Here is a 57671-nt window from a genome sequence, read left to right as displayed (position 1 = left end):
TCCAGGGCAAGGTAATTGCCTTGGAAAGCGCCATGAGCTCGGTTGTGCTGCTCATGACCAGCTTGGTTATAATAGTAGCGCAGCCCGAGTCCTAGTGCTCCGGAATGCACCAACGCTTCCTTGTCGCGGGTTCCAAACAAGTAATAATCACGGTGACTGAGCGAGAAATCAATATCGGCTTACCCATACAAACTGACGTGCGGACCGAGCTGATATTCGGCCCCTACCGAAGGTGCCACAACCCAATTGAACCCATTGTAGCGGTATTGAGGTATCAGGCGTGAGGGAGTCAGGCCCAGTTTTAGCAAGAGTCGGCTAGGAGCCGGGGACGCAACAGTGGGCAGAACTGGACCCTCGGCAGGAGGAACGGGCGCCTGTGCACGGGTGAAAATGGGCAAAGCCAACAGGGCGGAAACTACCGCAATGCCAGCGGAGAAATTTGGAAGCATCGGATGGGGAAAGGGTTGGAAATTTTGTCTCTTTCCCAAGCGGGAATAGTCCTTAAATATTGTGTGGACTTGGGCGATGAAGGACGCAAAAAGCTATTGGCATCAGTTAAGCTACTGCTGATGCCCGACCTTTCAAGAAAGCAAAGGGTTGCTTCAGAATGGGAATTCCTGGCCCGTGTGCAGCTATTCAGGATGTGAATGAATTGGGGGCCGACATCAATTCATTGTATCTCCAAAGATTTAGTTGGTCACAATGCATTAGTGGTGAGCAGCATTTAGCTAGTCAACATAAATTGATACCTACTGCCAGTCAAATCGTCCAGCAGGCAAGGTAAAAAGGTGGCGAAAGTCGAATAAGTAGTAGGAAGCAATAAATGAAGGGATGATAGCAAGATATAATGTCGGCTCCTGCTATTCCATCCATACCAGACTACCCTTGCTCATTTAACAGGTATAAGACTGGCTTGCTGGGGCTGGCATCTATCTCTAGGCTCGTGATTTGAATATTGAGCAGGTAGAGGCCGTCAGCTACTTTACTGGGCACAAAAATCAGCTCGGTGATGGTGGATTCACGGCGTGGCTGGGCAGGGTATTGCCAGAAGGCGTGGTGGGCCAGGAGCAGGCCGGCATCCTCTTCACGGTCGACGCTGGGCAGGTCGAGTAGCAAGTGCTGGACGTTGTGCTCCACCAGCCATTCGGCCAGGGCGGGCTCGATGTAGGTGGGATTGGTGCCGGAATACTGGCGGGTGCGCTTGGCAGGGTCGTTGGGGAGGGTGCGCAGCACGAGGGCTTCGGGGATGGCATGGTCGGGCTGAGCCATGAGGGCAGTTTGCACATCGGCCAGCAGCACCACGAGGTCGCCGTTGGGCTGGAGTGCCGGGGCCACGCTCACCAGCCGGGCCACGAATAGGAAACGGCGCAGGCATTGGTTAAGCGTAACGGCCGGGTCGGGCGAGATGTGGCCATAGCACTCGGTGTGAGTGCCGTTGCCGTGGGGTGTGACGTGTACGCGCTGGTAATTGGTGCTGCCGCCCAGCGCCACGCTGCCCACAAAACTGCCTACCCGAATGGTATCGAACTGCACGGGCTCGGCCCAAAAGCAGTTCACCTGGTCTTTGCCGGGCTGCAAGGGCAAGGAAATGTCGAGGGGCTCGGCAGGGTCGTAGCTATAGGTACGGCCGGCGAAAGGAAAAGTAGGAAGCATGGGAAAGTGGCTGCGGTTGGAACGGTGGGAAAAGGAAAGGACGACTTGGCAGTGGCTTAAAGCAGTTCGGTTTGCAGCACTTCGTAGGCCCAACTAAGCTCATTAAGCTCGTCGTTGCTCAGGTCTGAGTCGTGCAGGAGTTGGCTTTCTAACTGCTGAGCTAGCAGCTGCGAAACTCCGGCCGTGTTCAGCCAAGCCGCAACGGCTGCGTTGATGTGGGGCTCGGAAAAGGGATTTTGTAGCCGATGCTGATTTGCACGGCCAAATCGGATTTCGTGTAGTAGAAAATCCTTAGCATGCAAGGCGCTACTAGAACTACGCGCGGCGGCCCAGGCAGCCAATAGCTCGGTGAGGTCGAAATGCCCCAGCCCAAACATGATAAGCAGTTCGGTGAGCGAGGCGCCACCCGGCAAGGGGTACTGACCGACACACCGCGCAAAAAACACCTCCGCGAAGGTTTGCAGCAGGGCCCGCTCCGGGCCGGTCCATTGGGTGGGGAGGTGCAGGTCGAGTCGGCTAAAGGTTATTTCGGTGGAGTGCATCGGGAAATCAAACTGCGTCACTAGCTCCAGCAGCCGGGGCAAAAAGTGTTTCAGCTCCCAGTACTCACGTTCGGAGCCGGAGCGGGCCGAAGAGAAATAACCTGCATCCAGCACGGCAGCCGAAACGGTACGTAGGGGCGTGCCCAACAACCTCTGCTCCTCGGCATCGCTCACGCAACAGACCTTGCACACGTCTAGTGTAGCGCCCACCGTGTACGGCGCAAACAGCTCGTACGCCGCGTCGATAAGTGCAGGAAGCATCGGAGTCATATATGCAGCGGAGAGGGTATTAAATTGGGCCCGGACCGTTTGGGCAGCAATTCGAGCGTCAATTTTGGCATTTGCATGAGAAACTACCGCAGGCAAAAGAAGTATATACTTGGACAAGCAATGCCCAACACGGAGAAGTCATGCAATGAGCGGCGCCCCAAGCTGATTCAATATCCGGCTGATTTCGCGGGCCTGACTGATAATGATGAGATGACCACCAGATAGTCGGTACTGGCTATGTGCGGCCCCGGCGGGCAGCAACCGGTCGGCGGTGCCGTGAATGCGGATGGTGGGCATGGTCCGGCCGGACCATTGCAGCAGCCGGGCAATGGCCCAGCGGGTGAAGTGAGGGTCGGTGTCGCGCAGAATCTGGCGGAGCAACTGGTACTCGCGACCGTTTTGCACTCCGAAAAACCATTGTGCCACGCGCGGCAGCCTTGGCAACAGTTGCGGCGGCACTAAGTAGTGCAGGCCGGTAGCGCGGGCCATGCGGCCCAGCCACGGCAGCTCGTGCGGGCCCGTAAAGCTAGAAACCAGCACTACCCGCGCCAAGGGTCGCAACTGCGCAATTTCGAGGGCTAGCACCCCGCCGAACGACACCCCGACCAGCCAGCAGGGTTGGTTTTCGGGCACGTTGGCGGCGAGACGGGCGGCGTAGTGCGGCAGGGTTTCGCAGGAGCTTTGCGGCGGCAACCAGCGCAGCACGTGCACCTCCTCTTCCAGTCGTAGGAACTGAAATACCCGCTCGTCGGCCCCCAGGCCGGGAACGAGGTACCAGACGGGCGCGGTCGGCCCCACGGCGCTAGGTATCGAGGCGCACGAACACGCCTTCGAGGTAGAAGATGTTGTGCGGCTGGGGGTCGTCGGGGTCGTCTTCACCGAGTTCGCCGTCCTCGGTAGCGGGGTAAGTGACGGACAGCTTCAGGGCCACGCTGGGCAGCGGCACGGGCGGGGTTTCGTCGGAATTGTATTCGAGCAGCGCGGGCCACTCCTGGGCGGCCAGGGCGTCGGCTACTTCTTCCTGCAAAGCTTCGGCGCGGGTGTGGGCGAGGCTGAGGAGGGTATCGAGGGCCTTGAAGGGCAGAGCGAGGTGGAAGAAATGCGTGTCGTTGTCGAAGTAGGTGGTGGCCCACACGGTCACGTCGTCGGTGTTGTCGATGACAATGGCCACGAGGTGAATCTGCTCCACGAAGAAGTCGGCGTCGTCGGCAATGCTGTCGCTCAGAAGTTTCATTCGGCTACGGCGGGGGATTGAAATAGCTCCAGCGTGATGTGGTCGGCCAGCAGCTTGCCCGCATCGGTCAAAGTAAGCACTTGGCCTTGGATAGTGGCCCAGCCATTGGCTTGCAGCCCGGCAAGGTAGTCGGCGCGGGTGCCCGGCAGGTCGAGACCGTGGTGGGTGCGCAGGTGCACCAAGTCGCAGCCGCGGGCGGTGCGCAGGGTGGTGAGCAGGTACTCATTGGCGCGGTCAGTGGCCGTGAGGACGTCGATGGTCACAGGCACTTCGCCGCGCTCCAGCACGGCGGCCACGTATTGCGGGTTGTTGGCGAGGGTGAACTGGCGGTTCTGGCCGTCGTAGCTGTGCGCGCTGGGGCCAAGACCGAGGTAAGGCACCCCACGCCAGTAGTTGCCGTTGTGGCGGCTCTCGCGGCCCGGCTGGCAGAAGTTGCTGATTTCGTACTGCCCGTAGCCATGACCGCGCATGGCCACTAGCAGCAACTCAAACTGTGTAGCCACAAACTCATCAGGCGCGGCTTTGAACGTTCCCTTTTGCAGCCGGTGCCCGAAGGCCGTGCCCGGCTCGATGGTGAGGGCATAGGCCGAAACGTGCGGCACGCCCAGCGCAAAGGCATTGGCCAAATCAGCTTCCCAGATGTGGTGGCCCGGCGCGGGCACCCCATAAATCAGGTCGATGGAAATGTTCTCGAAGCCCGCGTCCTGCGCCCGGCGCACGGCCGTAGTCGATTCCTCGGCAGTGTGGGCACGGTTCATCATCCGCAAATGCGGCTCGTAGAAGCTTTGCAAGCCAATGCTGAGCCGGTTGATGCCGGCTGCCGCCAGCTCGCGCAGCTTGGTGGCGCTGAGGTCGTCGGGGTTGGCCTCAAGGGTGATTTCAGCCTGCGGCGAAACTACAAAGTGGCCGTGAATGGCTTCAAAAACATGACCTAACTCAGCGGCCGATAATAAGGATGGAGTGCCGCCACCGAAGTAAATGGTTTCGAGTGGGGCCTTATTGCCAAGGTAGTCGTGGCGCAGCTCTAGTTCCCGAACAATGGCGTCCACCAACCGGCTTTTCAGGCCCAGCGAGGTACTGAAATGGAAGTCGCAGTAGTGGCACGCCTGCTTGCAGAAAGGAATGTGTAGGTAGATGCCGGCCATATGGATAATGTAAACGTCTGGGAGCTGGCTGAGAATTCACTTGAAGCCCATAAAAAACGGCCGGCCGCGCCGGGCGAAGCGTTTTCCCACATGACTACACCAAAGGTAGCGGTGCGGGAAAGATGCTTCGCCCGGTGCGGCCGGCCGTTCCGGCGTCAGGCGGGATACTGTATTACTGCCAGCCGCCGCCCAAAGCCCGGTATACATTCACCGAGGCGTTCAGCTGCTGCATCTTGGTTTCGATAAGGTCGAACTTCGATTCCAGAGCGTCGCGCTGGGTCAGGAGCACCTCCATATAGTCGGCGCGGGCGGATTTGAACAGGGTATTGGAAATGTTGATGGACTCATTGAGCGCGGCTACTTCCTTTTGTTTGGCATCGTAGCTGCTCGCCAGGTTATTGATGCTCGACAACTGGTTATTCACCTCGATGTACGCGTTCAATACGGTCTTTTCGTACTGGTACACCGTCTGGAGCTGACGAGCATTAGCACTGTAGTACAGCGCCTTGATGCCGTTGCGGTTAACCAATGGGGCAGCTAAATCAGCGCCCAGCGAATAGAGCATCGACTCGGGCGTACTCACCAGCAGGCTGGGCTTGAAGGCCTCCAAGCCTACGCCGCCGGAGATGGCCAGTGAGGGGTAGAAGTTGGCGCGGGCCACCTGCACGTCCAGCTTGTTGGCGGCCAGGTTCTGCTCGGCTTGGCGGATGTCGGGGCGGTTGCTCAGCAGCTGCGCGGGCAGGCCGGCCTGGATGGCTTTCGGCACTAGGTCGCCGAATGAGCGGTAGTCGCGCATGATGGGCTGCGGGTAGCGGCCAGCCAGGTAGTTCAGGCGGTTTTCGGTTTCCACGATGCGCTGCTGAATACCGAATTGCAGGGCGCGGGTGTGCTGCACCTGGGCTTCAAACCGCTTCACGGCCAACTCCGTCACGCGGGCCGACTCCTTTTGCAGCTTCACGATTTCCAGCGCGTTGGTCTGGATTTCGAGGTTTTGCTTGAGGATGGCTAGTTGATTATCGAGCGCCAGCAGCTCGTAGTAGGAATTAGCAATTTCGGAAACCAGGTTGGTCACCATGAAATTCTTGCCTTCCACGGTGGCCAGGTAGCGCAGCGCGGCGGCCTTGCGGGCGTTGCGCAGCTTGTGCCAGATATCGACTTCCCAGTGCGCGAAGGCACCCACTTGCAGGTTGGTCAGCGGGTCGGGCGTGTGGCGGTCCTCCTTGATGTCGACGTTTTCTTCCGTAGCGCCTTGAATGGTGTAGCGGCCCACTTTATCCACGTCGGCGCGGGCGCCAAGACCTACAAAGGGCAGGTACTCGCCTTTACGGGCCCGCACCTCGTTGCGCGCAATCTCAATTTCCTGCAGCGTAATGTTCAGCTCCTGATTGTTTTGCAGGGCTGTTTCGATGATGACGGTCAGATTGGGGTCGGTGAAGAACTGCTTCCACTGCACCCGCGCCGAGCTAGCGGTATCCTGCGCGTTGGCGGTGTTGATGTAGCTGGCCGGCACGTTGCGGCTGGCGGTGCGCTCAACCAGCGCGGGCGTGGCGCAGCCCGCCATGGCCAGCAGCAAGCCGGCGGCGCTCAGGCTTTGATAAATCCGTTTCTTAAGCATGAGTTTCTACTTCTTCGACTAACACGCGCGGCTCGAAGCCCTCGCTTACTGGATATTCGTTTTCATCCTGAATCAGCTTGCGGCCCGCAGCCATGGTGCCGAATACATAGTACAGGCCCGGCACCAGCACCACTCCGAAAATGGTCCCGAACAGCATGCCGCCCAGCGCCGCCGTGCCAATGGTTTTGTTGCCGATAGCGCCGGCCCCGGTGGCCAGCACCAGCGGAATCAGGCCGGCGATGAAGGCGAAGGAGGTCATCAGGATGGGGCGGAAACGAGCCTTGGCGCCGGCAATGGCCGCGTCGCGCACCGACATGCCGTGCTCGTGTTCCTGCACCGCGAATTCCACGATGAGCACGGCGTTTTTCCCTAACAGGCCCACCAGCATCACTAGTCCCACCTGGGCGTAGATGTTGTTGGCCAGGCCCATCATCTTGATGAACAGGAAGGCCCCGAAGATGCCGGCCGGCAGGGAGAGCACTACCGCCAGCGGCAGCAGGAAGCTCTCATACTGCGCTGCAAGCACCAAGTAAACAAAGGCTAGCACCACAAGGAAGATGTAGATGGCTTCGTTGCCGCGCGAGGTTTCGTCTTTCGACAAGCCGCCCCAGTCGATGTCGTAGCCGCGGGGCAGGGTTTTGGCTGCCACTTCCTGCACTGCCTTGATGGCCTCGCCCGAGCTAAAGCCCTGCGAAGCATCACCCCGAATGGAGGCGGTGGTGTACATGTTGTAGCGGTTGATTTCGTTGGCGCCCTGGGTTTTCACCAGCTTCATGAACGCCGAGAATGGCACCATTTCGCCTTTGTCGTTCTTCACCCACATGTCCATCACGTCCTTGGGCAGGCGGCGGTATTCGGGCGATGCCTGCACGTAGACCTTGAAAAAGCGCTGGTATTTGATGAAGCCCAGCTCGTAGGTACTGCCAATCATGATGCTCAGCGTGTTCATGGCATTGCCGATGTTCACCCCTTTCTGCATCGCCAACTGGTTGTCAATCTGGATTTCGTACTGCGGGTAATTAGCGCTGTAGAAGGTGAACAGGCCAGCCAACTCCTTGCGCTTGCGCAGCGCCGCCATGAATTCCTCGTTCACTTTTTCCAGCGCTTTGTAGTCGCCGGTGTTGGTTTTATCAAGCAACTGCAGCTGGAAGCCACCCGCCGCACCGTAGCCCGGCACTGCCGGCGGCTCGAAGAATTCGATGGTAGCGCCGGGAATCAGCTTGGCCTTTTTCTCCAGCGACTCGATGATGTCGTGGATGGATTCCTTGCGCTCGCTCCACGGCTTCAAGTCAATCAGACAGGTACCAGCGTTCGAGCCACGGCCTTCTGTAAGCACTTCGTAGCCGGCCAACGTTGAAATGCTTTCGATGCCGGGCACATCCTTAGCCAACTGCTGGAGGCGCTGCGAGATGTCGTTGGTGCGCTCCAGCGTGGAGCCGGGCGGCGTCTGGATGATGGCGTAGAGCATGCCCTGGTCCTCGGCCGGAATGAAGCCGGATGGCAGCTTGGACGAAATGCCGAAAATGCCCAACGCAAACAGTATCAGCACGCCGAAGGTGACCACGCGGCGGTCCACCACCTTCTCCAGCAGGTTGGTGTAGCGGCCGGTCAGCTTCTCAAAGCCGCGGTTAAACCAGTCGATGAAGCGGTTGATGGGCGTCTTTTTGCGCGGCTGGCCGTGCGTGTTTTTCAGAATCATGGCGCAGAGCACCGGCGTCAAAGTAAGGGCCACCACGCCCGAGATGACAATAGAGGTAGCCATCGTAATGGAGAACTGGCGGTAGAAAATGCCCACCGGACCACTCATAAAGGCTACCGGCACAAATACGGCCGTCATCAGGATGGTGATGGCAATAATGGCTCCGCTGATTTCCCCGATTACCTCGCGCACCGCCCCGAATGGCGAGAGGTGTTTTTCCTCCATTTTGGCGTGCACCGCTTCCACCACTACAATAGCGTCATCGACCACAATGCCGATGGCAAGCACCAGCGCGAAGAGCGTAATCATGTTGATGGTCAGCCCAAAAGCCTGCATGGCCGTGAACGCTCCAATGAGCGAAACTGGCACGGCGATAATTGGAATGAGTGTGGAGCGCCAGTCGCCAAGGAACAGGAACACCACGATGGCCACCAGGATAAAGGCGTCGCGCAGGGTGTGGATTACGTTTTCGGTGGAGGCATCGAGGAAGCTCGACACGTCGTAACTGATTTTATAGTCCATGCCGGGGGGCATGGTTTTCTTCAATTCGTCGAGCTTGGATTTTACGCTGGCAATAACGTCGCTGGCGTTGCTACCATACGTCTGCTTCAGCACGATAGCCGCCGAGGGGTAGCCATCCAAGTTGGAGTAGATGTCGTAGAACTCTGAGCCCAGCGACACATCGGCCACATCTTTCAGGCGCAGCATCTCGCCATTGGCGTTGGCCTTGAGAATCACGTTTTTGTACTGGTCCACGTCGTTGAAGCGGCCCTGGTAGGTCAGCACGTATTCCAAGGCTTCAGCACGGCCCCCGTCGGAGCGGCCAATACGGCCCGGCGAGCCGATAACGCTTTGGTCATCAAGCGCCTTCATCACATCATCGGCCGAGATATTGTAGGCCCGCATGCGGTCGGGTTTCAGCCAGATACGCATGGCGTACTGCCGGCTACCCAAGATGCTAGCCCGCCCGATGCCGCTGATGCGCTGCAGCTCAGGTATCATGTTCACCCCAGCGTAGTTGAACAGGTACTTCATGTCGGTGCCCTTGTCCTTGCTGTACAAGTTCACATACATGAGCATGTTAGGCACCACGCGGTTCACGATGAGGCCTTCGCGCTGCACCAGCACCGGCAAGCGGTTCACTACCTGCGCAATGCGGGTGTTCACGTTCACCACGGCCTGCTCGGGGTCGGTACCCAGGTTGAAAACAATCTGCACGTTGGCTTCGCCGGCGCTCACGGCATCGGAGGTCATGTACTTCATGCCGGGCACGCCGTTGATGGCCTGCTCCAGCGGGATGAGTACCGATTCGGTGAGCACCTTGGCGCTGGCCCCGGGGTAGGCGCAGCTCACCATTACCATGGGCGGCGAAATCTCGGGGAACTGCGAGGTGGGAAGGGTCTTGATGGCCAGGATACCCATGAACACGATTACCACCGAAATGACAATGGCAAACACGGGCCGGCGAATGAATTTACTAAACATGAGCTGATGAAATAGTCAGTATGTGGTAGTCAGTATTCGATTGAATAACAATTGGTAGCGAGCCGTTGGCAGCATAAACAAAAGGGCATAGCGCTCCATTGTCCGACTACTGACTGCGGCGTACCAACCCCATCCAAAAAGCTATTCGCTGTACACTTTCAGCTTGGGCAGCACCTTTTCGGGAGCCTCGTAGGTGTAGCTGATTTTGTCGCCATCTTTCACCTTGCGGATGCCTTCGAGCAGGATTTTATCGGTGCTGGAAACGCCGCTTTTGATGACGTAGAGGTCCGGCATTTCGGACGCAATGACTACTTCCTTCTGGTGTACCACGTTGTTTTTGTCCACCACGTACACGAATTTTTTCTCCAGCACTTCGAAGGTGGCTTTCTGGGGCACGATGAGAGCGTGCTTGAGCGGCACCGTCATCAGGATGCTGCCGGTTTCGCCGTTGCGCAGCAGGCCTTTCGGATTCGGGAAGGTGGCGCGGAAAGCGATGTTGCCGGTTTCGTTGTTGAAATCGGCCTCAATGGTCTGCACCTTGCCAGGATATTGGAACACCTCATTGTTGGCCATCAGCAGGTTCACGTTCACAGCGTTGGGGTCCTGCACGTGCTCTTTGTAAGCCAGGTATTCAGCCTCCGGCACGTTGAAGTAGACCCACATTTTGCTGTTGTCCGAAAGGGTCGTCAGCAGGTCTCCTTCATCCACGAGGCTGCCCAGCCTGCCTTGGAAGTGGTCCATGATGCCACTAAACGGCGCCTTAATGGATGTAAACTGCAGGTGCGCCTGCGCCAGCGACACATCAGCCTTGGCCTTGTCGTATTTGGCCTCCGACAGCGCTAGCTCATTGCCTGACACAATGTTCTTGTCGGCCAGCCGCTTGGTGTTCTGGTATTCGATGTTGACGTAGTTCGCCTCGGCCTGCGACTTCTTCAGTTCGGCCTGGTAGATGGTGGGCGTAATCTGGAACATGGGCTGCCCCTCATGCACCACCTGACCTTCGTCGACGAAGATTTTTTGCAGATAGCCTTTTTCCAGCGCCCGAATTTCAATGTGCTGGTAGGCGTGAATCTGGGCCACATACTCCTTGGTAATCGTGGTGTCCTTTTGCAAGGGCGTAGTGACCAAGAGCTTTACATTCTCTTCTTTTTCCTCCTTTTTCTCTTCGCAGCTGGTGCAGAAGTACAAGCCGCACAAGCTCATTAGCATGAATACTCTTTTCATAAGTAGCATAAGTGCCTGGGCAGGCAGTTGCAGGTTGTAGTCCCGGGAATATTTGGATGGGGAGAGTGTAGGCGTAAGGGTGGTCGGGCGAGGAGTTGAAAGCCTGACCAGTCAGGGTGTCAGGTGGGTTCAGTTGGGCGATTTTCCATGCTTCACATTCGGATTTGCCAGGCAGCAAAAGCCATTTCATCGTCAGCAGAAATCCGAGGTTGGAAGCACGAAACCAATGAAAAGTATCGACCTCGCTCCGCCCCTTTTGCCTGCTGAGTGACACAAAGCACGGAGCGCTGGCATGAAGTCACTATGAAGGAATAGGTAGAATTCATTCATAATCGGGCCTTCAGTGGGTGGCTTTCATCGGCGGATTTCACCCGGCTTTAACGAAATGAATAGGCCTCAGCACGCTGGAAATGGCCATTCCAAGCTCAGGCGCGCAGGGAACTGTTGATGAACTCTACCTTCGGGAAATTAAAAATCAGCTTTCACGTTATGCCCCCGGATGAATAGGTTTCTACTGAGCTTTTGGGGAAGTATACTGCTGCTTGCCAGCTTGACGGCCAGCTCTACGGCCCGCGGCCAAACGCCCAGTCTGGACCCCAACGCACCCAACCAGCCGGGACTGGCCTCCCCCGCCCTGCCGCCCAAAGCGGCCCCGGTTTCGGCCGCTGCTTCCCGGCGCGTCCTGGCCCGCCCGCGCGTGCTCTTGCTCACCGCCGAAGCTGCCGACCAGCCGCTGCTGCGCCGCTACAAGGTGAAGCCCACCGTGCCCGACTCCCTTACGGCCCTGCGTGAGGTACGCGAGTTGGTGCTGGCGATGCAAAACGATGCCTACCTCACCGCCTCGGCCGATGAGATGCGCTGGAGCCGCGACACGGTGCGGGTGCGCGTATATGTGGGCGAGCAGTTTCGCTGGGCTTACCTGCGTAATGGCAACCTCGGCGACGGCCTGCTGACCCGCGCCGGCTACCGCGAAAAATTCTTTCGTCACACGCCCTTCGTGCCCCAGGATTGGGTGAAGCTGCAGGAGCGCATCCTCACCGAGGCCGAAAACCAGGGATTTCCCTTCGCCACCGTCGGTCTCGATTCGGTTCATTTAGATGGCCACGACATTGCCGGACGCGTGGTGCTGAAACGCGGACGCGTAGTGGTGTTCGACTCGCTGCAAATTGTGGGCAACACCAAGACCAAGAAGCGTTTTCTGACCAAGTATCTTCAGATTTTTCCGGGTCAGCCCTTCAGCCAGCAGCGCGTAATCGCCGCCGCTCAACTACTGCGTCAGTTGCCCTACGTGCAGCTGCGGGCCGAGCCGGAAGTCCGCTTCGCCAAGGGCCGGGCGCGGGTGTACCTGCTGCTCGACGACCGGCCCAGCAACCAGTTCGACGCCATTGTGGGCATCCTGCCGAACTCGAATGCAGCCCAAACCGGAGTGCAGTTCACCGGTGATGTGACCATCAACCTGCGCAACCTCAAGGGCGGCGGCAAACAGATTGGCCTGCAATGGCGCAAAACCGATGCGCTTTCGCAACTACTTGATGCGCAGTACGTGCATCCCAACTTCTTCGGCACCCCGCTGGAGGTGGCCGGCACCTTCAACCTCTATAAACAGACTGACGCCTTCCTCACAATTAAGCCGCGCCTTCAGGTAACGTACCCCACGGCGCGGGCCGGGAGGGTAAGTTTTTTCTTTGAGCAACGCAGCTCCTACCTGCTCTACGACAGCGCCACCTACGCCAACCTCAGCCAGCTGCCCGAAAATATTGATTCGCAATTCAATTCCTACGGCCTGAACTATACCTGGAACAGCCTCGACGACCTGTATTTCCCGCACCGCGGCTACCTGCTTACGGGCCAGGGCGCCGTGGGCACCAAAGCCATTACCCGCAACTCCAGCATCAAGGAGGAGTTTTATAGCGGCATTGGTTTGCGCTCTACGCAATACGCCCTCAGCCTGCGGGCCGAACGCTACTTTCCGGTGAAGCGCGCTGGCGTGTTCCTGCTGCGCGTGCGAGGCGAGAGCCTCATCAACCCACGCTTGTTCACCAATGACCTGTTCCGGCTTGGCGGGCTCAACTCCCTGCGCGGCTTCAACGAGAATCAGTTTTATGCCAGCTCCTACGCCGTGGCTACGGCCGAATTCCGCCAGTTTATCGGAGCTGATTCTTATGCTTTTGTGTTTGCTGACCAGGCCTATTTCCGACACGACATCGAGAAGGACCAGTACAACGACCTGCCCACTGGCCTGGGCACGGGTCTGAGCTTTCGCACAGCGGCCGGCCTGTTCCAGTTTGTGTATTCGGTGGGACAATCGGGGTTTGCCAATCAGTCATTTGGGTTGAAGACCTCGAAAATACACTTCGGCCTGACCAGCCGGTTTTGAGGCAACGTAGGCTCTGTGATTTCGTGCTAGTGCGTCATTTCGTCCGCATTCTCTAAGGAGAAAACCTACTTTTCGGTCATCGTGGCCGAAATCAAAATAGTTCCCGTGAAAATCCGCCAATTCGACTGATAATCACCGCAGATAAGTCTTAATTAAGATTGGTACACGATTTGTAATTACTGCATCGAAGCCGCTCTAAAACCGGCTCTTTGCCATGAAACTTATCAGCTCGAAATTCATCCACAGTATTGCCCCGCAGCTCGACCTGCTCAATACTATTGGCGGTGGTGTGGCCCAGCCCCAACTGCGCGTCGACCAGCATCCCAAAGGGGTCATTCTGCGTGTGGCCATGCCCACCGTGTCGTCCGACCGGTTCCGCGTGGTCCTCAATAACCAGAAGCTCACTGTGTTTGGCGAGTACCGCCACGAGCCCGATGACCAGTTGGCCGCTCCGCTCTTTGTTCAAACCCTGGACCTGCCCAACAATCTTAACCTCGCCCGCATCGATGCCGTGCACGAAGGGCAAGAGCTACGCGTACGCATCCCGTTCCTGAATCCGAACGACCAGCAGCGCGAAATCGACATTAAACGCAACGAGTAGTCGGATTTTCCGTTACTGCTCAACTTTTATAACGCTGGGACCGACCAGCACCGCAGTCCACCCATAACGCCGGGCCCGACCGGCAGCCTTTCCAAAGCCTTCTGGGTTTTCACTCTTGAGCCACCGCCCACAGCGGTGGTTTTGTTTTTATGGGCACCCTTCTAAAATAGAAGGCTACCCAAACAGCGGAATAATCAGCACAAAGCTCATCACCAGCGCTAAGTAGAACCAGCCCATTACCTGGCCCCGGTAGCGGCGCGGCAGTCGGTTGCTGAGTACCAGCATGGCCGCAATAACCAGTAGCAGGTGCGACACGAAGAACACCATTGTCTTCACCCAATTGCTTACAATCGTGTTTTCAGCCTGGTACTGGTTGCTTTCGCCCAAGCCCGAGGTGAGGTATTGCAGGCCGTAGAAAGCCACTGTTTCGAAGGCTATGAAGAGCAGCAAGCCCGCCAGCAGTGCGGGGAAGGACGATTTTTCGGAGATGTCGGCCATGGTGCTTAGGGACGTGGGCGGCCCTGCACTTCCGCACTACGGGCCTTGATGTACAGCTGTTCAACCTTGGTGCGGGCCCAAGGCGTGCGGCGCAAAAACGTGAGGCTGGACTTGATGCTAGGGTTTTCGGCGAAGCAGTTCATGCGCAGGCGGGCGTCGAGTTCGGGCCAGCCGTAGGCGGCCACCAGGTATTCAAGAATCTGGACCAGTTTGACGCCGTGTAGCTCGCTGATGAGGTGGCCGGATTCGTCGCGGGCGTCGGCAGCACGGAGGAAGGACATGGCAAAAATTGGTCGATGGAAAGCGCAAAGTTGGCGAAAAGCCGGGGGCCAGCGCACGATGGCGGCGGGGCCGGCGTTATTTTTGGGCACCACCATTGCTTTTACGTTGCCCCGCGTTAGCCAGCATACCACCCCGCCAGCCCTGCCCGCGTCTCCCGGCCGACCGTGGCGACGCAACCTGCTGGCGGCTCTGCTGGCGCTGCTGGTGCTGGGCGGCTATTACTACGTGCGCCACAAGGTGCAAGTGAACCGCTACGCCCGCCGGGCCTGGGCCACGTTCACCAAGAACGGCCTCACGGGCCGCGAAAAAACCCCACTACTGGCCGGATACTCCGTGCACGGCATTGATGTGTCAGCCTATCAGGGTAAAATCGACTGGCCGGAAGTGGCCCGAAACCGGGTGCGTTTTGCCTTTATCAAAGCCAGCGAAGGCGGCACACTCCGCGACCCACGCTTTGCCCGTAACTGGCGCGAGGCTCGCAAGGCCGGCGTGCTTTGCGGCGCCTACCACTACTTTCAGCCCAACCGCGACGGCCTGACGCAAGCTAATCTCTTCACCAAAACCGTCCCGCTAGCGCCCGGCGACCTGCCGCCCGTACTCGATGTGGAAGCCGCCAATTTCCACGATGTGGCCGTGATGCGGCGCGAAGTAGCCCGCTGGCTACGCCTGGTGGAAGCGCATTACGGTGTGCGGCCCATTCTCTATTCCAACCACAGCTTCTACAAACGCCATTTAGCTGGGCATTTCGACAGCTACCCTCTTTGGCTGGCCCACTACGAAGTGGAGCGCCCTACCATGCCGCGTAGCAAGTGGATAATCTGGCAGCACTCTGATGAGGCTTACGTGCCTGGTATTCGTGGTGTGGTGGATTTCAACGTATTCCAGGGCAATTTCGAATCCTTGCAGGCGTTGCGAATACCAGCTGCGCCTAAGCCTTAGCTGTCAGCTGTTCGCTTTTTGAGTAACGACCTGCCCCCTGGTGGAGCTTAAATAACCAACAGTAAACAGCTCATAATTAGACAAAAAGCCGCCCGGCTCGTGGCTTCCCAGTGTAAGCACACGAACCGGGCGGCTTAGGCAACAGCAAACGACTACATTTTCATTTTGTCGTCTTTCATTGCTTTGCCGTCCTTCTTCATCATTTTGCCTTCTTTCTTCATCATTTTGTCGTCCTTCATCATCTTACCTTCTTTCTTCATCATCTTGCCATCGGCTTTGGCATCTTTTTTCACCATTTTGTCGTCACCTTGCTGCGCCTGAGCAGTCATAAACGTGAGCGACAGAGCTACGGCCGAAGCCACTTTCAGGAGGTTTTTCATGGTTGTGATTGAGAATTGGTGGTTGGAGTTGTTGGGGTGAGATAACTGCCCGAAAGGTTGGCTTTTATTCTAAAGTTTAGATGAATTTGAATAAGCACGACATAATTATGTACGCCACCCGTTGCCAGCTAGGCTGGTGGACCCTGGCAGCACTAGCGCTACTACCCGCCTGTGGTGGCAGCAAAAATGCCTTCACGCAGTCGGGCCAGGGCTCGTATTATGCCGACAAGTTTAACGGCCGGCCTACCACCAGCGGGGAAATTTACCGCTCCGGGAAAATGACGGCCGCCCACAACACGCTGCCCTTCGGTACCCTCATCAAAGTCACGAATGTGAAGAACGGCAAGTCGGTGAAAGTGACCGTGAACGACCGGGGCCCGCACGTGAAGGGCCGCATTGTGGACGTATCTGGCAAGGCCGCCCGCAAGCTGGATTTGGTGCAGGCCGGTGTGGTGCCCGTACAGCTCAAAGTCATCAAAGCCGCGCCGGGGCGCTAGTATTGCGGCGTTTTACCCCACTTGTTTTCCCGCTGATATGAATATCCGCAAAAAAGTAACCTGGACACTGCCCCCCGGTACCAACCGCTACGCTGCCCTCGACCTTTGGGTGCCCGCCGCCGAAGATGAAGGCTGGAGCGAAGACGAAGTACAATACGTCATCAACGAAGTGGTAGAGGCCGCAGACGACAAAGCCGGCCTGGAAGTGCTGGACTGGTATACCCGGAAATAATTACTGTCAGAATCAGCACACGATGCAGGCCCGGATTCTCGTCGTTAACTCAGCTGAACTTCGTTTGCTGATGTTGTTTAAAACGCATGGCTCGGCGCGGTATTGGTCGTTCAACCACGAAACGCAAGGTATTGCGTCACCACATCGCTCACCTAACCGGTGCTAAACCGCTGAGGCCTCTGGGCGTATGGCCAGACGCAGCCAGCACCCAGCCAGCGCCGCCAAGCCACCCACCAAACCTGCCTCTACTCCGGTCACCAACACCAGCGCGGCAGGCGAGCCGCCCAATGGCAGCAGCTGCGCCACACGGTGCGCCAACAGCCCGTCGTTTTGATACGCCAGCCACGCAGCCGGCATAATCCAGCTTAGGGCCGCGCCCGCAAAGCCGGCCCAAAACGCCACCCGGCCCGAAGGTGCAATGGCTAGCCCCACCACAAATGTCACCACGGCCAGACTCCACCAAGGCAAATCAAGCTGCACAGCTGAGGCCAGCACAAAAATGAGAATAGGTAAAAGCCAGGGATTGCGCCAGTTCATACCGGCAAAGGTATTGATGCCTGCGGCTTCATGAGGAATGAGAAATTAGGCTGCGGGCGTCAGCACTTCCGGGTCGTTGTTTGCTGGCGAGTTCACGCGCTTACTGATGGTGTACTCGCGCATGGCAGTTGCATCATAGGGCAGCAGAAGCTGCTGGTGGGCGGCTAGCCCCAGACCGTCGTCGAGCCAAGCTTGCTCGGCGGCGCGGGTGGGCAGGATGACGGGCATTCGGTTGTGAATATTGGCCATCAAGCTATTGGGCTCGGTGGTAATAATGGTGAAGGTGGGGTGCAACTCGCCCGTACTGCGGTCGAGCCATTCGTCCCAGAGGCCGGCGAAGGCGAAAGGCTGCTCGTTCCGCAGCAGAATGCGGTGTGGCACTTTACCAGCCGGTGTGGCCTGCCACTCGAAGAAGCTGTCGGCCAGCACCAGGCAGCGCTTGCGGCCCAGCAGCTGCCGGAAGCTGGGCTTTTCAGTCAGTGTTTCGGCGCGGGCATTGATGGGTTTGGGACCGGCGGCGGGGTCTTTGCTCCAGCCGGGCACAAGGCCCCAGTTTAACAGTTGAATCTGGCCGGGCGCGGCGTTGGTGATGATGGGCAGGCGCTGCGAAGGCGCAGCATTATAAGTAACGGGCGCGGACTCGGTGAAGCTGGCGTCAAAACGCTGCTCAATGGTAGGCGCCGGGGCGATGAAAGTGTAACGACCACACACGGGAAAGGGAAATTGGGACGGGGATTTTACGCATCAAAGCATGCCTTCGTTGAAAATCGAAGCCCTGAAGCATTTACTGGCCGTGTCTGGGTTAATGCAACTGAGCAGTACTGCTGGTCAAAGCGCAGCCAGTGCCATAGTTGCGCCAGTTGCGGTGTTACTTTGATAAATTTCCAATGCATGACTTTTCCGATAGTGCACCGCAAGCCAGCCAGTCAGGCAGCTTTTCTTCGTCTATTCGCGCTACTGTCACTTTTGCTGGGCCTGGCGGCCTCGGTGCAGGGTCAGGTCTTTTTTGGGCAGGGTGGCCCGGTGGCCGACTTCACAGGAAAGGACGAAGCTGTTCGGTTTCCGTTGGTGGTGAAAGGGCTGGCTGCGCAAACTACCGCGCAGTATGGCTTGGAAGGCGCCTGCCTCAGCATCACACACCCCAAAACGGCCGACCTAAAGATTGAGCTACTAGCCCCCGACGGCACCAGCATCTGGCTCACCAACCGCAACGGCGGCGACCACGGTGCCGACTACCGTGCTACGTGCTTCCGCATGGACGGCTTCAACGGCTACGTATATGAGGGCAAGTCGCCCTTCACCGGCACCTACATCCCCGATGGCAAGCTTCAATTCTTCAACCAAGGCCTGAACCCCAACGGGACCTGGTACCTGTTAGTGCACGATTTGGCCAGTGGCAATACCGGTACGCTCGACCAGTGGAGCCTGAGCTTTGGCACGCACCCGGCACAACCGGATTTTGCGGCGTGCAATCCCAAAAGTGCCACCGCCTGCCGCTGCCCTGACGGCTCGGGCACCTGCGACCTGCTGCCCGATTTAGTGGTATCAGAAAAGATTTTGCGTGAGCTGCATCAGGAATACGGTGCCTCCGACCCCACTTACCCGCGCCAGGTACGCTTGGCGGTAGCCACGGCCAACATTGGCTGGGGACCCATGGAAACCCACGGCACCGGCCGCTGGACCTGCGGCACCGAAACCGTGCAGAATGGCCGCGTGACCTGCCCCGACGGCCACCGCGCCCACCAGGAAATTGTGCAGGTGATTTACCGGCGCGAGGGCAACCAGATGGTGACCCGCAACCGCGTGGCCGGCAGCAACTACTACGACGAGCGCCCCGGCCACAACCACTACCACGCCGATGCCTGGGTAGACTTCACCCTGCGCCGCCGCGACCCGCGCCAACCCGACCCGCGCCGCTGGCCCGTACTGGGCAAGGGCACCAAAGCCAGCTATTGCCTCTTCGACTCGGGCAACTGTGGCGAAGCCGACGGTGTGTGCCAGAACGGCCGCGGCCAGACCGTGGGCCAGGGCACGCTGCCCAACTTCGGCTTTGGGCACTACGTGGACTGCGAGGCCGCAACGCAAGGAATCTCGGTGGGCGGCATCGACCACTACGGCATCAGCTTCGAGGGACAGGCCATCCCCATTCCAGCGGGCACGCCCAATGGCAGCTACTACATTGTAGTGGAAGTGGACCCGCTGAACCTGTACCAGGAGTCGGACGAAACCAACAATGTAGCAATGGTACCAATTGAGCTAAAACTCCAAGAAACTACTGTCAACAATTCGTTAAAAATCAACAATAAAAGGGGCAAAAAAATGCACTAACCCAGAAAGCCGACGAACGCCGAAGGAGCCCCAACCTTCGTTCACAGGGTAAAAGACCATATTGGACCAATAATATATTATGACGCTACAGGGGCCGGCTAGTTTTGAGCACAATTCTATTCTAAAGCTCTTTCAGCTATGCGCCCTTCTTTACTTTTTCGCAGCCGGCAGCTCGTTTTTTTGAGCTTCCTATGTTTGCTTGGTGCGTTGCGTGCCCAAGCGGACTGCAATACCCCCCGCATCATTCGCTCGGCCCAAAACGGAAGTTTCAATTCAGGCACCACCTGGGTCGGCGGCATCGTACCTACCTCATGCGACTATGTGGTAGTTGACCATACCGTGACATTGGACGTGTCGTTTACCGTGGGCCAGAACGGTAACGGTAGCCTCACAGTGAATAACGGGGGCACGTTGGCCGGCGGGCAGTCGCTGAGTATTTCGGGCAACGCGGCATACTCGGTCACCAATAACGGGACGCTGAACATCACGACTCTTAATTTCAACGGCGCCGGAGCCACTTTCACCAACAACGCCACGGCCACCCTTAGCGGCAACCAGACCTGGAACTCGGGCAGCTACTTGGAAAACCGCGGCTACCTGACCGTTAACGGTAGCATTACGCAGGTTAATGGCACCTTTCGCAACGATGCCATCTACGGCACCCTGACGGTGAGCGGCAATATCACGCTGAACGGGGCCGCGCAATGGGATAACATCGGTCGTATCGTCAGCACTTCGACGACCCCGGATTACGCATTTTACCTGCAGGGCTCGGGCGCCTCGTTCTACAACCGGCCCACAGGGCGCGTAAAGATGCTGAATGGAGGCTTTTACCAAGCCGCTGGTACTACCATCAACAACGAAAACTACATCGGGGTGCTGAACCTGGAAACCCACGACGGGGCCCTAATGATGAATACCGACTCGGTGATGATAAGCGGCAACTTCATCAACGGTGACATCTTCTCGAACTACGCCGGGGGCTCCATCCGCGTTGGCGCCAACTTCACCCAAATCAACAAAACGGGTTCCATTCTCAGCAATGATGGCTTTGTGCAGATTGTCGGCAATTTCTCCAACGACAAGGCCGTTGGCGGCAACGGCGGCGGCTACACCATTGGCGGTACTTCGGTCAACACCTCAAACGGCCAGGTGACGGGCACTGCCGACATCTGCGACCTGAGCGTGAGCGGCACGAATGCCAACGGCTATGCCAATATTTTCGATACGAACAACGTCACCAACCAAGGCTCAAACTACGGCATTTCAACCACGACCACGCACTGCCAGTATGTGGCTCCCACGGCCTCGCTGAAAGCGGCTAACATTACGGGCAACGCTGAAGTGTGCACCAACAGCACCGGCAATACCTATTACGTGCCGGCAGTGAGCGGTGCCACCAGCTATGTATGGACGGTGCCCAGTGGCTACACCATTACGGCAACTTCGCCCGCGGGTACCATCTCGGGAGGCGGCACCACAGCTACCATCAATTCGGCGGCCACGACGGGCAACGTGAGTATTACGGTGACGGCGGGCAGCGTGTCGGGCGTTATCACGGTAAAGACAATCGGAGCCACGGCGGCAGCCTACAACTACACTTCGAAGCTGGTAAAAATATCGGGCGGCACGCCGGGTACGCCCGGCGCTATTACGGGTCCGGGCTCGGCAGTATGCGCAGCCAGCGGCGGCTTCGTATTCAGTATTGCCCCCGTGAGCGGTGCCAGCACCTATATCTGGGCGGTGCCCAGCGGCTGGACCATCAACTATGGCCAGGGCACGACCAGCATCTCGGCCACGGCCAGCGCAACGGCCGGTACGGTAACAGTGATGGCCAGCGACGGCTGCGGCACCAGCTCGGCGGCCTCCTACGTGGTGTCGCCCCCAGCAGCGCTACTTGCGCCTTCCATCAGCGGACCGGCTACACCATGCAATAATTCCAACCAGACTTACACGGCAAGCACTGTAGCCGGCGCCAGCGGCTACCTCTGGACGGTGCCCAGCGGTTGGACTATCCAGACCCAACCCGTGGCCGGCTACTACCCGGCCAGCATCAACGTAACAGTGGGTTCGACCTCGGGCAACGTGACGGCGGCCGGCGGCAGTAACTGCGGCAGCGGCCCCAGCACCAGCTACGCCGTGACCGCAGTCCAGACCTTGAACACACCCTCTTTCGCGGCTTCCAGCGGCACCACGAACAGCACGACTCCCTGCGCCAACAACGGCGGCTATACTTACACCATCACGGCCCAAACCGGCGCTACCTACAACTGGACGCTGCCCGGTGGCTGGGTAGTGACCGCGCCCACTGGCGTTTCCGGCACCACGTTTAGCACGACTACCAACTCAATCACGGTAACGCCCGGCAGCAACAGCGGCAACATTTCGGCTACGCTCTCGGGTGCCTGCAACGGGACGCCTACCCAGAGCACCCAACTTGGTGTGGCACCGCTGGCACAGCCGGTGGCCCCAGCCGTTACGCCTGCCAGCAGCACGTTCTGCAGCGGGGTGGCCAAAACCTTTACCGCCACATTCGCCAGCGGCACCAATACCGTGAACTGGACCGTGCCCACCGGCTGGACCTTCACGGCACCAACCACAACGGCCACCACATCCACTATTGTTGCTACACCCGGCACGAATGCCGTAGCGGGTAGCGTAACGGCTACGCTCACCAACGCCAGCGGCTGCACCAGCCCGGTAGGAATGGCTACCATCACGTCCGGCTCTACGGCGCCGGGTACCATCAGCGGGCCTTCAATTGTGTCGGCATCCACAGCAGGCCAGCCCTACAGCATCAGTGCGGTGGGTGGCGCTATCAGCTACAATTGGACGGTACCCACTGGCTGGGTAATCACCTCGCCTGCTGGCGCGACCAACAGCGGCACCATTCTTAGCGCCAACACCACCAGCATTGTCGTGACGAGCGGCACGACGGGCGGCAGCATCTCCGTATCGGCCTCCAACGGCACCTGTACCAGCGCCGCTACTACACTGGCCGTGGTCATCAACCAAGCCGCAGTCTATGCTGCTACCAACTACAGCAGCGCGAAGAAAAACACCTGTTACACCAGCGGCACGGTGCTCTACACTGTCTCGGATGGCAATGGAGCTATTACTGCAGCTTCGGTTTCGGTGGGCACGCTGCCCGCTGGCCTCTCGCTGGCCAGCAATGGCACGCTCAGTGTGAGCACGCCGGCCAGCCTGCCCACCGGTACAGCGTCCTTCTCGGTGCTGACTACCGATGCCGCCGGCGGCCAGACCACTACACCCTTCTCGCTGACTTTCAACGCTGACCGAGCCGCGACCCAGGCCAATGGCACCTATAAAAGCCTGGAAAATTACGTAGACGGCGATGTGCTGACCACCTATTCCGACCTAGACGGGGGTATCACCAGCATTGCGCTAGCCAGTGGCACAATACCGCCCGGTACGGCCCTGCAGACTTCGGGAAACAACGGTGTGCTCATCGTGACGGACCACACCCGACTCAGCCCTGGCACCTATTCGTTTACGGTGACAACCAGCAATGCTACATGCAGCATCGGCACCAGTTCGCTGACGACCACTGCAAGACTGGGCAACAATAAGGCGCTGCCCGTGGAGCTCACTTATTTCACTGGTCAGGTAGTTGGCAGCAGCATCCAGCTGGTGTGGGGCACGGCCCAGGAGGTGAACAACCTGCGCTATGAGGTGCAGCGCTCCGCCGACGGCCTGGCTTTCGTCACCATCGGCGAAGTAGCCGGAGCCGGCAATTCAACAACGGCTCATACCTACCGCTTCACCGACACTACCCCGCTCAACGGCAAAACCCCGGCCTACTACCGCTTGCGTCAGGTTGATTTCGACGGTGCGGCACACTACTCGCTGGCCCTGGCCCTAGGCACTACCAAAACCACCCGACTAGCGGTGGAGCTGGCCCCCAACCCAGTAAGGGATGCGCTCCGTGTGCAGATAGCTGGTACCATCGGCACCCAGGAGCTGACTGTGTATTCTGTTTCGGGCAAGCTCATGCTCCACCAGCAGGCCGACGCGATGGCCACGCTGCCGGTGCAACAGTTGCCAGCCGGTATGTACCTACTCCAAGTGCGCTCCACCGATGGCCAGACGCTCACCCGGCGCTTTGTGAAAGAGTAGCCGGCAGTCATTAGCCCAACAAAAGAAGCGCCGTGGCCTGTGGGCCGCGGCGCTTCTTTTGTTAATATTAATCGGGTTTCGGGACAGGCCTTACGCTTTGTATAGTAACTCGTAATACTCCCGGGCCATGCGGCCACTCTCAAACTCCGGCTCTACGTCTTTCATGGCAGTTTTCACCACTTTCAGGAAGTTTTTGGTCTGGTCGTAGTACAAGGGTAGCACGTTGTTTTCCAGCACATCGAGCAGGGTGGTTGCCTCCTGGTCGTCCTTCACATTTTCGGGCAGGTTTTCGTCGGCGTGCGCGATGAGGAAGCCGTTTTCACCGTCCTTGCAGAATTCGGGAATCCAACCGTCGGCGATGCTCAGGTTCACGCTGGCGTTCATGGCGGCGGTCATGCCACTGGTGCCACTGGCCTCGCGAGGGAAACGGGGCGTGTTCAGCCAGATATCGGAACCCTTCTTTAGGGCGGCCGACAGGCCCAGTTCGTAGCCGGTGAGCACAGCGCAGTTCTTCAGGTGGGCCGTGCGACGGATGATTTCATTGAATAAGGCTACTGCGCCGAAGTCTTTGGGGTATGGCTTGCCGGCCCAAATCATCTGAATGGGATGCTTCGAGTTGCTGGCTAACTCCACGAAACGCTCGAAATGGCGCAGAATCAAATCAGAGCGTTTGTAGCCGGCGAAACGACGGGCCCATACAATGGTCAGCACCTGCGGGTCGAAGACGTTGCCAGTCTGGTCGGCCACAATCTTGAACAAGTCTTTCTTCAGTTCCTGCTTGCGGGCTAGCAGAGCGTTGTCGTCCTTGGCCTTAAGGGCGGCGGCCAGCTGTGGGTCGCGCCAGTAGGTGCCGTTCTGGCTGTTGGTGATGGGAATAATGGGGCAAATGCCTTCGTAGTGTCCCCACATTTCGTTGGCTACCCGACCGTGCACCTTGCTCACGGCGTTGGCTTTGCGGGCGAAGCGCAGCGCAGTCAGCGTGTAGTTCAAAGCATCGCCGTTGCCGATGCGGGCTTCGCGGCGCACATCCTCCTCAGGCATGGTGCCGAAAAAAGTCATGTCGGTGAGCAGCTTCATGGGGCGCTCCTCGTTACCAGCCAGTTCGGGGGTATGGGTGGTAAACACCAGGCGTTTCTGCACCTCGGCTAGGTTGCGGCCGTGCTTTTCGTAGAGGTAGAACGCTAGTGGCAGGCCGTGCCCTTCGTTGAGGTGGTACACATCGGTTTTGCGGCCCAGCACGTCGAGCAGCTTGCCGCCACCCACGCCCAGCAGGATGCTTTGGGCCACGCGGGCGGCCGAATCCGGGTCGTAGAGGTGGTGCGAAATGGTGCGCGAGAGGTAGTCGTTCTGCTCAATATCCGTGGTTAAGAAGAACATCGGCACCGTGCCGAATACCTCCGGGGCGAGGTACAGCGCTTTCACGTGCACGTCGGCTCCGTGAATGGTGATGGGGAAGATGATGCCCGTGTCTTCGAGAAACGAATAGTGCTTGAGACGGAACTCCGGCTTCATGCTTTGGTCGGCGTTGCGGTCCTGGTCGTAGTAGCCGTAGCTCCACAGGATGCTGATGCCCACTAGGTTTTGCTTTAGTTCGTAGCCCGAGCGCATGTGCGAGCCGGCCAGGAAGCCAAGGCCGCCAGAGTACGTTTTGAGGGCTTGGTCGACGGCAAATTCCATCGAGAAATACGCAGCAGCCGTCTTGTATTTGGCAGCCGGAGCGTAGGGTTTATAAGTGAAAGCCATAAGAAAAAGCATGCAGGCCGGAGCCAGCGCTGAATAAGGGTGTTTCGGGTGGAAAAATGGCGATGGGTGCTGAGCCCATGTGGTCCGTTAGGGTCGCAAGGTCCGAAGCAAACCCTAAAAATCGCAACCTATTGATATAGAGCATTGAGTTAAGCAAACGTTAGCCTTTTGCGCAACGGCAACAGTGTCAAGCCTATATCAGCCAAATCCTTACTTAGAAATTTCTTTGGCTCTCTCACTACCAGTCACCTAGACGCTAGAACCACCAGTGCTGCTCCTATAGCTGCTTAGCCAAGTCGGCGAAGCAACTATAAGAGCAGTGCTAACCGACTGCAATAGCAAAACTTTATTATCGCTAATTATTTACAGAAAATCCTGCTTGAAACTCATTTTTTTTGAAAATAAATCAACAAAAGGACACAATCTTTTAATTCTACGCCGCACCTGGCAGCGCTATCTTGAGTCTAGCTTTGGCACTCTGCTTCTTACACTTACCAAAAGCTCCTCAACCCATGCGCATAGCTCTTTTTGTTCGTTGTCTGGTTGCGCCACTGCTGAGCGCAGTCCTGCTTGCCAGCTGCTCGAAGGTGGAAACCACGCCGGAGGCTCCATTAGCGGCTACTGGGTTGCAAAATGCATCAGCGCCAGGCTTTCCCGAAGGATTTGAAACTGGCACCAAAACGGCCTACACCACGGGCAGCGTCACCCTGGGCTCAGGCTCCTGGACGCTGAACGACGCCCTTATCGGCAACACTACCGCCGATGCCAAGACTGGCAACTGGTCGGCGCGGGTGCGCAACAGTGGTTCGCTGAGCATGAACGTTGACCTGACTGGCGGGGCGGGCATGGTGACTATAGCCCACGCCAAATACGGTACCGACGCCAGCAGCACCTGGGAGCTGTGGGCCAGCACCAACAGCGGCAGCAGCTACGCCAAAGTGGGCAGCACCATCAGCACGAGCAGCACCGCGCTGAGCATAGCCTCCTTCACGGTGAACTTGGCTGGCACCGTGCGCCTGCAAGTGCGCAAAACCGACGGCAGCACCAACCGCATCAATTTCGACAATATAGCTGTGGAGACGTACGGCGGCACTGGTGGGAACCCCGGCGGCGGTACCGGAGGCAAGAAGTTTCTGTTTGACGCGACGCACGCCGAAACGGCTGGTAACGCCGACTGGGTGCTGGATGTAGACGGCGGCGTGGTGCCGCGCTACCCCACGCCGGCAGCATCGGGCATTACAGCCAGCACGGCGGAAACCTATTGGGCCGGCGCGGTTTCGGCTTGGGGCGTGGCCTTGGTGAAGCTGGGCAATACCGTTGAGAACCTGCCTTCGGGCACGGCCATCACTTATGGCAATGCTTCAAACCCGCAGGACCTGGCCAACTACAACGTGTTTGTGGTAGACGAGCCGAACACGCTATTTACGGCCAGTGAAAAAACGGCCATCATCACCTTCGTGCGGAACGGCGGGGGCCTGTTCATGATTTCGGACCACGACGTCTCAGACCGCAACAACGATGGGTATGACTCGCCCGCCATCTGGAACGATTTAATGACCAACAACTCGGTGCAGGCCAACCCTTTTGGCTATAGCATTGCACTCACCAATATTTCGGAGACCAGCAGCAACGTACTGGCCAGTAGCACCAACGTTATTCTGAATGGCTCGCAGGGTATCGTAACCCAGCTAAAATTCTCGAACGGCGCAACGATGACGAAAACGTCGGGCTCGCAGGCCACTCCGTTGATTTGGCGCTCTAGCTCCACTCAGGGCAGCAGCAATATCATGTGCCTGAGCAGCACTTACGGAACCGGCCGCGTGGTGTGCGTCACGGATTCGTCGCCAGCCGATGACGGCACTGGCAGCCCCGGCAATACCGTGTACCCCGGCTGGACTGAAATTGCCAGCCACGCCAAGCTGCACATGAACGCCTCGCTCTGGCTGGCCAAGCTGCAGTAGCCCGGCGGCCTTTTCAAAGCCTGCTGTCGATTTCGGCAGCAGGCTTTTTTTGTTTCTGACCAGTTGCTCGGCAGTCGTATAAACCGGGGTTTGGTAGCCTGAAAAATATTTTCAGGTGTGGAAACGGTTGCATTTTCGGGCGGCGCGGGGGAATGGGTACTTTTGGCGTTAACGCTATCCCATTGCTTTTTTTCTATGAAATTCCCACGTTTGCTGCTGGCTGCTGCCATCCCGCTGCTCACCCCGACAGCCCCCGCGACCGCGCAAGTCGGCCTGATTATGGCAGCTACGCGCGCAGCCACCAGCACTGCCATTCTCATTGCCAACGCCAATGCGAAAGCCGCGCCCGGGGTCCGCATCGACCCGACCTACTGGTGGGTGGGCATGAAAAACCCCAAGCTCCAGCTGCTGGTGCACGGACAAGGCATTGCCAGCACCACGGCTAGTCTGGTGGCTTATCCCGGGGTGACGTTGGAAAGCCAGCAAAAGCTGGAGAGCCCCAACTATCTGGTCATCAACCTCACCATTAGCCCCGATACGAAGCCCGGCCAGCTCAAGCTGGAACTAAAAGGCAACAAGAAGCTGACGTATTCCTATGAGCTGCGCGCCCGCAATGCCGACCCGCAACGCACGCAGGGCCTCACCCAAGCCGATTTCATCTACATGCTGATGCCGGACCGCTTCTCTAACGGCGACCCGAAGAACGACGTAGTGAAGGGCACCCGCGTGAACCGCATTGCCCGCGACTCGATATACGCCCGCCACGGCGGCGACCTGAAGGGCATTCAGAACCACTTCGACTACTTTAAGAAGTTGGGCGCCACGGCCATCTGGCCCACCCCCATCGTAGAAAATGACATGCCCAAGGCCAGCTACCACGGCTACGCCGTGACGGACTGCTACAAGGTGGACCCGCGCTACGGCACCAACGAGGAGTACCAGCAATTTGTAAAAGCCGCTCACGCCGACGGCCTGAAAGTGGTGCAAGACATCGTGCTCAACCACTGGGGCAGCTACCACCACCTGTTCCTCGACAAGCCGGCGGCCGACTGGTTCCACGCCTTCCCCACCTTCACGCGCAGCAACTACAACGCCTTCGCCCTGAACGACCCATATGGTTCGAAGCGCGACTACCAGCTCTTCAACGACGGCTGGTTCGACACCACGATGCCCGACGTAAACCAAGGCAACCCGCTGGTGGCGACGTACATCATTCAGAACTTTCTGTGGTGGGTAGAGTCGACCGGCATCGATGGCTACCGCGTTGATACTTACCCTTATTCCAACCCGCAGTTCCTAATGCAATGGGGCCAGGCCATTAGTGAAGAGTACCCCAAGCTGGCCCAGTTTGGCGAAGCCTGGGAAGGCACGGAGGCCGAGCAGGCCTTCTTCGCCCAGAACATTCTGCCGCCCGTGAATGGCTTCAAATCGAACATGCCCGGCCTGCTCGACTTTCAAATCTGCTTTGCTATCTCCGATGCGCTGAAGACTGAAAATGGCGACCTGAGCAAGCTTTATCACGCCCTGCAAGGCGACTGGCTGTACGTGGATGCCACCCGCAACGTGCCCTTCCTCGACAACCACGACATGAGCCGCTTCTACTCCGTGATTGGCGAAGATTTTGGCAAATTCAAGACCGGCATCGCCTGGCTGCTCACCCTACGCGGCACGCCGCAGCTGTACTACGGCACGGAGGTGCTGATGAAAAACTTCTCTAACCCCGATGGCAAGGTGCGCGAAGACTTTCCCGGAGGCTGGACCGGCGATAAGGTGAACTACTTCACCTCGCGCCCCGGCCAGGCTGGCGAGGCCTTCGACTACGTGAGCAAGCTGGCCAACTACCGCAAGGCGCACCCTGTGCTGAGCAGTGGCAAGCTGATGCAGTTTATTCCGCAGGATGGCGTGTACACCTATTTCCGCTACAACGAGGGCGGCGAGTGCGTGATGGTAATTGCCAACAACACCAAAGACGAAAAAACGGTGGACGGCTCCCGATTTGCCGAGCGCACAAACGGCTTTTCATCCGGGATGGAAGTAGTAAGCGGGGCAACCATCTCGGATTTGAAAACGCTGAAAGTACCGGCCCACACGGCCTGGGTAGTGGAGTTGCGGAAGTAGCGCGCCAGGTTCGGCTGAGTTAAAAAAGCTCATTCCGCAAATGCAGAAACTTTTGCAACTTCTTACCGCTACTTCGCCTTATTTCCGATGCTGGCAGCCATGCCAATGGTCTTTGTGGAACTTCCTTTATCACTTTAGCTAAACCCTGCGCTAATGACCGACCTCACCGACCAAATAGCCATTGTATCGGGCGCGAGCCGCGGCATTGGCAAGGCCATTGCCCTGCTGCTGGCCCTGCAAGGCGCTAAAGTAGTAGCCGTGGCCCGAAGCGAAAACGACCTGGAAGAACTCACCCTCAAAACCCAGGGCCTGTGCATTGTAGCCGATATTTCCATTGAGGAAGACGCCCAATACGTGGTTCAGGAAACCCTGAGCCGCTTCGGCCGGCTTGATATTCTGGTGTGCAATGCCGGCGTGGGCTCTTTCAACGAGCTGGAGCACTTCGAAGCCGCCGAGTGGGACCGTATTTTCGACACCAATGTGAAGGGCACTTTCCTGCTCTGCAAGGCTGCAGTACCGCACCTCAAAGCGCAGAAAAGCGGCCACATTGTGGGCATCACTTCCGACGTGGCCAAGCGCACGTTCCCGCACGGCACGGCTTATGGCGCCAGCAAATTTGCTCAGGATGCCCTGCTGGCCAGCCTACGCAAAGAGGTGCGCCCGCACGGCATCAAAGTCAGCACCATCTACCCTGGCCTGGTCGACACATATTTTAACGATACCACGCCCGGCAGTCCCGAGGCCGAGAAAACCCACCTGCGCCCCAGCGACGTGGCCCAGGCCCTGCGCTACGTGCTGGAAGCCCCCGCCCATGTGGTGATAGATGAGTTAATGCTTCACCCCCTCACGCAGGAATACTAGCGCTTTGCTTAATTCTTCATTAAGCAAAGCGTTATCTTGCCACACCATGAAAAAATTGTTGCTGGCCAGCAGCCTCCTCACCTTGGCTGCCTTCTCTTTGCCCAACCCGCCTGTGGACAAAAAACACCCCAAAGCCACCGACCCGAACACCACCGCCGAGGTGCCACAGGACCACAAGCTGGTGATTTACCAGTTGATGACGCGCCTGTTTGGCAACAAGGTGGCGCTAAATAAGCCCTACGGAACCATTGGCGAGAACGGCTGCGGCAAGTTCAACGACATCACCGACAAGGCCCTTGATGAAATCAAGAAGATGGGCGTGAGCCATGTCTGGTACACCGGCGTGATTGAGCACGCCACCATGACGGACTACACCGCCGCCGGCATCCCGGCTGACGATGCCGACGTGGTGAAGGGCCGTGCCGGCTCGCCCTACGCCATCAAGGATTACTATGACGTGGCTCCCGACCTGGCCGTGGTGGTAAAAAACCGCATGCCGGAATACGAGGCCCTCATCAAACGCACCCACGACCATGGCCTGAAGGTTATCATGGACTTCATCCCAAACCATCTGGCTCGCTCTTACAAGTCGGATGCCAAGCCGTTGGGCGTGGTTGATTTGGGCGCGAACGATGACAAAACCAAAGCCTTCGCACTCAACAACAACTTCTACTACCTGCCCGGCAAAAGCTTTGTGGTACCTGCTAACTACAACCCGCTCGGCCCGTTGAAGGGACCGCGCGAGGATGGCAAATACACCGAAACTCCGGCCAAAGCCACTGGTAACGACGTTTTCTCGGAAGCACCCAGCATCAACGACTGGTTTGAAACTGTGAAACTGAACTACGGTGTGGACTACGTGAATGGCCGCAAAACCTACTTCAGCCCCGTGCCCGACACCTGGAAGAAGATGCGCGACATCCTCGTATTCTGGGCTGGCAAAAACGTGGACGGCTTCCGCTGCGACATGGTGGAGATGGTGCCCGTCGAATTCTGGGCCTGGGTGATTCCGGAACTGAAAAAGGTGAAGCCCGGCCTGGTTTTCATCGGCGAAGCTTACAATCCCAAGGAATACAAGACCTATCTGGAGAAGGGCAAATTCGACTACCTCTACGACAAAGTAGGCCTGTACGATGGCCTGCGCCGCCTCATGACCGGCGGCGGCACTACCGAGGACATCACCAAAGTGTGGAAGGAGGAAAGCAACGGCTTCTCGTCGCACATGCTGCGCTTTTTGGAAAACCACGATGAGCAGCGCATTGCCAGCAAGGACTTTGCCGGCGATGCCATGCGCGCCATTCCGGCTATGACGGTTTCGGCCACGTTGAGCAGCGGCCCGGTGATGCTCTACTTTGGGCAGGAAGTGGCCGAGCCCGCCAACGGCAGCGAAGGCTTCAGCAGCGAGGACGGCCGTACTACCATTTTCGACTATTGGGGCGTACCCGAGCACCAGAAGTGGCTGAACCAGGGCAAGTTCGACGGCGCCAAGCTCAGCCCCGACCAGGTGAAGCTGCGCAGTTTCTACTCGCGCCTGCTCAACGCAGCCAGCACCAATGAAGCCATTCGCAAGGGCCGCTTCTACGAATTGCAGGATGCCAACAACCTTGGCAAGGAGTACAACCAGCGCCACCTCTACGCCTACCTGCGCTACACCGACAAACAGCAGGTGCTGGTGGTGGTCAACTTCTCCGCCGACAAAACCTACCACCCCACCATCACCATCTCGGCCGAGGCCATGGAGGCCATGGGCCTTAGCAGCAAGAAGTTCTACACCTACACCAACCTGCTCGCTGACGAGGAGCCCCGCAATGCCCTCAACCTGACCCTGGACCCGCTTTCAGCCTATGTGTTCGAGATAAAGCCCCGCTAGCGCCGCCGCCACGCTGGCGTCAATTGTTAATTTTGAAGACTGTCCGGTTTCATCCAAAGAACTGCTGGCGGCCTTCTGCTCTCTCCTCCTGCTACGAATCCCACCTCGTTTATGGCATCAGTCGCTGCGGCTCCGGCCACCTCAAGTAACCGCAAGAAGCCGCGCCTGAGCTTCTGGCAAATCTGGAACATGAGCTTCGGCTTCATGGGCATTCAGTTCGGCTTCGCGCTGCAAAATGCCAACACCAGCCGCATTTTCTCCAACCTGGGAGCCAATGCCGATGATATTCCGATTTTGTGGGTAGCCGCGCCGCTCACCGGCCTCATCGTGCAGCCCATCATCGGCTACCTATCGGACCGCACCTGGAGCCCGCGCTGGGGCCGTCGCCGGCCTTTTTTCCTGGTCGGGGCCATCCTGGCGTCCATCGCCATGCTCATCATGCCCAATTCGCCCACCCTCTGGATTGCCGGCGGCATGCTCTGGGTAATGGACGCCAGCATCAACATCAGCATGGAGCCTTTTCGGGCTTTTGTGGGCGACATGCTACCCGCCGAGCAGCACACCACAGGCTTCGCCACGCAGTCGTTTTTCATTGGCATTGGAGCCGTGGTAGCTTCGCTCCTGCCCACCCTTCTCACCCATTTTGGGGTGGCCAATGAAGCAGCGACCGGCATTGTGCCCAATTCGGTAAAATTCTCCTACTACATTGGAGCCGCCGCATTTTTCCTGTGCGTGCTCTATACCATCTTCACCACTACCGAATACCCGCCCGAGGACATGGAAGCCTTTGAGCGTGAGAAAAGCAGGGTTACGCTGGTCCAGGGAATCAAGGAAACTTTTACTGGCGTGGCACACATGCCCAAGGTGATGAAGCAGTTGGCCTCGGTGCAGTTTTTTACCTGGTTCGGGTTGTTCTGCATGTGGATTTTCACCACGCTAGCCGTTACGAAGCATCTTTATCACACCACCGATACCAAATCGGCGGCTTTCAATGAAGGGGCCAACTTTGTAGGCGTGGCCTTCGCTGTCTATAATGGAGTTTCGGCAGCTTTCAGCCTTATGCTGCCGCTGGTGGCCCGCAAATTCAGCCGCAAGCTTACGCACATGCTCTGCCTCACAGTGGGCGGCGTAGGGCTCCTGTCCATAGCCTTCATTACGCAGCCGTGGATGCTTTACTTGTCGATGATTGGGGTGGGCATTGCCTGGACCAGCATTCTGTCGGTGCCGTACGCCATGCTGGCGGGCGCTATTCCGGCCAACAAAATGGGCCACTATATGGGGGTTTTCAATGCCTTTATCGTGACGCCTCAGGTCTGCGCTTCGCTCGGCCTACCATTCATCATGAAGCAGTTTCCCTCCCTCGACCCACTGAATGTGGTGGTACTGGGCGGCGTGCTCATGATTATTGGGGGCCTGCTTACCCTGCGCGTTTCCGACGACGAGAAAATCCGCATTCCCATCGAAGGTGAGCAAGGCTTGGCGCCAGCTTACGAAAGCCCGGCCACACCCAATCCTGCTGTTTAATAAGAAAGCTGCTCACTAAAAAAGACTGCCCGGCATTGCCGGGCAGTCTTTTTTAGTGAGCAGCTTTCTACCCTTTAATAATAGCCTCGGCTACTTCGCGCCCCGTTGCCAGCGCAGCATTGAGTGACGGATACGCCGCCCAGTCGCCACAACGGTAAAGGGTTTCTGTAAGTTTGAGAGGCTGCTCGGCGGGCTGCCCGGCCAGGTACGCCGGTAGGGCGGCCGGCAAGCGGTAGCTCCGCAAGTGCCGCCACTGCCGGGCTGCCGGGCCAAACCAAGCGGCCAGCTCCTCGTGCACACCAGCCGTTATTTCGGCTTCGCTCAGGCCCCGCTCGCCGTGGGTGCTAACGGATACCAGCGACTGCCCCGCTGGTGCGTAATCCCCACTCACGTCGGCTGGGAAAGCAACGTTATGGACCAAACCCGCTGGCGCGGCATTGAGGCGCAGCAGCTTGTCGTTGCGGCCCGGCGAGTGCCCACCGTCTACCGCAAAGTAGTTGCAGGTAGTAATACGCGTACCAGTATGAAAGCTCGCCGACTGCGTGGCCAGGAAGTCATCGGCATTGCCGCTACGGCCGGCAATCAGGCGCAGGGCCGTCAGGCCATCGGCGGCCAGCACCACGGCGCTGCCTTCCAGCACCTGGCCGGTGGAAAGGCGCACTTGCGAGCCATCAACAATGCCTGCCACGGTTGCATTCAGGCGCACGGTGCCGGCGGGCAGGCGGGCCGCCAGCTGCTCGGGTAGCTGCTGCATGCCCAGGGCCGGAATAGCCGCTTCGCCGGTTACGAACTGCTGGAATACGAATTCGAAAAAATTGCTGGCCGTGGTCAGCTCACGGTCCAGAAATACGCCCCCAAAAAATGGCTTGAAAAAGGTGTTAATTATCTGTTCGCTCCAGCCGTAGCGCTGCAAGAAGCTGAGCGTATCGGTAGCAGGCCGGTTCAGCAGCTCCTGCGGCGTGTACTTCAGCACGTGTCGCACCAGACTCACGATGCGCAGCTTATCAGGCAAAGAGCCAATGGTTGAGGTCAGGGCCGAAAAAGCCGCAAAGGGCTGCTGCAGCGGGTTTTGCAAGGTGGTTTCGCGCCCATCGGCCAGCCGGATGACGGCCCCGGAACGAAACGCCTTTAGGTTCAAAGCACCGTAATCGAACAGGCGACGAGCCTCCGGGTAATTGGTGAGCAGCACCTGGAAGCCCCGGTCCAGCCGAAAGCCGTCGGGCGTGACATCGGTCCGCACGCGCCCGCCCACGGCATCGGCTGCGTCGAGGACGAGTACCGGACGCCCGGCGCGATGCAGCCAGATGGCGCACGACAGGCCCGCCATGCCGGCCCCGATAATGATAATAGGTTTGGAAGTTGAGGTCATAGAATAGTAGCCCCGTGTGTGAGTGCGAGGCCTATGGAAAGGTTGTATACTAGCTAACTACCAGATTTCTATTCAAGTTGCAGCAAGATTTCAAGTCACGTGGCTTAAAACAGCTTGGGCATCTTGTGCTCCTTCCACTTCTTGCGGGTTTTCATCGTCCAGAACTCGGCCACGCCGGGGCGTTGCAGGCTGAGCTGCCAGGCGCCCATAGCTTGGCCCAGCCGGTAGCCAGTGGCCTGGTCTTGTGGAAACTGCTTCTTAATGAGGGAGTAGTCGGCGGCTGAAATATCCTTGCCTACCTCACCGTGGCAGCGCAGGCATAGCTGGTTGTTCAGCACGATGGGCCGCTGGTAGAAAAATACCTCCTGCGACAGCCGCTGAACGGTGCGCAGTGTATCGGGGCGCATTTGCTCAGCCAGCAGCGGGGCTTTTGCGGCCGGGTTGCGCGGCCGCTCGCTCACGCGGTGGGCCGTGGCTTTGAGCACACCAGCCAGCGAATCGACGGCGCGGTAGGTTTCGGGCTTGCAAAAGCTCATGGCGCCGGCCACGCCCCCGGTAGCCAGCTCACGGGCCAGAGTGCGGCGTAGTAGCGAGTCGGCCGTAGCAGTGAGGGAGTCGCCGGCCCAGCGGGTGGCGTTCAGCAAATCCTTAGGCATGATACGCTTCACCTCCCAGTTGGCCGTTTCAATCCCAATGCGCTTGCTGTCCTTGAGGTGCTCCACCTGGTCGGAGCTGCAGGCAGAAACGGCCAGCAGCCCCAGCAGTAAGACGCGACGGGGAAAGCTGGCGAATTGATTGCGTAGCATGGTGAGATGCTTATCCATTAACAGCGTAAATGTTGCCCAACACGCGGTAGAAGTCGCCCTGCGCGGCCGGTTCGATGCGGTCGACCATATAAAGCTGGCCTTCCATGCGAAGGTTTTTTGGAAACTGCACATGCCAATCGTGGTACCCGCCCTGCGCCACCCGAATGCGGAGCTTGCCGCCTTCGCGCACGCAACGTAGCAACACGCCTTCCGCATTGGCCGGGGCGGCTTCCAGCACATCGCTCTGGATAGTGGCCACCGCGCCATTGGGAGCCTTCACCACTTGGGCTGGGGCCGCGTTGCCCTGCTCGGCCTGGGCAATGGCCGCTTCGCTCACATCAAGGCAGGCAAAGGTGCCGCTGGTGGTCACCAGGTACAGGCGCTCGTTAAAATATTGCATCGAAAGCGCTGAGCCGCAGCCAGTGGCCAGCTTCCACAGCCGCTGGCCGTCGTCCCCGAAGCAATACACCGTCGAGGAGCTGTCGGCAGCGAATACGTAGCGGCCGCCCGGTGCGGTGGCGCACGACAGCACCGCGCCGTCGGCCTTGTAAGTTTGCAACAGTTGGCCGTCCTGGCCGAATTTCAGCACTTGGCCTGTACCGGTACCGGCGTAGGCGTTCGCCCCATCGAACCAGCCAAACAGAACCTGACTGGTGGGGTAATGCCACACCAGCGTTTCCTTTTCCCAGCCGTAGTAGCAGCGCACGCCCTGCGAATCGCCGTAAAAAATGCGGCCTACTGTGTCGCAGCGCACCATCCAGGCCGAGCTGCCACCGGTTTTCACGGCCCACTGCTCTTCGTCTTCGTAGTTGACGGTGGTGAGCTGGCCCGCGGCGTCCGATACGGCCAGCAGGCCGTTGGCAATATCGAGCCAGAAGATGTCGATGTTGGGGTTGATTTCGTAGGCCAGGCGCGGGGTCTTGCCGGTGAGGTTGTACACGTTGCCGTCGTCGCAACCCACGTACATCCATTCGCCGTCCGACACCATGCACTTTACCCCCTCACTGAGCTGGTACTGCATGTGCACCTCCGCCTCGTGGCTGAGCTGGTACACCCGGCCATCCTGGTTGCCAACCCAGCAGCCCTGCGCATTCACGAACACCCCGAAAGCCGACGAGCCGGTCTCGAAGCGCCAGATGGTTGGGGCTGTGCGCTTGGCTGTTGAGGGCCGGCTTTCCACAGCACGTCGCGTCACGGTGCGCTTCTGGCGCTGGCCTTTCACGGCGTCCTGGTAGCCTTTGCGCTTTTTCTCGCCTATCTTCTTCTGGGCCAGCTTCTCCGCTTCTTCCGGCGAGCTGCACTGCTGGGTACTGCTCGCGCCCGGTGTGCCAATGCGCCCGTAGGTCAGCGTCAGCGCCGAGCCGTCCACGACCGCCTCGTAGAACTTGTGGGCGGTACCGGTAGCTTCATCTTCAGAAAATTCGAGGTAATAAGTTGGCATAGCAAGACGGGAAAGAATAGGGAAGATGCGGAGGGGCTACTCGAAAATATACAGTAAATTCACTCCGGCTTAGCGCCACAAAAATGCACGCAATGCCTCGTAATCAACTGACATGGGCACAGTTCTTTTGGCACGTCCTTGCAGCGCCTGCACCACCGCCGGCAGTTCGATGGCCCGGCCCAGGATGGGCTCCACCACGCCGGGGAATTTCACGGGGTGGGCCGTGGCCAGAATCATTCCGGCCATCTCGGGGTGCTGGGCTTGGTAGCGACGCAGTGCCGTGTAAGCCACCGCGCCGTGCGGGTCGAGGAGGTAGCCGTCCTGCTCCCATACCTGCCGGATGGCAGCCACGGTATCGGCGTCGCTCACGGTGTCGGCACTGAGGGCGGCGCGCATCTTGGCCAGGTCGTTGTCGAACAATTCCAGAATGCGAACGAAGTTGCTGGGGTTGCCCACATCCATGGCGTTGGAAAACGTGGGGATGGCAGCCCGGGGCGTGAACGTGCCCGTGCGCAGGTAAGCCGGCACTGGCTCATTGGCATTGCAGGCCGCGATGAAGTGCCCCAGCGGCAGCCCCGATGTCCGCGCCAGCAGCCCGGCGCAGATGTTTCCAAAGTTGCCGCTCGGCACCGAAACCACCGGCGGCGCGGCCTCTTCCGGCCACTGCTGCATGGCGAAGCAGTAGTACAGCTGCTGTGGCAGCCACCGCGCCACGTTGATGGAATTGGCCGAAGTCAGGAAACGCTGTTGCGCCAGTTCCTCGTCCAGAAAAGCCTGTTTCACCAGCGCCTGGCAGTCGTCGAAGGTGCCGCTCACTTCCAGCGCCGTGATGTTCTGGCCTAGCGTGGTGAGCTGCTGTTCCTGCACGGGGCTTACCTTCCCGGCCGGGTAGAGAATGACCACCTCCACGCCCGGCACACCCAGGAAGCCGCTGGCCACTGCTCCGCCGGTATCGCCGGACGTAGCCACCAGCACCGTCACGGGCGGTGTGTCGCCGCGTTGCGCGAAGTAACCCAGGCAACGGCTCATAAACCGGGCCCCCACGTCCTTAAAGGCCAGCGTGGGCCCATGAAACAATTCCAAAGAAGATACGCCCGTTTCCACCGACACCAACGGAAACTCAAAATCCACCGCCTCGGCACAAATGCGCAGCAAATCCGCTTCTTCAATAGTGGTACCCACGTAAGGCCGCATCACATTGAACGCCACAATGGCTTTGCTCAGGCCGCGTAACTCGCGCCGGAAGCCCGGCAGAAATTTCGGAATGGCTTCGGGAAAGTAAAGGCCACCGTCCGGTGCTTGTCCGGTGATGGTCGCCTGACGGAAATCAACCAGCGGCGACTGGTGACGGAGGCTGTAGTATTTCATTTTGCTTGGTTGCTAATCCTAGGTCAGCTTTCAGCCGGAGCACAGCTGATTTTATCTATTCTTCAGATACTACATACGCCCCCTGCGTCCCGACCGGTCCAACGTACACATTGAACTCAATTCCCAGTTCAGAAAACACGCTGCCCATTGCCGCACCCACAGCCTGCGCCGTTTCCTCGGTATTGTTCAGCATAAAAATGGAAGGCCCGGAGCCAGAAATACCGCCCCCGATAGCCCCCACCGCCAGGGCTCGCACCCGTGCCTCGGCCAGGCCGGGAATGAGCGGCAGCCGCGCGGGCTCCACAATGTAGTCGTCGAGCGAGCGGCCAATTAGCTCATAATCCGCCGTGAGAAAGCCCGAAACCAGCCCAGCCACGTTGGCCCACTGCCGCACAGCCAATCCTAGCGGCACAGTAGCCGGCAGCACTTTGCGCGAGTCGCTGGTTTTTACCTCAATCTGCGGATGCACCACGGCCACCCACAGTTCCGGAGCCGGCAGGGCAATAATGTCAATGGTTGGTTGCAACGCCCGCACCACCGTGAAGCCGCCGAAGATGGCCGGCGCAATGTTATCGGCGTGGCGAGCACCGGAAGCCACGGCCTCCCCTTCCATTGCAAAATCTACCAACTGCATTTTATTGAAGCGGCTGCCCAACAAGGCGTTGGCGGCCACCACAGCCCCGGCAGCGCTAGCGGCGCTGCTGCCTACCCCGCTGCCGGGCATAATGCCTTTGGTGATTTCCACATCAAAGCCAATGGCTTCCGGCACCTCTTTCAGCAGAGCCAGCAGGGCCACGCCGGCCACGTTCTGCTGCGGGTCGGTGGGCAGGTTATAGGGGTCGAGGTGCTGGATGCGGATGCCGGGCGTGCTGCTGCGCGTGAGGCGCACGGTGTCGTAGGGCGCAGTCAGGGCAAGGCCGAATACATCGAAGCCGCAGCCCAGATTGGAAAGTGTGGCGGGCGAGTGAACGAGAACAGAATTGGGCATAGCAGCGCGGGTCTTTAATCCGCGAGTCAGAACGTTTGGTAAACTTTGATAGTGGCGCACTCGCGGACGAAAAGTCCGCGTTACAACCTGGCGGCGCGAATAATATCCGCAAACACCCCAGAAGCCGTGACCTCCGCGCCGGCTCCAGCCCCCTTCACTACCAGCGGCTGGTCCACATAGCGGTCGGTGTAGAAGAGCACCACGTTGTCCTTGCCACGCAGGTCGTAGAGGTCATGCCCAGACGCCACTTGCTGAAGTCCCACGGCGGCGCGGCCATCAGCGTAGCGGGCCACGAATTTCAAACGCTTGCCGGCTGCCGTAGCGGCGTCATAAAGCGCCTTAAAATGCGCTTCGTGGGCGGCCATCTGAGTGTAGAAAGCTTCCACATCGCCTTCCAGGCAGGCAGGCGGCAGGAATGTTTCAATTTCAATGTCGCTCATCTCCATTACTTGGCCGGCTTCGCGGGCCAGGATGAGGATTTTGCGGGCCACATCCGAGCCGTTCAGGTCGAGACGCGGGTCCGGCTCGGTGTAGCCTTCGGCCTGGGCCTGGCGCACTACTTCGGCAAAGGGTCGGTGGCCGTCGTAGTTGTTGAACACGAAATTCAGCGTGCCGGAGAGCACGGCCTCCATGCGCCGCACCACGTCGCCGCTACGCGTGAGGTCGTTGAGCGTGCCGATGACGGGCAGGGCCGCCCCCACGTTGGTTTCGAATAAGTAGCTGGCGTTAAATTCCTTCGCCAGGCTTTTGAGCTGGGCGTAGTGTGCGTAGTCCGACGACGCGGCCACCTTATTGCAAGCCACAATGGCCACGCTTTTCTCCAGCAGATTGGCGTAGATACCGGCGGCGGCCGGGTTGGCCGTCACGTCCACGAAGATGGAGTTGCGCAGGTTGCGGCTGATAATGAGTTGGGTAAATTCCTCCAACGTCTGCGCCGGGGCCTGGGCTAGCTCTTCGGGCCAGGCCGTCAGGTCGAGGCCGCTTTCATCCACCAGGCAATGGCGGCTGTTGGCAATGGCCACCACGCGCACCTGCAAGCCGAGTTTTTCCAGCAAGTGAGACTGCTGCCGCGCCAGCTGTTCGAGCAGCTTGCTGCCCACGTTGCCTGGTCCCAGAATGAACAGGTTCACCTGCTTCTTGGTGGCCTCGAAGAAAGCTTCGTGCAGCACGTTGATGGCTTTGCGCACATCGGCGGCCCGGATTACGGTCGAAATATTCTTCTCCGAAGCACCCTGCGCAATGGCCCGGATATTCACCCCGTTCTGGCCCAGCGCGCCAAACAGTTTGCCGCTAATGCCGGGGTGGTCCTTCATGTTCTCGCCCACCAGCGCCACAATGGCGAGTTCCTTCTCAGGCCGTAGCGGCTCGATGCGACCAGCGGCAATTTCTGTGGCAAACTCCTCATCCACGGCTACCTGAGCGGGCGCGGCATCCTGCGCGTTCACCCCCACACAGATGGAATGCTCCGAGGAGCTTTGCGTGATAAGAATCACGTTGATGCGCTCCCGGGCCAGCGCCTCAAACAGCCGCTTCGAGAAGCCGGGAATGCCTATCATGCCGCTGCCTTCCAGGTTCAGCAGTGTGAGGTTGCCGATGCTGGAAATGCCCTGCACCACGGCGGGCGTGCGCGGCGGCTCTACTTCCACCAGTGTGCCGTAGTCGTCGGGCGCGAAGGTATTTTTAATCCACAATGGAATTCCGCGCTGCATCACCGGCTGAATAGTAGGCGGATAGAGCACCTTTGCGCCGAAATGCGACAGCTCCATAGCTTCCTGATAGCTGATGCGCGCAATGGGGCGGGCGCTGCGCACGAGGCGCGGGTCGGCAGTCATCATGCCACTCACATCCGTCCAGATTTCTAGCACCTCGGCATCTAGCGCAGCAGCCAGCAGGGCCGCCGTGTAGTCGGAGCCGCCGCGGCCCAGTGTGGTAGTCGTGCCATGAGCATCGGCCCCGATAAAGCCCGGCACCACCCAGATGTGCGCCGGGCTGCTGTCCTTCATATCGGCCACCTGCCGGGTGGTCACGGCCATGTCTACCTCAGCCGAGCCGAAGCGGGAATTGGTGCGAATGAGCTGCCGGGCATCGGCCCAGCCAGCGGGCAGGCCCTGGGCCTTCGCAGCGGCGGCAATAAGGCGCGACGACAGCAGCTCGCCGTAGCTCATCAGCTTGTCAAGGGTGCGGTTGGAGAGTTCACCAAGGGCAAAAATGCCGTCACATAACATCTGAATTTCGCCAAACTGCGCCGTAATGGCCGCCAGCTTTTCGTGTTGGGCGGCCCCGGCCAGCAGCTCCTGGGTGGCGGCGCGGTGGCGCTCGTGCAGTTGGGCGAGGACGTCGCAGTAGCCCGCGTCGGTGGCAGCGGCGGCGCGGCCTGCACCAATCAAAACGTCGGTAGTTCCGCCCAAGGCCGATACCACCATTACCACAGGACTTTGCGCCGCCGCTTTGGCCGCGATGGCAATGGATTTCCGAATATTCTCGGCCGAGGCCACCGATGTGCCTCCGAATTTCAACACTTGCATAAACTCAGGCCACCGGGTGGCTGTTGGGTTATGATTCCTGAATGAACGCCTCGCCTACATAGCGGTGTTTAGATTCAGTATCTTTGCAAACTACTGACTAATTCCCGAACACCGATGCTTGATAAATTAGAAGCCATCAACCAACGTTACGAGAACGTAAACGAGGAGCTGATGCAGCCCGACGTGATGTCGGACTTAAAGCGCTATAAGGCACTAAATAAAGAATACAAGGAGCTGGGCAAGATTGTGGCAGAATACCGCAACTACCAGGGCGTGCTCAGCAACATCGAAAACGCTCGCGAAGTCATCGCGACGGAGAAAGACCAGGATTTCCGCGAGATGGCCAAAGCCGAGCTCGACGAGCTGATGCCCGAGAAGGAGCGCCTCGAAGAAGTCATCAAAGACCTGCTGCTGCCCAAGGACCCGAATGACTCGAAAGACGTCATCATGGAAATTCGGGCCGGTGCGGGCGGCGACGAAGCTGCCATTTTCGCCGGCGACCTGCAGCGCATGTACATGCGCTTCGCCGAAAAGCAGGGCTGGAAAATGGAGCTCATGGATGCCATGGAAGGCACCGCCGGCGGATACAAGGAAATCATCGTGGCCGTGCGCGGCGAGGACGTGTACGGCAAGCTCAAGTTTGAAAGCGGCGTGCACCGCGTGCAGCGCGTGCCGGCCACCGAAACCCAGGGCCGCATTCACACCAGCGTGGCCTCCATCGTGGTAATTCCCGAAGTGGAAGAATTCGATGTGGAGCTGAATATGGGTGACATCCGCAAAGATTATTTCTGCTCCAGCGGCCCCGGCGGCCAGTCGGTAAACACCACCTACTCGGCCGTGCGCCTCACTCACTTGCCCACCGGCCTCGTGGCCCAGTGCCAGGACCAGAAATCGCAGCTCAAAAACTTCGACAAAGCCTTGGCCGTGCTCCGCTCCCGCGTGTACGACATGGAGCTGGCCAAGAAGAACGAAGCCGACGGTCTGGTGCGTAAAAACATGATTGGCGGCGGCGACCGTTCCGATAAAATTCGCACCTACAACTACCCCCAAGGCCGCGTCACCGACCACCGCATCGGCTACACAGTGTATAACCTAGCTAGCGTAATGGAAGGCAATGTGGACGACTTCGTAGAGCAACTCCGCATCGCCGAAAGCGCCGAACGCCTGCAGGAAGGCGTCACGAAGTAAGCTTCTTGCATGAACGACCCACTCCCCTCCTTACAAAGGAGGGGAGTTTTTGCGAAGCAAAAATAAGGGTGACGGTACCGCAGGGAATCGTTGAACGAGCCCCGAACAGCCTCGTTTCTCTTTTCGCCATACTGATTTACTCCGCCCGTCGTTTAACGCCTACAACCACCAAGCCGGCGCTTTGCGTCGGCATTCCTCCTTGGTAAATCGGGGAGTTTGACCGCCTGACGCCCCGCTATGCGCCACCTCTTCCCACTATTCATCCTGCTGAGCTGCCTGCTCACTTTCTTACCCGGCTGCGAGCCGAAAGAGGACATGATGCAGACCACTGGCCGCTTGGAATTTGCGACCGACTCCGTGGTATTTGATACAGTATTCACTACTATCAAAACGGTAACGAAGCGCTTTTGGGTATACAACCGCAACAGTGGTGCGGTGAAAACGGATGTGAGCCTGCGGGGAGTCTCGGGCAATACTTACGCCCTCATTATTAATGGAGATGCTGGCCCGGCGATAACCGGCGTCACTATTCGGGGTAACGACAGTTTGCTGGTATTGGTGCGCGCCACGCTCGGTGACAATGGTACGGCTGCCAAGCCTTTCTTGGTGACAGACGAAGTGCATTTCCTCACCAATGGCAACGACCAGGACGTGAAGCTGGTGGCTTATGGGCAGAATGCGTATTTCCATAATGGTCAGATTCTGCCCTGCAACTCGGTGTGGCGCAATGACAAGCCCCATGTCATTTTCAATTCGGTGCAGATTGACTCTGGCTGCATGTTGCGCATCATGCCGGGCACTAAAGTGTATTCGCATGCCGGGTCGGCCATTATTGTGATGGGCACACTCATCGTGAATTCACCCACCGATTATCAGCCCGGCACTACCAATATCGACACTGTTAAGGCCAACAACCGCAACATTGTGCGCTTTCAGGGCGACCGGCTGGAGTCGTTCTATAACGATGTGCCCGGCCAGTGGGGCGGCATCATCTTCACCAGTACGAGCCGCAACAACAGCATTCGCTACGCCGAAATCAAGAATTCGACCTTCGGGGCCTTCCTGTATAATCCGGATGAGGACCGGCCTCACCCAACGCTGAGCCTGGAAAACACGGTTATTAAGAATATTTCCGGCTCTCAGGTTTCGTTCTCCAATGCCAATGCCAGCACCGGCGGTGGCGTCATCAGCTATTCCGGCGACGTGACGGCGACCAACTGCCTTTTCACCAACTGCGGCGAGTACGCTATGATTGGCCTGGGCGGGGTATACAGCCTCAATTTTTGCACCATTGCCAACTATACACCGTCTTTCCAGCGCGAAAATTCGTCGCTGACCTTCACCAATACCGACGACACCAAGCCCACCGTTAAACTGCCCACGAGCGTTAGCATTCGCAATTCCGTGGTCTGGGGTTCGTACGAAGACGAGCTATTTTTCCAGAACAACGGCAGTGCCAGCTTCCCTACTCCCATTGTGCGCAACTCCCTGTTGCGTACTAAGGAATACATGGCCATCACCGATGCCGCTGGCAAGCCCGGCTTGGCTGCCCCAGCGCTCAAGAACTTGGTCAACGTGCCCGACCCGCTGTTTGTCCGCACCACGTTTTCGGGTGGCAACGCCGACTACCGTTTCCAGGCCACTTCGCCTGCAGTTACCCCCGTTCGCCCTTACGACGGTGTCCTTCCTTCTCCCACCCCGCCAAGCCGCGACCTGCTGAACCTACCACGAGACCTAAGCAAGCCTACCATCGGCGCTTACGAGTTCCGTTAGGTAATCACAGCTTACTCTACCTGTCCAGCCGCCGCGTAGCGCAACGAGTCGAACAGAATAAGTTTCTGCGTACCGGTCACTTCATAGCTGCGTAGCTGGCCATTTTGCAACTGAACGCGCAGTTGCTTTTGGGCCGAAAACAGTGGGTTGTTCTGAATAATGGTAGCGGCAATTTCCTGCGGCAATGCACCTTGTTGCACCACCGTGAGACGAGATACCGGCGCATTGGGCTGGCCGGGTAGCCGCGTATAAGTGCGGCGCAACAGTCCGCCGGGCAATGCCAGCGAATCGACTGCATACGCGCCACGCAAAGCTGCTTTGTTGATATCGGCTTGGAAAAAAATCTGGAGCTCGTCAGCCCATTTCACCGTTGGCACGCGCACTATTTCTGTCGCGTTACCGCGCAAGCTTACGCGCTTGGTTACGGCGGCATGGCGCTGCTCCAGCAATTCTACCTGCTTCGTCAGCAAGCCTTTCACATCAAAATACAGCGGCCGCCGGGCGGCCGGTGCTGCCGGGCCCGCATCGCCGCAGCCAGCCAGCGCCAACGCGCCGGCCAGCAGCGCGGCGCCGCCCTTACGCATTCGACACGCCATTGCGCTGCAACAAACTCTGGCCTGTCATTTCCACTGGTGGAGTGATGCCCATCAGGTCGAGAATGGTGGGGGCCAAGTCGCCCAGCTTACCGGCGGCCAGGGTACCCACATAGTCGTTGTCGGCCAGAATGAAGGGAACCAGATTAGTCGTGTGTGCGGTGTTGGGCGAGCCATCGGCGTTGCGCATGAATTCAGCGTTGCCGTGGTCGGCAATGATGATGCTGGCGTAGCCAGCTGCGAGGGCAGCTTCTACCACAGCACGGGCACAGGCATCGGTGGTTTCCACTGCTTTTATTACGGCTTCAAACACACCGGTATGGCCCACCATATCGGGGTTGGCAAAGTTCAGCACGACAAAATCGGCCGACTTGGCTTGTAGCTCCGGTATCAGGGCATCGCGCAGCTCGGCGGCGCTCATTTCGGGCTGCAGGTCATACGTCGCTACTTTGGGTGAAGCCCGCAGGATGCGCTTTTCGCCCACAAACTCATTTTCACGGCCGCCCGAGAAGAAGAACGTAACGTGCGGATACTTCTCGGTTTCGGCAATGCGAATCTGGGTTTTACCGTGCGCTGCCAGCACTTCGCCCAAGGTGTTGTTAAGGTTGTCCTTCTCAAAAACGGGCGTCACGCCCACAAATGTTTCGTCGTAGTTAGTGAGGGTGAGGTAGTGCAGGTTCAGGCGCTGCATCTGGAAAGCGTGCATGTCCTGCTGCGTCAGCACTTCGGTGATTTCGCGGCCCCGGTCGGTGCGGAAGTTGAAGCACAGCACCACATCACCCTCCTGAATGGTAGCCAGCGGCTGGCCATCAGGACCGGTTTTCACGATGGGTTTCAGGAATTCGTCCGTTACACCCTCCTTGTATTGCTCCTGTACACTCTGAATCAGATTTTGCGAAGGTGTGCCAATGCCGTGTACCAGCAGGTCGTAGGCAATTTTCACCCGCTCCCAGCGGCGGTCGCGGTCCATAGCGTAATAGCGGCCCACCACAGAGGCGATTTTAGCGCCGTTACGCTCGTTGTGTTGCTCTAGGTCGTTGATGTAGCGCACACCACTCTTGGGGTCGGTGTCGCGGCCATCGGTGAAGGCGTGCACAAACACGCGCCGCACACCCGCCTCATGGGCAATGGTGCAAAGGGCCTTCACATGGTCGATGTGCGAATGCACTCCCCCATCACTCAACAAGCCAATAAGGTGCAGCGGCTTATCATTAGCCACGGCGTACTCAAACGCTTTCACAATAGCGGGCATCTGGCCCAGCTTGCGCTCCCGAATAGACTTACCGATGCGCACCAGTTCTTGGTCGACCACGCGGCCGGCCCCAATATTCATGTGGCCTACTTCGGAATTGCCCATCTGGCCTTCGGGCAGGCCCACGGCCTCGCCCGACGCCTGGAGCGTGCTGTGCGGAAACCGCTGCAACAGCTCATGATAAAACGGCGTATTAGCCGCGTCTACTGCCGAAACCGATGTGTTTGGGGCAATGCCCCAGCCGTCCAGAATTACCAATAAAACCTGCTTACTCATGGGGCAAAGATACGGCAGCCCCGCGCCTCTGGTTGAAATTTTCTACCTTCGCCTCTCCCCTTCAATTGTGTCAATTTTCAGTAATTTTGCAGGGCTTTCCGAAGCCTCGTTTACTTACTGGCATCATTTTCGCTTGAACCAATTGCGTATGACGCATTTATTACTCTTATAATGAAACGCTATTTATTTAGGACATTATTCTTAGGATGGATGTTCTTGCTTGGGTCTGTGGCAGCACACGCCCAATCTGATATCATGGGGGCCGTGCGCTCCGCGCTCCGAAATGGCTCCTCCCGTGAGCTGTCGCAATACTTTGCTCCTACTGTTGAAATTGGTTTCGAAGGCGATAAGCAGAACTATAACTCGACTCAGGCCGAGTTGGTGATGAAAGATTTCTTCGCCAAAAACCCACCCAGCTCGTTCGAGTTCATTCACCAGGGCCAGAGTGGCGAAGGCATTCAGTACGCCATTGGCCGCTACACGGGGCGCAGCGGCAGCTACCGCGTGTTTGTGAAGCTAAAGCCTACGCGCGGTGCTCCGCTACTAGATACCCTGGAGCTTACCAAAGAATAAAGCAAGCCCCGCCCCACAGGTCGGGGCTTTTTTGTGGGTGTTCAGCAACAAAAGCGCTGCGCTTTTTCAGCCGCTACAAGGACCGTACCTTTGCGGTGTGCAAACTCTCCTCCCTTCTTATCTCACGCCCGAAGCCCTGACCACTTTTATCCGCACGGCTTTGGCCGAGGATGTGGGCGACGGCGACCATTCGGCCCTGGCCGCTATTCCGGCCGATGCCCACAACCGCGCCCACTTATTGGTGAAAGGTGAAGGCATTCTGGCTGGCATGGCCTTGGCTCCGCTCATTTTTCAGGAAGTGGACCCGTCGCTGGTACTCACTCCCCAGCTAGCCGATGGCGACCGGGTAAAACACGGCGACATTGCCTTTACCGTAGAAGGTCCAGCCCGCAGTATTCTGACCGGCGAACGGCTGGTGCTCAACTGCATGCAGCGCATGAGCGGCATTGCTACCTACACGGCCCACCTTGCCAACTTGCTAGCAGGTACGAAAGCCAAGCTGCTCGACACCCGGAAGACTACGCCCAATTTCCGCATCTGTGAGAAGTGGGCGGTGCTCATCGGCGGCGGCGTAAATCACCGCTACGGGCTATTCGATATGATTATTCTGAAGGATAACCACGTCGACTACGCTGGCAGCATTGGCGCAGCTATTGCGGCCACGCACGCCTACTTGGAAAAAACCGGTCGGCAGCTGCCCATCGAAATCGAAACCCGCTCACTCGACGAGGTGCAGCAGGCACTGGATGCCGGTGGCATCACTCGCATCATGCTCGACAACATGAACCCCGAGCAACTCCGCGAGGCGGTGGACTTGGTAGCTGGCCGCTACCCCACCGAAGCCAGCGGTGGCATCACCGAGCAGACCATTGCCGAAATAGGGCGCACCGGCGTCGACTACATTTCCGTTGGGGCCCTTACCCATTCCGTCAAAAGCCTCGACTTAAGCCTGAAAGCATATTAATCAATGACTAATAGTTGGTGATTAATCATTGATTCAGGTAAATAGTCTCTTTTATCGTGAAGCAATTATTAATCCTTGACTATTAATCATTAACCATTATAAGATGAACCAACCCAACCAACGTGGCGGAGGTGGCGGCTTCCGCCAGGCCCAGCAGGCTCCGTCGCTGGCCATTCGTACCAAAAAGACGCAGCTTACCACCGACGCCTACACCCGCATGGTGATGGGTGAGGTCTGGAAAAAAGATTGGGTGTATGCCCTCATCCCATTTGCGCTGGGACTGCTGCCGGCCATTTTCGTGCACTCCTGGTGGTGGATAGTGCTGGCCGTGGTGCTTACCATTCTGTTCGTGCTGTTTCGGTCGGCACAGGTGACGGGCGTGACCCAGCTGGAGCAAAGCAAGCCGCTATTTGAGCGCATGGCGTTTGAAATGGACAACAAGCAAATTCTGCTGCGCGTAGGCCCAGAGAAAGAAGGCAAGGCCATGCAGCTGACCTGGGACTTGATTGACCGGGCGCGCCGCGATGCCGAAGCCTACACGCTTTACCTCAAATCGGGCACCCCGCCGGCAGGTATGGCCGCTTGGCGCCTGTGGCTGGCACGTACGTTTGACGTGCCGGTGTTTTTACATTTGCCCCTGCGCATCTTCAACTCGCCTAACGACGTGAAGCTGTTCGACTCCATGCTTCGTCGCAAAAACCTGCTGCCGGCCGATGCCCCAGCCGCCACCGTATAAATTCAACAACCTGCTAACTGTACTTTGATGAAATTGACTTCCACCCTGTTGCTGGCTTTTTCGGCCGCTACTTTGGCCCTGACTTCCTGCAGCAGCGAGCCTTCCGACTGGCGCCCTGAAGAAAAGGTATCGGATGACGTTGTGGCACCCGGCACGCGTGATACAGAGAACTTTGACCGCTCGATACCCAATGGCTCTATCGAGAACGTGCACTCGCCTCTCATGGTGGCAGCCAAAGAGGGTGTAACCACGGAAGGCACCAAAAAAATCACCCCGGAATCAGCCATGTCGGCCAATGCCGAAGCGGGCATGCGCCAGCGTGGAAAAATGAACGACGAGGGCAAATCGAGCCAAGCCGACACGGCTGCTAACGGCCACGAAATCCAGCGCTAAGCCGCATTTTTTCAGTACGGACTCATGTGTGAGTGGCAGCTTTGCCCACCAGCTGGTGGTAGCAAAGCTGCCGCTTTGCGTCTATTGGCGAAGCTTTCTTTAAAACCGACAAATTAGGAGTGCGCAGGGCTTAATCAGTCTGCGGGCTGAAACATTACCTGTGGGTTTCGGCTTCATCACTCCTCACTGATTTACTGTATGGGCTTTGCTATTTTCTTGCTGCTGCTGACCGTGCTGGGTGCGGGCGCGGCGGCAGCCTGGGTGCCGGTGGCACAGGGCGGCCGGTGGCTGAAGCCGCTGCTGGCATTCAGCGGAGCGTATTTATTCACGCTCACTGTTACGCACATTCTGCCCGAGGCCTTGCAGCTACTGCCCGAGCATCCCACCCGGGTGGGCTATTGGGTGCTGGCGGGCTTCTTTGGGCAATTGCTGCTGGAAGTGCTCTCGCAGGGTGTGGAGCATGGGCATGTGCACCACGAGGCCGGCCACAGACACGATGCGCCCGGCCGGGTGCCGTTTCTGCTGCTGGGAGCTTTGGTGGTGCATTCCTTCCTAGAAGGCAGCATCCTGGTACGCACGCCGGAAGTGGGGCAGGTCAGCCAGAACTTCTACGCCATTGTGGTGGGCGTGGCACTGCATCACATGCCAGCGGCATTCGCGCTGGCTACGTTGTTGCGGCTGCGGCTGGGCAGCTTCCGGCGGGTGTGGCCGGGGCTGTTGATTTTTGCCTTGGCTTCGCCGGTGGGCATCATCGTGAGCAACTACGTGGTACTGTCGCAGCTACTGAGCAGTGGTTGGTACGCCGCACTGCTGGGTCTGGTGGCCGGCAATTTTCTACACGTTTCCACCACTATTCTCTTCGAAACCAGCCCGGAGCATCGGCTCAACTGGCCTAAATTGGTGGCTACACTAGCGGGGCTACTACTGGCGCTGGCAGTAGCATGAGCCAAGCAAAAGAACGTCATGCTTCGGCTGCGCTCAGCATGACGTTCCTGATTTCCTGTCCAATGGCTCCTTTCAGCCAAAATCCTCCAAGGCGCTGCTTCCTCGCAGGAAGTTTTCCAATTGGCGGGCGCGGGCTGTTTCGCGGGTTAATGTGGCTTGCAGGCGCACGAGGCGCTGGCGCATAGCCAGAATAATGTCGAGTGCTTCCGGCGACAGTCCCAACTCATGGTGCAGGCGTGCCAGGCGGGGCAGGTCGTCGGGTTCATCGATGATGACGGTTTCGGGAGCAGGCGCGGCGCGGAGCAGGCCGGCCTGCAGGAAATCGTGCAGCGCTGTGGGGGCCAGGCCGTAGCGGATGGTGCATTCCTGGAAAGTGAGGGTGAGCGTTTCCATAGCTAAAAACGATGGGTTAAGCGTCGGGGCGGAGGGCCGCTAATTGTTCAAACAACCCTTTCTCCTGGTCGGTAAGATTTTGGGGCAGCGCCAGGTTTAAGCGCAGGTAGAGGTCGCCGAACTGGCCTTCTTTTTTATAGACGGGAAAGCCCTTACCGCGCAGACGCAGACGGGTGCCGTTAGCTGTTTCGGGCTTAAGCTTGATTTTGACGGGCCCGCTGAGTGTTTCTACAGTTTGCTCGCCGCCGAGCAGTGCTTTGTAGATGCTTACGGGCACGTCTTGGGTAAGGTCGTCGCCGGTGCGAACGTAGCGGGCATCGGGCCGGATGCGGAAAGTGATGAGTAGCGCCCCATTGGGCCCGCCGTTGCGGCCGGGACCGCCTTGGTCGCGCAGGCGAATGGTCTGGCCATCGGCTACGCCGGGCGCAATGGTGAGGCGCAGGTTTTTGCCATTGACGGTGATGGTGCGCGGGCCGCCCTGGTAGGCTTCTTCTAGGCTCAGTTCCAGCTCAGCCTGGTAATCCTGGCCAGCACCGGGGCGGCTGGTGCGCCCCCCGCCCCCCATGTTGCCGAAAAGAGAACCGAAGAAGTCGGAAAAGTCCTCACCCTCACCAAAGCCACTCCCGAAACCGCCGCCTTGGCCCTGGGTGTACTGGCTCCAGTCGAAGCCCCCGCCCGGCTGGCCGCTGCGGCCGGCCCCGCCACCGGGCTGCTGCTGATAGCGCTGCCAGTCGGCCCCGAACTGGTCGTATTTCTTCCGCTTTTCGGGGTCACTGAGGACTTCATTGGCCTCGTTGATTTCCTTAAATTTTTGCTCCGCGCCCTTGTCGTTGGGGTTCACGTCGGGGTGGTGCTGGCGGGCCAGCTTGCGGTAGGCCTTCTTGATTTGCTCAGGTGTGGCGTTTTTGTCCACCCCCAGGGATTTGTAATAGTCTTTGTATTCCATGAGTGGAAAGGTAGCAGAAACCGGCCGACGCCGTATCACCGGCCCTTTGAGAGGAACCCGATTTACGGCATCAAAGTTGAATAATGCTCATACGCGGGGCCTGTTGGCTAAGATTCACGAAGGCCTCAAAGAGAAATATGGATTTTGCACTCACCAAGCATTTCCAGTCCTGAATGTTATCAAATAATGCCTTAACTTGCATCATCAAAGAGATTACCACCCCTTATCCCACCACCCTATTTTTAACTTTAACATGAAATCCTCTCCTCTATTCCGGAGTCTGCTGGGCGTTTTCCTGCTGGGCAGCATTGTAACACAAGCCCAAACTGCTCGTCCGGGCCGCGTGCAGCCCAAGCCCCGTGTGGCTGCCTCTGCGGTTGAAGGTACCAAGGATGGCCTGTCGATGGTGAAAGGCCGTGTGGTGCTCACCGAACTGGGCATCAGCAATCCCATTACGGCCGATAAGAAACTCATCAATGGCACCGTCATCACGCCCGCCGGCCTGGTAACGGCCACCGATGGAACGGCTACCCAGATTGCCGAAGGTGACCACGTTTCGCTCTCGGGCCGCGTGACGACCCGCCGGGCTATTGCCGATGCCGACAGCATTGCCAAGGTCCAGCTTTTCGACGCGAAATACCCCGGCAAGCGCAAAAAGATGGAGGAGGAAAAAGCGAAAAAGGACAAGGCGAAGGCCAAGCGCGAGGAGGAAAAGGCCAAAGCCAAGGAGAAAGCGGAGAAGCGCAAGAGGAAGAAATAGCCCCGGCCGGCTTTGCTGGGTGGCATGCGCCGCTCTGCCTTTGGGTGGGGCGGCGCTTTGCGTTGCGGGGCGGCAGCCTATCTTCGGGCCATTACGTATTCCCGCCCATGCTCTTCTATACCGTAATGAAACCGCTGGTGCAGGTAGCGCTGCGGGTCTTTTTCCGCCGCATTGAGGTGCGGCACCCCGAGCGGCTGCAACTGCCGGGCCCGCTACTGCTGGCCGGTAACCACCCCAACACCCTCATGGACCCGCTGCTCGCGGCTGTAAATCGCCGTCAGCCCATCGCCTTTCTGGCCAAGAGCACGTTTTTCAAGAACCCCATTGTGCGGGCCATCATGGAGTCGGGCAACTCCATTCCCATATACCGGGCGCAGGATGCCGGCCCCGGCCCGCAAAGCAACGAGCAGCGGGCAGCCCAGAACGAGGCCACCTTCGGGCGCTGCTATGACTACTTGGATAAGGGCGGCACCATCATGATTTTTCCGGAAGGAACTAGCGTGAGCGAGCGCCGGCTGCGCCCCCTCAAAACTGGAGCCGCCCGCATTGCGCTGGGAGCCGAGGCTCGGCACAATTTCACGTTGGGACTACTGGTGGTCCCGGTGGCCACCAATTACTTCGACCCTAGCAAGTTCCGTTCGGATGTGCTGCTGAATGTAGCTCCGCCCATTGTGGTGGCCGACTACGCCGCCGCCTATGCCCAAGACCCAGACGAGGCCGCCGACCAGCTCACCGAAGTCATTCGGGTGGCGTTGGAGCACCGCCTAGTTATCACCCGCGATGCAGCCGAAGACACCTTTGTGCAGCAGATTGAGCGGGTGTTCGGCGACCACCTCAACCCCGACGACGACCCCAATACGCTCTACGACAACTTCCAACTGAGCCGTACCCTGCTTCAGGCCTTGCCTTGGGCCGAGCAGCATTTTCCGGAACGCCTCACTACCGCCCGTGAGCAGTTCCAAACCTATCTGGCCGACTTGCAGCGCTATGGCCTCAGCGACCGGGCGCTGGACGGCCAGCGGCGGGGAAGCGTTGCGGGGCTGGTCAATCTGTTTTTGGGGGCGCCGATTTGGCTTTACGGGGTGTTGAACAATTACCTGCCCTACATCCTGCCCTCGGCCGTGGCCAAGCGGGCTACCAAGGAGGCGGAATTTGTGGCTCCCATCATGCTGGTGGTGGGCATGATAACTTTTCCGCTGGCCTACACGCTCCAAGTTGCGGCCGTGCAGCACTGGCTCACGCACGACTGGCGGCTGACGGCACTGTACGTACTTAGCCTGCCTTTCACGGGCTTCTATGCGCTGGGCTATTGGAACAGCCTTTCCGACCGGCTGCGGCGGCTCCGGGCGGCCCGGCTGTTCCGCCGCGCTCCGGCCGTGGGTAAGGGCCTGCTTCGGCAACGGGCCGCGCTAGTAGCCGAGTTAGAGGAAGCACGCACGGCCTACCTCACGGCGCGGTGAGGCGGTGGAATTGAGAGGAAGTAGAACATTATAACGAGCGTAGCCCAAGCATTACGTTTCGGTTTTCAGTCTATCGCTCATTGGCGAGCTTGGCAAAGTTGAGCAACTTGACTCCAGTAATGTCGATGTTGCTTGTTCCCAAGCAGTAGAGCACCTTAGCAGTGCCTAACAGTATCGGTTTTCGTTGAAATATTCGTCCTGCTTATCATTGACCAACCCCAACGTGTCGTGGGTCTTCTCAATGGCCAGCTTTTGGGCCGAGACAGAGGTGAATGGCGAAGCCGCAACCAGCGTAGCAGCGGGCAGTCAGCACAGCGCATTTTTTATGAAGCAACAACGACAGTGACTACAACGACCTCGTGGTGCAGTCGGCCATCACCAAGTCGTCGGCAGAAATGAATATCGACTTCATGCTTACCGCTCGTGGTGCTTCCTTTAGCCGCGAGTTCCGCTTTAAGATTTCGATGATGGGTGTTACCGGCATTTTTGGTGCCGACTCCTACACCAACGATGGCACCTAGTATTATGTCACGGTCTTCGAAAACGACATGGTTTCGTTCCCAGGCAATTTCCTCAACGTGGCAGCGGGCACTTGCACGCCTTTCGTGAAGAAATCGGTTACGCTGACCACTAACAGCAGCTTTGTCTACAACCCAGCTGTGCCCTACGAGCCCTTCATTTCCACTATGTATCCGGGCACCATTACACCGGTGTATGACCTGTACATCTACGGGGTTTCGCACCGCGATACCTGGACTTCGACGAGCGGCAAAACCTATCCCAACGGTATTCTCATCCCAGCTGATTGGAAGTAGTCCCTGGAATCAATCAACATCACGGTTTCTCATCCCAACTTCGCTAGCCTCACCGACGGCTTCACCCCAACCTGGGCCAGCACCCTGGCGGACCCTACTAAAACATTCTCCTCCTGCAACTAGCTGGCAGTTAAACACCAGTAGCTGAATCACAGCCCTCTGGAACGTCTGTTTTGGAGGATTGTTTTGGTTATGCAACTGATTGGCACATGCCAAGGATGACAATAGGCACGTCAATTTAAACGAGCGCCCCGGCTATTAGCGCTACTACGATTATCACCACGCTGGGCACCTTTTCCCATAGCAGCAGCAGGAACGTGACGCCCACCAGCAGCGGGTTCAGTGGCAGCGTATCGATGGGGCCGAGGTGAAACGGCAAGTCCAGCAGGCGGTAAGGCAGCGGATGATAGAGTAAAAAGGTGGCGGCGCACACTAGCCCGGCGCTCACAGCATTCACGCCTTCGAGTGAGGCCTGCACCACTCGGTATTGTCGCAACCGGTCCCAGAACCGGATAACGAAGAAGATAAGCAGCGTCCCCGGCAGGAAAATACCCGCTACGCCCACCAAGGCCCCCAGCACCTGCATGCTGACCCCACCAGCCGGCCGCATGGCCAGCGCGCCGATGTAGGCTGCAATCGAAAAATTAGGTCCTGGCATAGCTTGCACCAACCCCAGCCCAGACAGAAACTCCGGCCCCGTGAGGTACTTCTTAAACTCAACAAACTCAGCGTACAGCAGCGGGGCAAGCACCTGCCCGCCCCCAAAAACCAGGGAACCGTTGCGGTAAAAGTTCTCGAACAGGCGCACGGGCAGCAGTTTGGTATAGTGCCCTAGCACGGCCGCCCCCGCCAGAATGCCAAACCACAGGACAAAGTTGGCCCATTCCACGCGCAATGGCTTCTTCTCCTGAATGATGGCATGCTTGCGGTAGCGCACCGTGGTAACCGCCCCGCCGGCCAGCAGCAGCAGCGGCAGCATCCAGGGGAGTTGGAAGAAGTAAGCCAGCATGGCCGCTGCCACCATTAGCCCCACCGAAGTTTTGGTGTGGATAACCTTCTCCGAAATCTTGTACGCTGAAAAAGCAACGAAACCCACCGCAACCGGCTGCACAAACTGCACCAGTGCCGATACCCGCGCTGGGTCGAGGTAGCTGAGGGTGAGCGCGGCCAGGGTCATCAGCGTCACGGAAGGCACCATCCAGACCAGCAGGGTGAGGTAGGCCAGGTTTGGTCCACCCAGCCGAAACCCGATAACGGTGATGGTTTGCGTAGAAGTGGGCCCCGGCAGCAGAGCACATAGCGCCTGCAACTCCAGCAGCTCGGCCGCGCTGATGTAGCGGCGCTTCTCTACCAGCAGCCGGAAGAACATGGCCAAGTGCGCCTGTGGTCCTCCAAAAGCCGTGAGCGCCAGCACGGCCACATCCTTCAGAAAAATAATGCCCCGCACGCGCCGCGTCCGCTTGCCCGAGCGCCGCGGGGGCGGCGTGAGCGAAACCGGCGTGGGCGGATGCGGGGCGGAAGTTGGCATTGGAACGGCCATGAAACAGAACGTCATGCTGCGCGCAGCCGAAGCATCTCTGCTGCACAAGTAATTGGCTACTGCTGCACGCGAGATGCTTCGGCTGCGCGCAGCATGACGTTCTATAATTTATCGTTCTGACACGCTACTTCTTTTTCAAGCCCAATTCAATGAGTCGCTCGTTCAGGAACTCACCGGCCGTAATGTCGGCTTCCTTCTTGGGGTTGTCGGGAGTCACGCAGTGTTCCAGGGCGGCCAGGCTCATTTCGGAGCGCGGGTGCATGAAGAACGGAATGCTGTAGCGCGAGGTGTTCATTTTTTCGCGGGCCGGGTTCACCACGCGGTGGATGGTGGATTTCAGCACGCCGTTGGTGAGGCGCTGGAGCATGTCGCCCACGTTCACCACAATCTGGTCGGGCAGGGCCGTGATGGGAATCCACTTGCCATCGCGGCGTTTCACTTGCAGGCCGTCGGCGCTGGCGCCCATCAGCAGCGTAATCAGGTTGATGTCGCCGTGTTCGGCAGCACGCACGGCGTCGGCGGGCACAGCATCCGGGTCTTCGATGGGGAAGTAGTGAATGGGGCGCAAAATGCTGTTGCCGTGCTTCACTTTATCATCGAAGTAGTTTTCGGGCAGGTGCAGGTAGAGGGCAATGGCACGCAGCACATCCTGACCAGCATTTTCCAGCGTACGATAGGCCGTGAAGGTGCTCTTTTGAAAGCCCGGTACTTCCTCAGGCCAGATATTGGCCGGGTAGTCATTTTTGATGGGGTCGGTTTCGTCTTCCACCTCCTGGCCCACGTGGTAAAACTCTTTCAGGTCACCGGTGTTGCGG

The 57671-nt window shown here is 58.4% G+C and carries 50 protein-coding genes (2 of these 50 only partly in view); 23 read left to right on the top strand and 27 right to left on the bottom strand.

The features are described 5' to 3' along the window. From J4E00_RS06605 to J4E00_RS06565, 9 genes are all read right to left on the bottom strand, one after another. Positions 1-140 carry the beginning of a hypothetical protein gene (locus J4E00_RS06605; RefSeq protein WP_208174324.1) on the bottom strand. 292 nt of this gene lie to the left of the window's left edge, so 140 of the gene's 432 nt are visible here — the first part of the coding sequence; it begins with the start codon at positions 138-140; its stop codon lies beyond the left edge, outside the window. Between the two features lie 739 nt (positions 141-879). Next, the gene (locus J4E00_RS06600; RefSeq protein ID WP_208174323.1) at positions 880-1653 is read right to left on the bottom strand and encodes a cyclase family protein; all 774 of its coding nucleotides are present in this window, start codon (positions 1651-1653) and stop codon (positions 880-882) included. 56 nt (positions 1654-1709) lie between these two features. After that, complete coding sequence (locus tag J4E00_RS06595; RefSeq protein ID WP_208174322.1) at positions 1710-2456, bottom strand: hypothetical protein; 747 nt, start codon at positions 2454-2456, stop codon at positions 1710-1712. A gap of 147 nt (positions 2457-2603) precedes the next feature. Continuing rightward, positions 2604-3263, bottom strand: coding sequence for an alpha/beta fold hydrolase (locus J4E00_RS06590; RefSeq protein WP_208174321.1), 660 nt, complete (start codon positions 3261-3263; stop codon positions 2604-2606). Positions 3264-3267: 4 nt separating this feature from the next. Then, positions 3268-3699, bottom strand: a complete 432-nt coding sequence (locus tag J4E00_RS06585) for a hypothetical protein (RefSeq protein ID WP_208174320.1) — start codon at positions 3697-3699, stop codon at positions 3268-3270. Continuing rightward, the gene (gene hemW / locus J4E00_RS06580; RefSeq protein ID WP_208174319.1) at positions 3696-4844 is read right to left on the bottom strand and encodes a radical SAM family heme chaperone HemW; all 1149 of its coding nucleotides are present in this window, start codon (positions 4842-4844) and stop codon (positions 3696-3698) included. Before hemW ends, J4E00_RS06585 begins: the two co-directional genes overlap by 4 nt. 172 nt (positions 4845-5016) lie before the next feature. Then, positions 5017-6459 carry a TolC family protein gene (locus tag J4E00_RS06575; RefSeq protein ID WP_208174318.1) on the bottom strand — a complete coding sequence of 481 codons (1443 nt, stop codon included), beginning with the start codon at positions 6457-6459 and terminating at the stop codon, positions 5017-5019. Continuing rightward, entirely contained in the window at positions 6452-9643 is a 3192-nt protein-coding gene (locus J4E00_RS06570) for an efflux RND transporter permease subunit (RefSeq protein ID WP_208174317.1), read from the bottom strand. The genes J4E00_RS06575 and J4E00_RS06570 overlap by 8 nt, the downstream gene beginning before the upstream one ends. A 141-nt stretch (positions 9644-9784) precedes the next feature. Then, on the bottom strand, positions 9785-10867 hold the full coding sequence (locus J4E00_RS06565; protein WP_208174316.1) for an efflux RND transporter periplasmic adaptor subunit: 1083 nt from the start codon (positions 10865-10867) through the stop codon (positions 9785-9787). Positions 10868-11366: 499 nt separating this feature from the next. Between J4E00_RS06565 and J4E00_RS06560 the strand changes: the two genes are divergently transcribed. Both J4E00_RS06560 and J4E00_RS06555 read left to right on the top strand, forming a co-directional pair. Continuing rightward, positions 11367-13244, top strand: coding sequence for an outer membrane protein assembly factor (locus J4E00_RS06560; protein ID WP_208174315.1), 1878 nt, complete (start codon positions 11367-11369; stop codon positions 13242-13244). Between the two features lie 214 nt (positions 13245-13458). Next, a complete protein-coding gene (locus J4E00_RS06555; RefSeq protein ID WP_208174314.1) occupies positions 13459-13845 on the top strand; it encodes an Hsp20/alpha crystallin family protein in 387 nt (128 codons plus the stop codon). A gap of 174 nt (positions 13846-14019) precedes the next feature. On the opposite strand, the gene J4E00_RS06550 is transcribed toward J4E00_RS06555, so the two are convergent. Then, entirely contained in the window at positions 14020-14343 is a 324-nt protein-coding gene (locus J4E00_RS06550) for a hypothetical protein (RefSeq protein WP_213017921.1), read from the bottom strand. A 5-nt stretch (positions 14344-14348) separates the two neighbouring features. Further along, positions 14349-14624 carry a VF530 family DNA-binding protein gene (locus tag J4E00_RS06545; RefSeq protein ID WP_208174313.1) on the bottom strand — a complete coding sequence of 92 codons (276 nt, stop codon included), beginning with the start codon at positions 14622-14624 and terminating at the stop codon, positions 14349-14351. A 106-nt stretch (positions 14625-14730) separates the two neighbouring features. On the opposite strand from J4E00_RS06545, the gene J4E00_RS06540 reads away from it, so the two are divergent. Beyond that, positions 14731-15564, top strand: coding sequence for a glycoside hydrolase family 25 protein (locus tag J4E00_RS06540; protein ID WP_208174312.1), 834 nt, complete (start codon positions 14731-14733; stop codon positions 15562-15564). 152 nt (positions 15565-15716) lie between these two features. Here the strand turns inward: J4E00_RS06540 and J4E00_RS06535 are convergent, their stop codons facing one another. Beyond that, on the bottom strand, positions 15717-15944 hold the full coding sequence (locus J4E00_RS06535; RefSeq protein WP_208174311.1) for a hypothetical protein: 228 nt from the start codon (positions 15942-15944) through the stop codon (positions 15717-15719). Positions 15945-16051: 107 nt separating this feature from the next. Here J4E00_RS06535 and J4E00_RS06530 point away from each other — a divergent pair, with 107 nt between their 5' ends. After that, the gene (locus J4E00_RS06530; protein WP_208174310.1) at positions 16052-16441 is read left to right on the top strand and encodes a septal ring lytic transglycosylase RlpA family protein; all 390 of its coding nucleotides are present in this window, start codon (positions 16052-16054) and stop codon (positions 16439-16441) included. A 37-nt stretch (positions 16442-16478) separates the two neighbouring features. Beyond that, positions 16479-16673 (top strand): hypothetical protein, encoded by a 195-nt coding sequence (locus tag J4E00_RS06525; protein ID WP_208174309.1) that lies wholly within the window; start codon positions 16479-16481, stop codon positions 16671-16673. Between the two features lie 162 nt (positions 16674-16835). Here J4E00_RS06525 and J4E00_RS06520 read toward each other — a convergent pair whose 3' ends face one another. Further along, a complete protein-coding gene (locus J4E00_RS06520) occupies positions 16836-17210 on the bottom strand; it encodes a hypothetical protein (RefSeq protein WP_208174308.1) in 375 nt (124 codons plus the stop codon). Positions 17211-17255: 45 nt separating this feature from the next. Then, positions 17256-17921, bottom strand: a complete 666-nt coding sequence (locus J4E00_RS06515) for an SOS response-associated peptidase (protein WP_208174307.1) — start codon at positions 17919-17921, stop codon at positions 17256-17258. Between the two features lie 180 nt (positions 17922-18101). On the opposite strand from J4E00_RS06515, the gene J4E00_RS06510 reads away from it, so the two are divergent. Both J4E00_RS06510 and J4E00_RS06505 read left to right on the top strand, forming a co-directional pair. After that, complete coding sequence (locus J4E00_RS06510; RefSeq protein ID WP_208174306.1) at positions 18102-19538, top strand: proprotein convertase P-domain-containing protein; 1437 nt, start codon at positions 18102-18104, stop codon at positions 19536-19538. A gap of 138 nt (positions 19539-19676) precedes the next feature. Next, positions 19677-23675: a T9SS type A sorting domain-containing protein gene (locus J4E00_RS06505; protein WP_208174305.1), complete on the top strand. Its 3999-nt coding sequence runs from the start codon at positions 19677-19679 to the stop codon at positions 23673-23675. Between the two features lie 90 nt (positions 23676-23765). Here J4E00_RS06505 and glgP read toward each other — a convergent pair whose 3' ends face one another. Further along, a complete protein-coding gene (glgP, locus tag J4E00_RS06500; protein WP_208174304.1) occupies positions 23766-25418 on the bottom strand; it encodes an alpha-glucan family phosphorylase in 1653 nt (550 codons plus the stop codon). 512 nt (positions 25419-25930) lie between these two features. On the opposite strand from glgP, the gene J4E00_RS06495 reads away from it, so the two are divergent. From J4E00_RS06495 to J4E00_RS06475, 5 genes are all read left to right on the top strand, one after another. Next, a complete protein-coding gene (locus tag J4E00_RS06495; protein WP_208174303.1) occupies positions 25931-27379 on the top strand; it encodes a hydrolase in 1449 nt (482 codons plus the stop codon). A gap of 195 nt (positions 27380-27574) precedes the next feature. After that, a complete protein-coding gene (locus J4E00_RS06490) occupies positions 27575-29497 on the top strand; it encodes an alpha-amylase family glycosyl hydrolase (RefSeq protein WP_236049532.1) in 1923 nt (640 codons plus the stop codon). A 153-nt stretch (positions 29498-29650) separates the two neighbouring features. Further along, entirely contained in the window at positions 29651-30358 is a 708-nt protein-coding gene (locus J4E00_RS06485) for an SDR family oxidoreductase (protein ID WP_208174302.1), read from the top strand. Positions 30359-30404: 46 nt separating this feature from the next. Continuing rightward, positions 30405-32228, top strand: coding sequence for an alpha-amylase family glycosyl hydrolase (locus tag J4E00_RS06480; RefSeq protein WP_208174301.1), 1824 nt, complete (start codon positions 30405-30407; stop codon positions 32226-32228). A gap of 111 nt (positions 32229-32339) precedes the next feature. Continuing rightward, positions 32340-33752, top strand: a complete 1413-nt coding sequence (locus tag J4E00_RS06475; protein WP_208174300.1) for an MFS transporter — start codon at positions 32340-32342, stop codon at positions 33750-33752. A 67-nt stretch (positions 33753-33819) separates the two neighbouring features. On the opposite strand, the gene J4E00_RS06470 is transcribed toward J4E00_RS06475, so the two are convergent. The 6 genes from J4E00_RS06470 to thrA all read right to left on the bottom strand — a co-directional run bounded on the left by J4E00_RS06470 (position 33820) and on the right by thrA (position 42249). Continuing rightward, on the bottom strand, positions 33820-35121 hold the full coding sequence (locus J4E00_RS06470; RefSeq protein WP_208174299.1) for a protoporphyrinogen/coproporphyrinogen oxidase: 1302 nt from the start codon (positions 35119-35121) through the stop codon (positions 33820-33822). A 104-nt stretch (positions 35122-35225) separates the two neighbouring features. Continuing rightward, positions 35226-35945, bottom strand: coding sequence for a DUF3365 domain-containing protein (locus J4E00_RS06465; RefSeq protein WP_208174298.1), 720 nt, complete (start codon positions 35943-35945; stop codon positions 35226-35228). Further along, complete coding sequence (locus tag J4E00_RS06460) at positions 35938-37368, bottom strand: WGR domain-containing protein (RefSeq protein ID WP_208174297.1); 1431 nt, start codon at positions 37366-37368, stop codon at positions 35938-35940. Before J4E00_RS06460 ends, J4E00_RS06465 begins: the two co-directional genes overlap by 8 nt. A gap of 69 nt (positions 37369-37437) precedes the next feature. Further along, complete coding sequence (gene thrC / locus J4E00_RS06455; protein ID WP_208174296.1) at positions 37438-38736, bottom strand: threonine synthase; 1299 nt, start codon at positions 38734-38736, stop codon at positions 37438-37440. 55 nt (positions 38737-38791) lie between these two features. Further along, complete coding sequence (locus J4E00_RS06450; RefSeq protein ID WP_208174295.1) at positions 38792-39724, bottom strand: homoserine kinase; 933 nt, start codon at positions 39722-39724, stop codon at positions 38792-38794. Between the two features lie 80 nt (positions 39725-39804). After that, complete coding sequence (thrA, locus tag J4E00_RS06445) at positions 39805-42249, bottom strand: bifunctional aspartate kinase/homoserine dehydrogenase I (protein ID WP_208174294.1); 2445 nt, start codon at positions 42247-42249, stop codon at positions 39805-39807. A gap of 114 nt (positions 42250-42363) precedes the next feature. On the opposite strand from thrA, the gene prfA reads away from it, so the two are divergent. Both prfA and J4E00_RS06435 read left to right on the top strand, forming a co-directional pair. Then, a complete protein-coding gene (gene prfA / locus J4E00_RS06440) occupies positions 42364-43437 on the top strand; it encodes a peptide chain release factor 1 (RefSeq protein WP_208174293.1) in 1074 nt (357 codons plus the stop codon). Positions 43438-43674: 237 nt separating this feature from the next. Further along, the gene (locus J4E00_RS06435) at positions 43675-45210 is read left to right on the top strand and encodes a hypothetical protein (RefSeq protein WP_208174292.1); all 1536 of its coding nucleotides are present in this window, start codon (positions 43675-43677) and stop codon (positions 45208-45210) included. A gap of 11 nt (positions 45211-45221) precedes the next feature. Here the strand turns inward: J4E00_RS06435 and J4E00_RS06430 are convergent, their stop codons facing one another. Both J4E00_RS06430 and gpmI read right to left on the bottom strand, forming a co-directional pair. Next, entirely contained in the window at positions 45222-45806 is a 585-nt protein-coding gene (locus tag J4E00_RS06430) for a hypothetical protein (RefSeq protein WP_208174291.1), read from the bottom strand. Further along, positions 45787-47331: a 2,3-bisphosphoglycerate-independent phosphoglycerate mutase gene (gpmI, locus tag J4E00_RS06425; RefSeq protein ID WP_208174290.1), complete on the bottom strand. Its 1545-nt coding sequence runs from the start codon at positions 47329-47331 to the stop codon at positions 45787-45789. The genes J4E00_RS06430 and gpmI overlap by 20 nt, the downstream gene beginning before the upstream one ends. A 228-nt stretch (positions 47332-47559) precedes the next feature. Between gpmI and J4E00_RS06420 the strand changes: the two genes are divergently transcribed. From J4E00_RS06420 to J4E00_RS06400, 5 genes are all read left to right on the top strand, one after another. Further along, on the top strand, positions 47560-47904 hold the full coding sequence (locus J4E00_RS06420) for a DUF4783 domain-containing protein (RefSeq protein ID WP_208174289.1): 345 nt from the start codon (positions 47560-47562) through the stop codon (positions 47902-47904). Positions 47905-48001: 97 nt separating this feature from the next. Then, on the top strand, positions 48002-48868 hold the full coding sequence (nadC, locus tag J4E00_RS06415) for a carboxylating nicotinate-nucleotide diphosphorylase (protein ID WP_208174288.1): 867 nt from the start codon (positions 48002-48004) through the stop codon (positions 48866-48868). A gap of 103 nt (positions 48869-48971) precedes the next feature. Further along, a complete protein-coding gene (locus J4E00_RS06410; RefSeq protein ID WP_208174287.1) occupies positions 48972-49604 on the top strand; it encodes a hypothetical protein in 633 nt (210 codons plus the stop codon). 27 nt (positions 49605-49631) lie between these two features. After that, complete coding sequence (locus J4E00_RS06405; protein ID WP_208174286.1) at positions 49632-49997, top strand: hypothetical protein; 366 nt, start codon at positions 49632-49634, stop codon at positions 49995-49997. Between the two features lie 198 nt (positions 49998-50195). After that, complete coding sequence (locus J4E00_RS06400; RefSeq protein WP_208174285.1) at positions 50196-50942, top strand: ZIP family metal transporter; 747 nt, start codon at positions 50196-50198, stop codon at positions 50940-50942. A 72-nt stretch (positions 50943-51014) separates the two neighbouring features. On the opposite strand, the gene J4E00_RS06395 is transcribed toward J4E00_RS06400, so the two are convergent. Together J4E00_RS06395 and J4E00_RS06390 are read right to left on the bottom strand one after the other, a co-directional pair. Continuing rightward, positions 51015-51335: a hypothetical protein gene (locus J4E00_RS06395; protein WP_208174284.1), complete on the bottom strand. Its 321-nt coding sequence runs from the start codon at positions 51333-51335 to the stop codon at positions 51015-51017. A 16-nt stretch (positions 51336-51351) separates the two neighbouring features. Further along, complete coding sequence (locus J4E00_RS06390; protein WP_208174283.1) at positions 51352-52281, bottom strand: DnaJ C-terminal domain-containing protein; 930 nt, start codon at positions 52279-52281, stop codon at positions 51352-51354. A gap of 253 nt (positions 52282-52534) precedes the next feature. On the opposite strand from J4E00_RS06390, the gene J4E00_RS06385 reads away from it, so the two are divergent. From J4E00_RS06385 to J4E00_RS06375, 4 genes are all read left to right on the top strand, one after another. After that, positions 52535-53041, top strand: a complete 507-nt coding sequence (locus J4E00_RS06385) for a DUF6799 domain-containing protein (RefSeq protein ID WP_208174282.1) — start codon at positions 52535-52537, stop codon at positions 53039-53041. A 107-nt stretch (positions 53042-53148) separates the two neighbouring features. After that, positions 53149-54501: a lysophospholipid acyltransferase family protein gene (locus J4E00_RS06380; protein ID WP_208174281.1), complete on the top strand. Its 1353-nt coding sequence runs from the start codon at positions 53149-53151 to the stop codon at positions 54499-54501. Positions 54502-54896: 395 nt separating this feature from the next. Further along, positions 54897-55022: a hypothetical protein gene (locus tag J4E00_RS29800; RefSeq protein ID WP_262898387.1), complete on the top strand. Its 126-nt coding sequence runs from the start codon at positions 54897-54899 to the stop codon at positions 55020-55022. A 27-nt stretch (positions 55023-55049) separates the two neighbouring features. After that, the gene (locus J4E00_RS06375) at positions 55050-55316 is read left to right on the top strand and encodes a hypothetical protein (RefSeq protein WP_208174280.1); all 267 of its coding nucleotides are present in this window, start codon (positions 55050-55052) and stop codon (positions 55314-55316) included. A 238-nt stretch (positions 55317-55554) separates the two neighbouring features. Here the strand turns inward: J4E00_RS06375 and chrA are convergent, their stop codons facing one another. Next, positions 55555-56844 (bottom strand): chromate efflux transporter, encoded by a 1290-nt coding sequence (gene chrA, locus J4E00_RS06370; RefSeq protein ID WP_208174279.1) that lies wholly within the window; start codon positions 56842-56844, stop codon positions 55555-55557. A 136-nt stretch (positions 56845-56980) separates the two neighbouring features. Further along, positions 56981-57671, bottom strand: partial view of an isopenicillin N synthase family dioxygenase gene (locus tag J4E00_RS06365; RefSeq protein ID WP_208174278.1) — the 3' portion only. It continues 287 nt past the right edge of the window; only the last 691 of its 978 coding nucleotides appear in the window; its start codon lies beyond the right edge, outside the window — the gene reads right to left on this strand; it ends in the stop codon at positions 56981-56983.

This window comes from Hymenobacter negativus (genome assembly GCF_017571495.1).
Taxonomy (GTDB): domain Bacteria; phylum Bacteroidota; class Bacteroidia; order Cytophagales; family Hymenobacteraceae; genus Hymenobacter; species Hymenobacter negativus.
The sequence above is the reverse complement of the archived record's forward strand: the minus strand, read 5'-3'. Positions and strand labels throughout refer to the sequence as shown.

Bases quoted from the DNA above. Each gene is read 5' to 3' on its own strand.
- J4E00_RS06390 (WP_208174283.1), bottom strand. From the start codon at position 52,281: ATGGAATACAAAGACTATTACAAATCCCTGGGGGTGGACAAAAACGCC.
- J4E00_RS06475 (WP_208174300.1), top strand. From the start codon at position 32,340: ATGGCATCAGTCGCTGCGGCTCCGGCCACCTCAAGTAACCGCAAGAAG.
- J4E00_RS06550 (WP_213017921.1), bottom strand. From the start codon at position 14,343: ATGGCCGACATCTCCGAAAAATCGTCCTTCCCCGCACTGCTGGCGGGC.
- J4E00_RS06400 (WP_208174285.1), top strand. From the start codon at position 50,196: ATGGGCTTTGCTATTTTCTTGCTGCTGCTGACCGTGCTGGGTGCGGGC.
- J4E00_RS06585 (WP_208174320.1), bottom strand. From the start codon at position 3,699: ATGAAACTTCTGAGCGACAGCATTGCCGACGACGCCGACTTCTTCGTG.
- J4E00_RS06450 (WP_208174295.1), bottom strand. From the start codon at position 39,724: ATGCCCAATTCTGTTCTCGTTCACTCGCCCGCCACACTTTCCAATCTG.
- J4E00_RS06505 (WP_208174305.1), top strand. From the start codon at position 19,677: ATGCGCCCTTCTTTACTTTTTCGCAGCCGGCAGCTCGTTTTTTTGAGC.
- J4E00_RS06480 (WP_208174301.1), top strand. From the start codon at position 30,405: ATGAAAAAATTGTTGCTGGCCAGCAGCCTCCTCACCTTGGCTGCCTTC.
- J4E00_RS06490 (WP_236049532.1), top strand. From the start codon at position 27,575: ATGAAATTCCCACGTTTGCTGCTGGCTGCTGCCATCCCGCTGCTCACC.
- J4E00_RS06410 (WP_208174287.1), top strand. From the start codon at position 48,972: ATGAACCAACCCAACCAACGTGGCGGAGGTGGCGGCTTCCGCCAGGCC.
- J4E00_RS06570 (WP_208174317.1), bottom strand. From the start codon at position 9,643: ATGTTTAGTAAATTCATTCGCCGGCCCGTGTTTGCCATTGTCATTTCG.
- J4E00_RS06405 (WP_208174286.1), top strand. From the start codon at position 49,632: ATGAAATTGACTTCCACCCTGTTGCTGGCTTTTTCGGCCGCTACTTTG.
- thrC (WP_208174296.1), bottom strand. From the start codon at position 38,736: ATGAAATACTACAGCCTCCGTCACCAGTCGCCGCTGGTTGATTTCCGT.
- J4E00_RS06575 (WP_208174318.1), bottom strand. From the start codon at position 6,459: ATGCTTAAGAAACGGATTTATCAAAGCCTGAGCGCCGCCGGCTTGCTG.
- J4E00_RS06385 (WP_208174282.1), top strand. From the start codon at position 52,535: ATGAAATCCTCTCCTCTATTCCGGAGTCTGCTGGGCGTTTTCCTGCTG.
- J4E00_RS06380 (WP_208174281.1), top strand. From the start codon at position 53,149: ATGCTCTTCTATACCGTAATGAAACCGCTGGTGCAGGTAGCGCTGCGG.
- J4E00_RS06560 (WP_208174315.1), top strand. From the start codon at position 11,367: ATGAATAGGTTTCTACTGAGCTTTTGGGGAAGTATACTGCTGCTTGCC.
- J4E00_RS06470 (WP_208174299.1), bottom strand. From the start codon at position 35,121: ATGACCTCAACTTCCAAACCTATTATCATTATCGGGGCCGGCATGGCG.
- glgP (WP_208174304.1), bottom strand. From the start codon at position 25,418: ATGGCTTTCACTTATAAACCCTACGCTCCGGCTGCCAAATACAAGACG.
- hemW (WP_208174319.1), bottom strand. From the start codon at position 4,844: ATGGCCGGCATCTACCTACACATTCCTTTCTGCAAGCAGGCGTGCCAC.
- J4E00_RS06510 (WP_208174306.1), top strand. From the start codon at position 18,102: ATGACTTTTCCGATAGTGCACCGCAAGCCAGCCAGTCAGGCAGCTTTT.
- J4E00_RS06435 (WP_208174292.1), top strand. From the start codon at position 43,675: ATGCGCCACCTCTTCCCACTATTCATCCTGCTGAGCTGCCTGCTCACT.
- J4E00_RS06530 (WP_208174310.1), top strand. From the start codon at position 16,052: ATGTACGCCACCCGTTGCCAGCTAGGCTGGTGGACCCTGGCAGCACTA.
- prfA (WP_208174293.1), top strand. From the start codon at position 42,364: ATGCTTGATAAATTAGAAGCCATCAACCAACGTTACGAGAACGTAAAC.
- J4E00_RS29800 (WP_262898387.1), top strand. From the start codon at position 54,897: ATGAATATCGACTTCATGCTTACCGCTCGTGGTGCTTCCTTTAGCCGC.
- J4E00_RS06485 (WP_208174302.1), top strand. From the start codon at position 29,651: ATGACCGACCTCACCGACCAAATAGCCATTGTATCGGGCGCGAGCCGC.
- J4E00_RS06535 (WP_208174311.1), bottom strand. From the start codon at position 15,944: ATGAAAAACCTCCTGAAAGTGGCTTCGGCCGTAGCTCTGTCGCTCACG.
- gpmI (WP_208174290.1), bottom strand. From the start codon at position 47,331: ATGAGTAAGCAGGTTTTATTGGTAATTCTGGACGGCTGGGGCATTGCC.
- chrA (WP_208174279.1), bottom strand. From the start codon at position 56,844: ATGCCAACTTCCGCCCCGCATCCGCCCACGCCGGTTTCGCTCACGCCG.
- J4E00_RS06395 (WP_208174284.1), bottom strand. From the start codon at position 51,335: ATGGAAACGCTCACCCTCACTTTCCAGGAATGCACCATCCGCTACGGC.
- J4E00_RS06600 (WP_208174323.1), bottom strand. From the start codon at position 1,653: ATGCTTCCTACTTTTCCTTTCGCCGGCCGTACCTATAGCTACGACCCT.
- J4E00_RS06430 (WP_208174291.1), bottom strand. From the start codon at position 45,806: ATGGCGTGTCGAATGCGTAAGGGCGGCGCCGCGCTGCTGGCCGGCGCG.
- J4E00_RS06525 (WP_208174309.1), top strand. From the start codon at position 16,479: ATGAATATCCGCAAAAAAGTAACCTGGACACTGCCCCCCGGTACCAAC.
- J4E00_RS06465 (WP_208174298.1), bottom strand. From the start codon at position 35,945: ATGGATAAGCATCTCACCATGCTACGCAATCAATTCGCCAGCTTTCCC.
- J4E00_RS06495 (WP_208174303.1), top strand. From the start codon at position 25,931: ATGCGCATAGCTCTTTTTGTTCGTTGTCTGGTTGCGCCACTGCTGAGC.
- J4E00_RS06555 (WP_208174314.1), top strand. From the start codon at position 13,459: ATGAAACTTATCAGCTCGAAATTCATCCACAGTATTGCCCCGCAGCTC.
- J4E00_RS06375 (WP_208174280.1), top strand. From the start codon at position 55,050: ATGGTTTCGTTCCCAGGCAATTTCCTCAACGTGGCAGCGGGCACTTGC.
- J4E00_RS06565 (WP_208174316.1), bottom strand. From the start codon at position 10,867: ATGAAAAGAGTATTCATGCTAATGAGCTTGTGCGGCTTGTACTTCTGC.
- J4E00_RS06460 (WP_208174297.1), bottom strand. From the start codon at position 37,368: ATGCCAACTTATTACCTCGAATTTTCTGAAGATGAAGCTACCGGTACC.
- thrA (WP_208174294.1), bottom strand. From the start codon at position 42,249: ATGCAAGTGTTGAAATTCGGAGGCACATCGGTGGCCTCGGCCGAGAAT.
- J4E00_RS06595 (WP_208174322.1), bottom strand. From the start codon at position 2,456: ATGCTTCCTGCACTTATCGACGCGGCGTACGAGCTGTTTGCGCCGTAC.
- J4E00_RS06520 (WP_208174308.1), bottom strand. From the start codon at position 17,210: ATGAACTGGCGCAATCCCTGGCTTTTACCTATTCTCATTTTTGTGCTG.
- J4E00_RS06545 (WP_208174313.1), bottom strand. From the start codon at position 14,624: ATGTCCTTCCTCCGTGCTGCCGACGCCCGCGACGAATCCGGCCACCTC.